The following is a 57,671-nucleotide window of genomic DNA, read 5'->3' as shown; positions in this document are numbered from 1 at the left end:
TCCCGGCTGCCCGGGGGAAGATGAAAAAGGCACCAACATGGGTCTGCAGGCTCTATTTTTCTATCTTTTCGCCTTTGTCGCGATAGCGTCGGCGTTCATGGTCATCTGGGCAAAGAACCCGGTTCACTCGGTTCTGTTCCTGATCCTGGTGTTCTTCAATGCGGCCGGTCTTTTCCTGCTGCTCGGTGCCGAATTCCTGGCGATGATCCTGCTGGTCGTCTATGTCGGCGCCGTCGCCGTTCTCTTCCTCTTCGTGGTGATGATGCTCGATATCGACTTCACCGAATTGAGGGCAGGGGTTCTCGAATACGCGCCGATCGGCGGGCTGATCGGGGTGATCCTGGCGGCCGAACTGATCGTCGTCATCGGCGGCAGCGTCATCTCGCCTGAGATCGCCAAGTCGGTCGCGATGCCGATCCCTGCGCTGACGGAACGCACCAATACCGCCGCCCTCGGCGACGTGCTCTACACCAACTACGTCTATTTCTTCGAGATCGCCGGCCTGGTCCTGCTGGTCGCCATGATCGGTGCGATCGTGCTGACGCTCCGGCACCGCACCAATATCAAGCGGCAGAATATCCCGAGGCAGGTTGCCCGCACGCCCGCCACCGCCGTCGAGGTGGTTTCGGTCAAGCCCGGGCAGGGCGTCGTCTAAGGCAGGTCAAGGAACAAAGAACATGGTCATCGGACTTTCCCACTACCTGACGGTCAGCGCCATCCTCTTCACGCTCGGCGTCTTCGGCATCTTCCTCAACCGGAAGAACGTCATCGTCATCCTGATGTCGGTCGAACTGATCCTGCTTGCCGTCAATATCAATATGGTCGCCTTCTCCTCCTTCCTGAACGACATCGTCGGCCAGGTCTTCGCGCTGTTCATTCTGACGGTCGCGGCTGCCGAAGCGGCGATCGGTCTTGCAATTCTCGTTGTCTTCTACCGCAACCGCGGCTCGATCGCGGTCGAAGACGTCAATATGATGAAGGGCTGAGTGACTCATGTTCCTCTATAAGGCTATCGTCTTTCTTCCCTTGATCGGTGCGATCGTCGCCGGCCTTTTCGGCCGCGCCATCGGCGCCAAGGCTTCGGAATATGTCACCAGCGGCCTGATGATCATCGCCGCCATCCTGTCCTGGATCGTCTTCTTCAACGTCGGCATGGGCCACGTCGAAGGCGGCCCGATCAAGGTCGAGGTGCTGCGCTGGATCCAGTCCGGCGGCATCGACGTCTCGTGGTCGCTGCGCGTGGATACGCTGACCTCGGTCATGCTGATCGTCGTCAACACTGTCTCGACGCTGGTGCATATCTATTCGATCGGTTACATGCACACCGATCCGCATCGTCCGCGTTTCTTTGCCTATCTCTCGCTCTTCACCTTCGCCATGCTGATGCTGGTGACCGCCGACAACCTCGCCCAGATGTTCTTCGGCTGGGAAGGCGTCGGTCTCGCCTCCTATCTCTTGATCGGCTTCTGGTTCAAGAAGCCGTCGGCGACCGCTGCGGCGATGAAGGCCTTCATCGTCAACCGCGTCGGCGACTTCGGCTTCGTGCTCGGCATTGCCGGCGTCTTCGTACTGTTCGGCGCGATCAACTTCGACACGATCTTCGCCAACGCCTCGAACTTCGCCCCGCATGAAGGCGGCGGCGAGGCGAGCGAAGTGATCCTCAACCTCTTCGGCATGCAGCTCGACAAGGCGCATGCGCTGACCGGCGTCTGCCTGCTGCTCTTCATGGGCGCGATGGGCAAGTCGGCGCAGTTCCTGCTGCACACCTGGCTGCCGGACGCGATGGAAGGCCCGACCCCGGTCTCGGCCCTCATCCATGCCGCGACCATGGTCACCGCCGGCGTCTTCCTCGTCGCCCGCATGTCGCCGCTGTTCGAACTGTCGCATGATGCACTGACGGTCGTCACGGTCATCGGCGCGATCACCGCCTTCTTCGCGGCAACCGTCGGCCTGGTGCAGAACGACATCAAGCGCGTCATCGCCTATTCCACCTGCTCGCAGCTCGGCTACATGTTCGTGGCGCTCGGGGTAGGGGCCTATGGCGCGGCGATCTTCCATCTCTTCACCCATGCCTTCTTCAAGGCGCTGCTCTTCCTCTGCGCCGGTTCGGTCATCCATGCCGTCGATGGCGAGCAGGACATGCGCTACATGGGCGGCCTGCGGCCGCACATCAAGTGGACGTTCTGGATGATGATCATCGGCACGCTGGCGATCACCGGCGTCGGCATTCCCTTCACGCCGATCGGCTTTGCCGGCTTCTTCTCCAAGGATGTGATCATCGAGGCGACCTACGCATCGCATTCGCCGGTCTCGGGCTTCGCTTTCTCGCTGCTGGTCATCGCGGCTCTGTTCACCAGCTTCTATTCCTGGCGCCTGATCTTCATGACCTTCTTCGGCAAGCCGCGCGCTTCGCACGAGGTCATGCACCACGTCCACGAGTCGCCGCAGGTCATGCTGGTGCCGCTCTATCTGCTGGCGATCGGCGCGGTATTTGCGGGCGTGATCTTCGAAGGCCGTTTCTACGGCGAGGAATATGCCGAGTTCTGGAAGGGCGCTCTGTTTACCGGCGCCGAGAACGAACTCGTCGAACAGTTCCACCATGTGCCGGCGCTCGTGGGCCTGAGCCCCTTCATCGCCATGGTGCTCGGTTTCATCACCGCCTGGTACATGTATATCCGCTCGCCGCAGACGCCGCGCGTCCTCGCCAAGCAGCACCGTGTGCTCTACCACTTCCTGCTCAACAAGTGGTACTTCGACGAACTCTACGACTTCCTCTTCGTCCGCACGGCCAAGGCACTCGGCCGCTTCCTGTGGAAAAAGGGTGACGTCGGCGTCATCGACACCTACGGCCCGAACGGCGTTGCCGCCCGCGTCGTCGCCGTCACCGACCGCGTCGTCCGCCTGCAGACCGGTTACCTCTATCACTATGCCTTCGCCATGCTGATCGGCATTGCGGCGCTTGTTACCTGGATGATGCTCGGGAGTTCCTTCTGATGACCGATTGGCCTATTCTTTCAACGGTCACCTTCCTGCCGCTCGCCGGCGTGGTGCTCCTGCTCTTGATGAATGGCGACAGCGAAAGCGGCCGGAGGAACGTGCTGGGGATCTCGCTGATCACCACCGTCTTCACCTTCATCGTCTCGCTCGTCATCTGGATCGGCTTCGACAATGCCAATCCGGGCTTCCAGATGGTCGAAAAGCTTGACTGGCTCGGCACCGGCATCGGCTACCACCTCGGCGTCGACGGCATCTCCATGCTGTTCGTCATCCTGACGACCTTCCTCATGCCCTTCTGCGTGCTGGCCAGCTGGCTGTCGATCGAGAAGCGCCTGAAGGAATACATGATCGCCTTCCTCATCCTGGAAACGATGATGGTCGGCGTCTTCGTCTCGCTCGATATCGTGCTCTTCTACGTCTTCTTCGAGGCGGGCCTCATTCCGATGTTCCTGATCATCGGCGTCTGGGGCGGCAAGGACCGCGTTTATGCGAGCTACAAGTTCTTCCTCTATACGCTGCTCGGCTCGGTGCTGATGCTGCTCGCCATCATGGCGATGTACTGGCAGGCCGGCACGACCGACATCACTGCGCTGCTTGCCTACAAGTTCCCGCCGGCGCTGCAGACCTGGTTATGGCTTGCCTTCTTCGCCTCGTTTGCCGTGAAGATGCCGATGTGGCCGGTTCATACCTGGCTTCCGGATGCGCACGTTCAGGCGCCGACGGCGGGCTCGGTGATCCTGGCCGGCGTGCTCCTGAAGCTTGGCGGCTACGGCCTTATCCGCTTCTCGCTCGGTATGTTCCCGGTGGCGTCCGATTATTTCGCGCCGTTGGTCTTCGCCATGTCTGTTATCGCCATCATCTACACCTCGCTGGTGGCGATGATGCAGGACGATATCAAGAAGCTGATCGCCTATTCCTCGGTGGCGCACATGGGCTACGTGACCATGGGCATCTTCGCCGCCAACATGCAGGGCGTCCAGGGTTCGATCTTCCAGATGCTGTCGCATGGCATCGTCTCCGGCGCGCTCTTCCTCTGCGTCGGTGTCGTCTATGACCGCACCCACACGCGCGAGATCAACGCCTATGGCGGCCTCGTCAACAACATGCCGAAATATGCCGTCGCCATGATGGTCTTCACCATGGCCAATGTCGGGCTTCCCGGCACCTCGGGCTTCATCGGCGAATTCCTGACGCTGATGGGTGTCTTCCGGGTCAATACCTGGGTCGCGCTCTTTGCCGCCACCGGTGTCATCCTCTCGGCCGCCTACGCACTTTGGCTCTATCGCCGGGTGATCTTCGGCGCGCTGGAGAAGGAAAAGCTGAAGGCGCTGCTCGATCTTTCGCCACGTGAACAGCTGATCCTCTATCCGCTGGTCGCGCTGACCATCTTCTTCGGCGTTTACCCGGCTCCGGTCTTCGATGCGACGGCCGCCTCGGTGGATCTGCTGGTCAACAACTACACGGCCGCCGTGCACGCAGCGCAGAATATTGCGCTGTCTATGAATTGATGACGGGACTTATCGGACATGACCGCTGAAACAATTCTCCTCAGTCTGCATCTTTCCGCGCCGGAGCTCATCCTCGCGGTCGGCGCCCTTGTCCTGTTGATGGTCGGCGTCTTCTCAGGCGAGCGGTCGGGCCTTGTCGTCACCGGCCTCGCCATCGTCCTGCTGCTGGCCTCCGGCCTGTGGCTGCTCTTCGTGCCGGCAGAAGGCCTTGCCTATGGCGGCGTCTACATGGCCGACGGCTTCTCCCGCTTCATGAAGCTGGTGGCGCTCATCGGTTCGCTGGTCGCCCTGTTCATGACGATGGGGCACGCCCGCGAAAATCAGCTCGACAAGTTCGAATTCCCGGTTCTCTTGGTGCTGGCGACCCTCGGCATCCTGCTGATGATCTCGGCCAACGACCTGATCTCGCTCTATCTCGCGCTGGAACTGCAGTCGCTGGCGCTCTATGTCGTCGCCGCGATCAACCGCGACAGCCTGAAATCGACCGAAGCCGGCTTGAAATATTTCGTCCTCGGTGCGCTGTCCTCCGGCATGCTGCTCTACGGCATGTCGCTGGTCTACGGCTTCACCGGCCACACCCATTTCTCCGAGATCGCCCAGGCGCTGTCGGTCGAGGGCGCGCGTTCGCTCGGCCTCGTCTTCGGCCTGGTCTTCATCCTCGCCGGCATCGCTTTCAAGATCTCGGCCGTTCCCTTCCACATGTGGACGCCTGATGTTTATGAAGGCGCGCCGACGCCGGTCACCGCCTTCCTGGCCGCAGCCCCCAAGGTTGCCGCCATGGCGATGATGACGCGCATCGTCATCACTGCCTTCCAGCCGGTGCTCGCCGACTGGCAGCAGGTCGTCGTCTTCATCTCGATCGCCTCGATGCTGCTCGGCTCGTTCGCGGCGATCGGCCAGAAGAACATCAAGCGACTGATGGCCTATTCGTCGATCGGTCACATGGGCTATGCGCTGGTCGGCCTTGCCGCCGGCAACCAGACCGGCGTTTCCGGCGTCATGCTTTACATGGTCATCTACATGGTCATGACCCTCGGCACCTTCGCGATCATCATGTCGATGCGCCGCAAGGACGGCACCGTCGTCGAGGAGGTCAACGATCTCGCCGGCCTGTCCACGACCAACCCGTTCATGGCCTTGGTGCTGACGGCGCTGATGTTCTCGCTTGCCGGCATTCCGCCGCTGGCCGGCTTCTTCGCCAAGTACTTCGTTTTCGTCGCCGCCATCGAAGCCAAGCTTTATGCGCTCGCCATCATCGGCGTTCTCGCCTCGGTCGTCGGCGCCTACTACTATCTGCGCGTCATCAAGCTGATGTGGTTCGATGAAGCGACCGGCCAATTCGCCCGGGTTTCAGGCGCACTGCGTCTGGTCTTCGGTCTCTCCGGCCTCTTCGTCACCGCCTATGTCCTCATCGGCGGCCCGATCGGCGGTGCGGCAGAGCTTGCCGCCGCGACGCTGTTTTAATGGCTTCCGACGGACGGCGCCGGATATCGCTCGGCGATTTCAGGCACGATGCTCTGTCGGAAACATCGTCCACCAATAACGAATGCCTTGCCCGGGCCCGGGCAGGCGACGGCGGCAATCTCTGGGTGACCGCCGAACGACAGACCGGCGGCCGCGGCCGCCGCGGCAGGCTCTGGGTTTCCGAACGCGGCAATCTCTACGCCTCTCTTCTGCTGATCGACCCGGCCCCGATGGAGCGCCTCGGCTCTCTGCCGCTGGCAATCGCCGTTGCCGTGCACCAGGCGATCCGCCGGGTGCTGCCGCTGGGCGCCGAGCCGCTCGAGGTCAAATGGCCGAACGATATCCTCATCGGCCGAAAGAAGACCTGCGGCATCCTCGTCGAAGGTGAAAGGCTGCCGGACGGCCGCTACGCGCTGATCGTCGGTATCGGCATCAATGTCTCGGTCATGCCGGATAATCCGCTCTACCCTGCCACCTGCCTGCGTCAGCAGGGAAGTACGGCCTCGCCGGAGGAACTCTTCGCCCATCTCTTCGCGGAGATGGCGGAAGTGCTTGAAATATGGGATCAGGGCCGGGGCATCGGCGAGATCACGGCGCTCTGGCGCGCGATCGCCTGCGGCATCGGCGAAAAGATCACGGTGAATTTGCCGGACCGATCGATTTCCGGCCAATTCGCCGGAATTGATGATAATGGCTTGTTGATGCTCGATACCGGCGCTGGCAGGATAATGCCCATTGCCGCCGGTGATGTGTTTTTTGGATAGCGGAAAAAACGAAAATTATGGCGAAACAGGACGAGTTGGTATTCCTGCCTCTGGGCGGCGTTGGCGAGATCGGCATGAATCTCGCTCTCTATGGCTACGGCCCGCCCGAGCATCGCCAGTGGATCATGGTCGATTGCGGCGTCACTTTTCCCGGCCCCGACCTGCCGGGCGTCGACCTCGTGCTGCCCGATATCCGCTTCCTCGCCAGCGAGCGCAAGAACCTCAAGGCGATCATCATCACCCATGCGCATGAAGATCATTATGGCGCGCTCGCCGATCTCTGGCCGGGACTCAACGTGCCGGTCTATGCCTCGGGCTTTACCGCTGGTCTGCTCGAAGCCAAACACGATTTCGAGAAGGCGACAATCGGCGAAGTCCCGGTGACGCCGTTCAAGGCAGGCGATACGATCAATGCCGGCCCCTTCAGCATCGAGGGTGTGGCCGTCAACCATTCGATCCCCGAGCCGATGTCGCTGATGATCCGCACGCCTGTTGGTAACGTTATCCACACCGGCGACTGGAAGATCGACCATGAGCCTTCGCTCGGGCCGCTGACCGACGAGACGCGGTTCCGCCAGCTCGGCGACGAGGGCGTGCTGGCGCTGATGTGCGATTCCACCAATGCGCTGCGCGACGGTGTTTCGCCCTCCGAGAAGGATGTGTCGGAAAGCCTGCGCAAGATCATCGAGAATGCCGAGGGCCGGGTGGCGATCACCACCTTCTCGTCGAATGTCGGGCGTATCCGCACCGTTGCCGAGGCGGCCGAGGCGGCAGGCCGCGAAGTGTTGCTGCTTGGCAGCTCGCTGAAGCGCGTCGTCAACGTCGCCCAGGATATCGGTCTGATGGAGGGCGTGAAGCCCTTCATCTCCGAGGAAGAATACGGCTATATCCCGCGCGACAAGGTCGTCGTCATCCTGACCGGCAGCCAGGGCGAGGCGCGCGCAGCCCTTGCCAAGCTCTCCCGCGACGAGATGCGCAACGTCGCCTTTGCCGCCGGCGATATCGTCGTCTTTTCCTCGCGCGCCATTCCCGGCAACGAGAAAGCAATCCAGGATATCAAGAACGGCCTCGTCGAGCAGGGCGTGCACATCATCACCGATACCGAAGCCCTGGTCCACGTGTCCGGCCATCCGCGCCGCAACGAGTTGCAGCGGATGTACGAGTGGACGCGGCCGAAGATCGTCGTGCCGGTGCATGGCGAGGCGACGCATCTGACGGCGCATAAGGAACTTGCCGAGCAATCCGGCATCGCGATCGTGCCGCGCGTGCGCAATGGCGATATCCTGCGGCTGGCGCCCGGTCCCGTCGACGTGATCGGCGAGGCGCCGCATGGCCGCATCTATAAGGACGGCTCGCTGATCGGCGATTTCGACGAGATGGGGATCGGCGAACGCAAGAAGCTCTCTTATGTCGGTCATGTCGCTGTCAACGTCGTGCTCGACGCCCGCTATGACATCATCGGCGATCCCGATCTCGTTTCGATCGGCCTGCCCGTCTATGACGATGAGGGCGAAGAGATGGAAGATACGCTCTTCGACGCAGCGATCAGCGCCATCGAAAGCATTCCGCGCGCCCGCCGCAAGGATATCGACATGCTGCAGGAGGCCGTGCGCCGCGCCATCCGCGCAGCCGCCAACCACGCCTGGGGCAAGAAGCCGGTGGTCACCGCCTTCGTCACCAAGGTCTGACCATGCTCGGCCGGGTCAACCATATCGCCATCGCCGTTCCCGATCTGGCAGTGGCGACGGCCGCCTATCGCGACACGCTGGGGGCTGCCGTATCGCAGCCGCAGCCTCTGCCGGAGCATGGCGTCACCGTCGTCTTCGTCGAATTGGAAAACACCAAGGTCGAATTGCTTGAGCCGCTCGGGGCTACCTCGCCGATCGCAGCCTTCCTGGAAAAGAACCCGTCCGGCGGCATGCACCACATCTGCTATGAGGTGGAGGATATCATTCTCGCCCGTGACCGGCTGGTCGAGGCGGGCGCCAGAGTGCTCGGCGATAGCAAGCCGAAGACCGGCGCGCATGGCAAGCCGGTGCTCTTTCTGCACCCGAAGGATTTCTTCGGCACGCTGATCGAACTCGAACAGGCCTGAGCTCGGCTGCGGCAGAGTGACCCAAAGGCGGCGAAACGTTTTGCCCGCTTTGAGTTGGCCGACATTTCGCCGTATAAGGACGCCATATCACCGCGGCATCAACGGGAACCATAATGCTCCAGATCTTTCTTCAGGGATTTGCCGTCTACTTCATCATCTGGTGGATGACGCTTTTCGCTGTCCTGCCGATCGGTCTGCGCACCCAGGCGGAAGACAATGATGTCGTGCTCGGCACCGTTCCGAGCGCGCCCGCCCGGTTTCGCGCCGCCTTCGTCTTTTCGCTGACGACGCTGATTTCGGCGGTGATCTACGGCCTCTGGTATGTCTGCGACACCTATTTCGGCTGGGGCTTCGACGCCCTTCCACAACTCGGGCCGAGCTTCTATTAAAAGCTAGCTTTTGCTCAAACTTTGGGCAGATGTAAATTCAGCAGACGGTATACCGTCATATCAATGTCATGCTTTTACGGCAAAGAGCTCACGTAACGGAATGAAGCCCATCTCCTAACGGAAGGCGAGGTGGGTTTTTGAGTGCGATCGGGAGCCGAAAAACCAAAAAAAAACAAGGCTAAAAGCCTTGTTTTAAGTATCGCGTGATCTGTAACCGTTGCCGGGGCTGCGACGAGCGCGCCTAAGATCTGATCCTCCCAAGACTTGACCGCGAATTCGGCAAGAATTTATCCTCCTTGCCTGTTTTGTGAGCTAAAGCTAGCTCAAACATTGGGCTTTGTCATCAGCTTTTTTTGCATTTTTGCTACACTCTAGCAAATTTTTTCTGTTGACAAGATTTTCGTTCAAGTCCTTATAAACACGCGCTTTTTCACGCCATTTCATTTTGCGGGTGCGAACATGCGCATGCGGGAGGTTGCCGACGCCAGTTGCGGGTTTCCTTCCCGCCGCGAAGCGGCTATGAACGCTCCCGACATTAATCATTGTCTTTCGATTCCGCCTGTTGCGGGATCCAACCGCCTCGGAATCCGCCATGCGTCTGTCCCGCTATTTCATGCCCATCCTCAAGGAAAACCCCAAGGAGGCGGAAATCGTCTCCCATCGGCTGATGCTGCGCGCCGGCATGATCCGCCAGCAGTCGCAGGGCATCTATTCCTGGCTGCCGTTGGGGAAGAAGGTTCTCGACAAGGTCAACAATATTATCCGTGAGGAGCAGAACCGCGCCGGCGCCATCGAGCTTTCGATGCCGACCCTGCAGTCGGCCGAGCTCTGGCAGGAAAGCGGCCGTTACGACGCCTACGGCAAAGAGATGCTGCGCATCAAGGACCGACAGGATCGTCCGATGCTGTATGGTCCCACCAATGAGGAGATGGTGACGGATATTTTCCGCTCCTCCGTCAAGTCCTACAAGGACCTACCGCTCAATCTCTATCACATCCAGCTGAAGTTCCGCGACGAGATCCGCCCGCGCTTCGGCACCATGCGCTCGCGCGAATTCATGATGAAGGATGCCTATTCCTTCGATCTGACGCGCGAAGGGGCGGAGCATTCCTATAACAAGATGTTCGCCGCCTACCTCAGAACCTTCGATCGGCTCGGCCTGCGCGCCATTCCGATGCGCGCCGATACCGGCCCGATCGGCGGCAATCTCAGCCATGAATTCATCATCCTCGCCGATACAGGCGAATCCGAAGTCTTCTGCCATAAGGATTTCGTCGGCTTCGATATCCCCGGCGAAAGCACCGATTTCGACAGCGTCGAAGGCCTGCAGGCGATCTTCGACAAGTGGACCTCGCTCTATGCGGCGACTTCCGAAATGCATGACGAGGCGGCCTTCAACGCCGTTCCCGAAGGCGACCGGCTTTCGGCCCGCGGCATCGAGGTCGGCCACATCTTCTATTTCGGCACGAAATATTCCGAGCCGATGGGCGCGAAAGTGCAGGGACCGGACGGCAAGGAACACTTCGTCCACATGGGTTCCTACGGTATCGGCCCGACACGCCTTGTTCCCGCCATCATCGAAGCATCGCATGATGACAACGGAATCATCTGGCCGGCCTCGGTCGCGCCCTTTGATGTCGTGGTGATCAACATGAAGGCGGGCGATCAGGCCTGTGACGATACCTGCGAGCTGATCTATGCCGCGCTCACGAAGGCCGGCAAGGATGTGCTCTATGACGATACCGACGACCGGGCCGGCACGAAATTCGCGACCGCCGACCTGATCGGGGTGCCCGTCCAGATCATCGCCGGCCCGCGCGCGGTCGCCAACGGCGAAGTCGAGGTGAAGGATCGCAAGACCGGCGCCCGCGAAACGATGACCATCGAGGCGGCGATCAACAGGTTCGTGGCTTAAGGAAACGGAGGCGAAATGGCAGAGGCAGCAGTGGACCGGAGTTCAAAATCCGGCTTGGGTCCGGCTGGCAGGCCATTTTCCACCTTCGAACGCCTCGTGGCGTGGCGCTATCTGCGCGCCCGCCGCAAGGAGGCCTTCATCTCGGTGATCGCCGGCTTCTCCTTCGTCGGCATCATGCTCGGCGTGGCGACGCTGATCATCGTCATGGCTGTCATGAACGGCTTCCGCACCGAGCTCGTCTCGCGCATCCTCGGCATTAACGGCCATATGATCGTCCAGCCGGTCGACGGCCCCTTCACCGATTATCCCGCCCTCGCGAGCAAGCTCGCCGCCGTGCCCGGCGTCAAGATGGCGCTGCCCTTGGTGGAGGGCCAGGTGCTTGCCTCCGCCCAGGCCGGCGGCAGCACTGGCGCGCTGGTGCGCGGCGCCCGTGCCGACGACCTCACCAAGCTCAAGACGATCTCCGACAACATCAAGTCAGGCGATATGGTCGGTTATGCCTCTGGCGACGGCGTACTGATCGGCACCCGCATGGCCGACCAGTTGGGTCTGCGTGTCGGCGATCTGATTACGCTGACGTCGCCGGATGGTGACATTACGCCCATGGGCGTCAGCCCCCGCATCAAGTCCTACAAGATCTCCGGCCTCTTCGAGATCGGCATGTCGGAATATGACTCCTCGATCATCTTCATGCCGCTTGAGGAAGCGCAGCTTTATTTCAATGCCGAGGGTCTGGTGCAGTCGATCGAGCTCTTCGTCGATCACCCCGACGATATCGACACTCTCAGGCCCAAGGTAGAGGAGGCGGCCGGCCGCCAGATCGCCATCACCGACTGGCGCCAGCGCAACCAGACCTTCTTCTCCGCACTCCAGGTCGAGCGTAACGTCATGTTCATGATCCTGACGCTGATCGTGCTTGTTGCGGCGCTGAACATCATTTCCGGCCTCATCATGCTGGTGAAGGACAAGGGCAGCGATATCGCCATCCTGCGCACCATGGGCGCCAGCGCCGGTGCGATCATGCGCATCTTCTTCATGACCGGAGCGGCGATCGGCATTGTCGGCACCGTCGCCGGCGTTCTGCTCGGCGTTCTCGTCTGCGTCAACATCGAATCCGTCCGCCAGTTCTTCTCCTGGATGTCGGGCACCGTGCTCTTCAATCCGCAGGTCTATTTCCTCAGCCAGCTGCCGGCCGAAATGGATCTCAGCGAAACGATCTCGATCGTCGTCATGGCGCTGACGCTCTCCTTCATTGCGACCATTTTCCCCGCCTGGCGTGCCTCAAAGCTCGATCCGGTGCAGGCCCTGCGCTACGAATAAGGAATGCCGCCTTCATGAAACGCAACGTCGTTCTCAAGCTTACCGGCGTCGAGCGCCATTACGGGCAGGGCGATACGCTGCTGCCGATCCTGAAGGGCGCGGATTTTTCGATATCGAAAGGCGAAATCGTCGCCCTCGTCGCCCCCTCCGGCACCGGCAAATCGACGCTGCTGCATGTCGCCGGGCTGCTGGAGCATCCGGACGGCGGTGAAGTCACCATCAACGGCCATGCCTGCGATGGCCTGAGCGACGATAAACGCACGGCGATCCGCCGCAGCGAAATCGGCTTCGTCTACCAGTTCCATCATCTCTTGCCGGAATTCTCGGCGCTCGAAAACATCATGATGCCGCAGCTGATTGCCGGGCTGTCCTGGAAGGAAGCCGGCGAGCGGGCCGGCCAGCTTCTCGATTACATGCGCATCGGCCATCGCGGCGCCCATCGTCCCGGCGAGCTTTCCGGCGGCGAGCAGCAGCGCGTCGCGATCGCCCGCGCCGTCGCCAATGCGCCGGCCCTGCTTCTTGCCGACGAACCCACAGGCAATCTCGACCCGGATACGGCAAGCTACGTCTTCGACGCACTGGAAGCGCTGGTGCGCCAGTCCGGCCTCGCCGCCCTCATCGCCACCCACAATCACGACCTCGCCCGCCGCATGGATCGGCGCGTGACGATTTCGGACGGCAAGGTCGTTGATTTCTGACGGTCCGCAGTGGCTTGAAGACCCCTCCCCAACCCCTCCCCACAAGGGGGAGGGGCTTAACCTGACGCACCCGTTTTCCCATATCTGCGACGTTTCGAGTGGAACGAGGCGGGCACTCCGGGTTAGTCCCTCCCCCTTGTGGGCAGGGGAATCGCATATAAGTATTGCGTCTGTTGAGCTGATGGATTCAGTAGCGGCTTTCTCTGATTTGGGGAGAGCCGATGTCTTTGTTGATCTCGATATTGCGAGAAGTTCACGATCCGCGCGACGTGAATGCCCGGCACGATCTGGGGGAGCTGTTGTTTCTGGCGCTTTTGGCGACGTTGTGCGGTGCCAAGACTTGCGTGGAGATAGCGGAATTCGCCGAGGCGCGGCAAGAAGAACTTGGCGAGATCGTCGCGCTGCGGCATGGCGCGCCGAGCCACGACACGTTCAGCCGGGTGTTTCGGCTGCTCGACCCGGCGGAACTGGAGCGTGCGTTCGGCGCCTTCATGACGGCGTTGCGGGGCGCGCTCGGCTTGCCGGCGCCCAAGGGCGTAGTGGCGATCGACGGCAAGTCGCTGCGGCGGGGATACGACAAGGGCCGCGCCTTCATGCCGCCCTTGATGGTGAGCGTCTGGGATGTCGAAACGCGGCTTTCGATCGCAGCGATGCGTGCGCCGGGCGGCGACGAGATCAAGGCGACGCTCAGTGTGCTCAAGGCGTTGACGCTGAAGGGCTGCACGGTGACGGCGGATGCGCTGCACTGCCATCCGGCGATGGCCGAGGCGCTGCTTGCGACCAAGGCGCATTACGCGCTCGGGCTGAAGGCCAATCATGGACCGCTGTTCACAGCCGCCGAAGCCGGCTTTGCGGCGGCGACCGATCTCGCCGTCTTCGAGACCCGCGACCGCGCTCATGGCCGAGAGGAGCAGCGCCGTGCCTCGGTGCTGCCGGTCGACCGCCTGGCCAAACGGCCCAGCCTGCCCGGCCTCAAGGCGATCGGCCGCATCGAGGCGGTGCGCACTGGCGCGGACGGCAAGCCAAAGCAGGCCGTCCGGTATATCGCTCTCTCCAAAATTCTCACGCCGAAAAAACTCGCCGAAGTCGTACGCGCCCACTGGTCAATCGAAAACCAGCTCCACTGGACCCTCGACGTCATCTTCAACGAGGACGATGCTCGAACCCGCAAGGACAACGGACCGCAAAATCTTGCTGTCATCCGCAGGCTGGCACAGAATATCTTGCGAGCCCACCCTCTCGACAAGCCCATGGCAAGCAAAATGCGCAGGGCAAACTGGAACAAAGAATTCTTCTTCCAGCTCTTTGCTTATATGCGATAGCCCTGCCCTTGTGGGGAGGGGTTGGGGAGGGGACTTTCGCAAAGGCGGACGGGGAACGGAGAGGCGCGGGATGTCTCCTTCGCCCCGCAAGCGGGGTCCGAAGGACGGGTCGAGATACGTGACTCGACCCCGGTCAGTGGCGGCAGCCGGATGCAAGGGGCTGATCTCGCCGACTTCCCCGGACAGCACTCAGGGGATGACCAGCCCGCCGCGATAGTCGAGCACATAGGCCCTCCGGCCCTCGACCACGATGCATTCCTGGCCGCTGAAGCGTGCACAGCCGCCGTCGCTGTGGTCGATGTAACGGCCGAACGGATGGTCGAATTCCATGCCGCCGAGAAACCGGCCCTCGCGATACATCGTCGATAGTGCCGCCTTGATCACCGTCCCGGCTGCAGCGCCATCGATGAGCTCGGGCGCAATGACGCAGCCGAAATAATTCATCGCCCAGACGGGCTCGCCGGCAAACCACACCACCTCCTGGCCGGCGAAATCGGTGCCGCCGAAATAGCTGTCGAGATAGCGCCAGTCGCCGCTCTCATAACCGATATCATGGGAACCCGGCCGGCAGGGTGCGCGTGGCACACTGCCGCCGACATAGGTCGCAGCCTTCGCCTCCACGATGAATTGGTTCAGCATCGCAATGTCGAGCATGTCATTCTCCTCTCGGCCGGATGCTGGCAAATATGCCGCGGCATGTAAAGAACATAAAGGGAACATATGTCGGAATTCTGGGGACCGACTTGGGCGGCCGGCCGCCGAGCAGAATGGCGGATCCGTCGAAGATTGGGACTGGCAGGCTGCTCCCGTCGGATCGAACCCAGGCACCACGCGAATCGCCGAGCGCTTTCCGAGATTCGCCAAACACAAGAAAGAAGGAAAAGATTCCTGTTGACAACAGAACATACATCGAACAAATTGAAAACATAACGAGTAAAGGAGAGCCAAATGACTGACATGATCCGTGATATCGCAGCATTCACCTCCATCGCAATGTTCGTTGCCAGCTTCTCGCTGATCGTGATGGCGATCTGAAATTTTCAGGGGACCGCATGGCTGTCATGCGGTCCGGACGCGGGACTTCTTCTGGACATCATCGCCCTCTATGTCGACAATGCGTCCGATTCATTCGGGTGATTGGGAAGGCATGTCATGGCGGATACGGCAAAGGGTTCTACGGCTGAGGCGACCGGCGGCACGCCGGGCTTCATCCACCTGAGGGTCCACTCCGCCTATTCGCTTCTCGAAGGCGCCCTGCCGCTGAAGAAGATCCTCTACAAGGCGACCGGCGACAGCCAGCCGGCCATCGCCATTACTGACACCAACAACCTGTTCATTGCGCTCGAATTTTCCCAGAAGGCGATGGACGAGGGCCTGCAGCCGATCATCGGCTGCCAGGTCTCGATCGACATGGAAGACGGGCTGGAGACGGAAAAGCGCGGCGGCCAGCAGGCCCTGGTCAAGCTGCCGTCGATCGTTCTTCTGGCTGCTACGGATGCCGGTTACGAACGGCTGGTCGATCTCGTCAGCCGCGCCTATCTCGGCGGTGAAAGCAACCAGGCCATTCATGTCAGAGCCTCTTGGCTGGAAGAGGCCGGCACGGAAGGGCTGATCGCCTTGACCGGCGCTCTGACCGGACCGGTCGATGCGGCGATCAGGGACGGTCATCCCGCCCAAGCGGAAGCCCGGCTGCTGATGTTGAAGCGTCTCTTCGGCGACAGGCTTTATGTCGAGCTGCAGCGCCACGGCACCTACGACAAGCGCCACGAGCAGAAGATCGTCGGGCTCGCCTATGCAAACGATCTGCCGCTGGTGGCAACCAACGAGGCCTTCTTCCCTACCCGCGACGATTACGACGCCCATGACGCGCTGATGGCGGTCGCCCACAACGCCATCGTCTCCGACGACAGCCGCTTTCGCCTGACGCCGGATCACTATCTGAAGAGCCGGGCCGAGATGGCCAAGCTCTTCGCCGACCTGCCGGAAGCGCTGGAAAATACGATCGAGATCGCCAGGCGCTGCTCCTTCGTGCTGAAGACGCGCAAGCCGATCCTGCCGCGCTTCACCGGCGCGACCGACGACGCCGAGGAGGCCGAACGCGCCGAGGCGAGCGAGTTGCGCCGCCAGGCAGTCGATGGGCTCGATATGCGGCTTGCAACGCTCGGCATGTCGCCGGGTTACGAGGAAAAGGATTATCGCGAGCGGCTGGATTTCGAGCTCAGCGTCATCGAGCGTATGAAGTTCCCCGGCTATTTCCTGATCGTTGCCGACTTCATCAAATGGGCCAAGCAGCATGATATTCCGGTCGGCCCCGGCCGCGGTTCGGGCGCAGGCTCGCTGGTCGCCTACGCCTTGACGATCACCGACGTCGATCCGTTGCGGTTTTCGCTGCTGTTCGAGCGCTTCCTCAATCCGGAACGCGTTTCGATGCCCGACTTCGACATCGACTTCTGCCAGGACCGCCGCGAAGAGGTGATCCGCTACGTCCAGGCCAAATATGGCCGCGAGCAGGTGGCGCAGATCATCACCTTCGGTTCGCTGCAGGCGCGTGCCGCCCTTCGCGATGTCGGCCGCGTGCTGGAGATGCCCTACGGCCAGGTCGACAAGATCTGCAAACTCGTGCCGAACAACCCGGCCAATCCGACGCCGCTGTCCAAGGCGATCGAGGAGGAGCCGAAGCTGCAGGAAGAGGCGGCGAAAGAACCGGTGGTCGCGCGCCTGCTCGACATCGCCCAGAAGATCGAGGGGCTTTACCGCCACGCCTCGACGCATGCCGCCGGCATCGTCATCGGCGACCGTCCGCTCTCCAAGCTGGTGCCGATGTATCGCGATCCGCGCTCCGACATGCCGGTCACCCAGTTCAACATGAAATGGGTGGAGCAGGCCGGCCTCGTCAAATTCGACTTCCTCGGCCTGAAGACGCTGACGGTGCTGAAGGTCGCCGTCGATTTCGTCGCCAAGCGCGGTATTAGCGTCGATCTCGCCGCCATTCCTCTCGACGACAAACCGACCTACGAGATGCTGTCGCGCGGCGAGACGGTCGGCGTGTTCCAGGTGGAAAGTGCCGGCATGCGCAAGGCGCTGATCGGCATGAAGCCGGACTGCATCGAGGACATCATCGCACTGGTGGCGCTCTATCGCCCGGGCCCGATGGAGAACATCCCGACCTACAATGCCCGCAAGCACGGCGACGAGGAGCTGGAATCGATCCATCCGATGATCGACCACCTGCTCAAGGAAACCCAGGGCGTTATCGTCTATCAGGAACAGGTGATGCAGATCGCCCAGGTGCTCTCCGGCTATTCGCTTGGTGAAGCCGACCTTCTGCGCCGCGCCATGGGTAAGAAGATCAAGGCCGAGATGGACCAGCAGCGCGAACGCTTCGTCGTCGGCGCCGTCAAGAACGGCGTCTCGAAGCCGCAGGCCGACAATATTTTCGAACTGCTGGCGAAGTTCGCCAATTACGGCTTCAACAAGTCGCATGCGGCCGCCTACGCCATCGTCTCCTACCAGACGGCCTATATGAAGGCGCATTATCCGGTCGAATTCCTCGCCGCCTCGATGACGCTCGACATGTCCAACACCGAAAAGGTCAATGATTTCCGCCAGGATGCCAAGCGTCTGGGCATCGAGGTGATCGCACCCTCGGTGCAAACCTCCTTCCGCCATTTCCAGACCGGCGACAACCGCGTCTATTATGCGCTCGCCGCCCTCAAGGGTGTCGGTGAATCCGCCGTCGACCATATCGTCGAGGTGCGCGGCGACAAGCCCTTCGCCGGCATCGAGGATTTCTGCCTGCGCATCGATCCGCGCCAGGTCAATCGCCGCGTGCTCGAAAGCCTGATCTTTGCCGGCGCCTTCGATTGTTTCGATATGGACCGCGCCCAACTGGCTGCCGGTCTCGACCGCATTCTCGGTTATGCCCAGCGCGCCCAGGAAAACAAGCTGAGCGGCCAGTCGGATATTTTCGGCAGCACCCTGACCTCGGGCCCCGAAAAAATCTCCCTGCCGCCGTTTTCGCCCTGGCTCCCCTCGGAGCGGCTGCTCAAGGAATTCCAGGTGCTGGGTTTCTATCTCACCGCTCACCCGCTCGATTCCTACAACAATATCCTGCAGAAGATGCGGGTGCAGACCTTTGCCGAGTTTTCGCAGGCGATCAAACAGGGCGCAGCCAATGCACGGCTTGCCGGCACGGTCATTTCCAAGCAGGAGCGCAAGACCCGCACCGGCAACAAGATGGGCATCATCGTCTTTTCGGATTCGTCCGGCCAGTTCGAAGCGGTGCTGTTTTCGGAAATGTTGAACCAGTACCGCGACATATTGGAGTCGGGAAAATCCTTCGTGCTGACGGCGACCGGCGAGGAGCGGCCGGAGGGCATCGGCCTGCGCATCCAGACGATCCAGTCGCTGGAGGAAAAGTCGCTGCAGATGCAGAAGGCACTGCGCGTTTATGTCAGAGATTCCGGGCCGCTGAAGATGGTCGCCGGCCATCTGAACGCCAAGGGCGACGGCCTCGTTTCCTTCATCGTCATCAAGGAGGACGGCAAACGCGAGGTGGAAGTGGCGCTGTCGGAGAAATACCGCATCACGCCGGAGATCGCCGCTGCCCTTCGCGCCGCCCCCGGCGTCGTCGACGTTGAGCTTGTCTGATCAATCCGGGTGATCGCGATCAACCCGGGTGATCGTGATCAGCCCCGGGTGATGGTGATGAAATCCGTGCCGTCGCCGGTTTCGCGGCCAAGGCCGGTATCGGAGATCGTCAGCGTCGAGCCGGGCGCGATCAGCGCGTCGATCCTGCGGCGGGTTTCGTCGGGGATCGTGATGCGGCTGAGCGAACGGGCAATCGGCCTGCCTGTGACGATCGAGCTTTCCTGATTGCTAATCCCGAGCCGCTTCATCGTCTCGCGGGAGAGATTGTTCTCGAGCGTGATGCCGAGCCAGTCCGCCGTGCCGGCTTGTTCATCGACGGCATGCAGCGTGAAGAAATGCGTGCCGAGTGCCAGGTCCGGATCGGCGATCGTTACCGGCGCTTCGAAGATCGGCTTGAAGGCCTGGCGCACCATGATGACGCCGTTCGGCGGCTCCCCCTTGCCGGTTGCGGCATAGACAGCCTTGAGCAGCGCGTCGGAGATCAGGCTCCTGTCGCCGGCAAATTCCGCCGGCCGCAGCGTCTTGAAGGCCTTGATCGCCTGCACGGTCGATGGGCCGAGTAAGCCGTCCGGATCGCCGGCGGAAAAGCCGAGCTGGTTGAGCAGGGTCTGGACGTCGATGACCGTCTCGCGCAGCGTCCGGCGGGTGATCAGCATGCTGATCGGCTCGGACGGCGGCTCGGCTTCGCGTGTTGCGGCCGGCTGCACTATCGGCGTCGGCATCGCCGCCGTGTCGTTCATCGCCACCTGCACCGGTTTTTCGGGGCTGCCGGGCATCGAGGGCCGCAACTCCACATCCGAAAGCAGCTGCATCGGCACCGGTGCGTCGGGATGGAAAAGGGTGGGATGGTCGATCGGCTGCGGCACCACTTCACTGTTGCTGATGATGACGGGGATGCCGGGCTCGGTCATTCCATAGAGCATTTTTGCGAATGCGCCGGGCATGCGCACGCAGCCGTGCGAGGCTGGATAACGCGGCACCGAATTCGATTCGTGCAGCGCGATGCCCGACCATGTCAGCCTCTGCATGAACGGCATCGGCGCTGCCGAATAGAGATTGGATTCGTGGTATTTCTGCTTTTCGAGCACCGAGAAGATGCCGCTCGGCGTCGTGTGCCCGTCCTTGCCGGTCGAGACCTTCGAGGTCGCGACGACCTCGGTGCCGTCATAGACCGCAAGCGACTGCTTGTCCTTCGAGACGATGATCTGCAGCGTGCGCGCATCCGCGGCGAGAGCAGGGTGCACGAGTGCGGTGGCCGACAGCAAGGCGAGGCCGAAGACAAGACGCGAGAACATGATACCCAACCATACGCAATACTGGTCCGGCACATTATGGGACGAAGTTTAAGGAAGATTTTATAGGCCGGAGCCCCGACGCTCTATCACTTTGAATCTGCGCATAATCCTTTCCGAAAATCGATTCCGATTTTCGGGGTTATGCGCTAGTGATCGCGCTTGCCGCTGCCGAAGGTGTAGCCGGTCTCGACGGTGTTCTTGCCGAACTTGTCGCGCAGCCTGTCCATCGCCGCTTCGGCGGCCGCCCGCCGGCCGGATTGCCGGTCGATGAGATCGGGCGGATCGGCGCGGGCGGCATCGCCGAGATCGGTCACGCCGATGCCGAGCAGGCGGAACTTGGTGCCGTCAGTCTCCTTTTCGAGAAGCTCCAGCCCGGTGCGGAAGATCTTGTCGGCAAGCTGGGTCGGGTCTTCGAGCTTGCGGTTGCGCGTGCGCAGCTTGAAGTCGGCGGTCTTCATCTTCAGGACCACGGTGTGGCCGGCGATATCGTTCTTCTTCAGCCGCCAGGAGACCTTTTCGGATAGGTTTCGCAGGATCGGCACCAGCTCCTCATACCGCGAGATGTCGTCGAAGAAGGTCGTCTCGGCCGATACGCTCTTGGCGGCATCGTTGAGATGCACTTCACGGTCGTCGATCCCGCGCGACAGCCGGGCGAGCCGCTGGCCCATGCTGCCGTAGCGGCGCATCAGGTCGTTTTCCTCCATCTGCTGCAACTGGCCGATGGTGCGGATGCCGTCCGCCTCGAGCGTCGCCGCGAACGCCTTGCCGACGCCCCAGATCGTGGTGACGGGACGCGGCGCCAGGAACTCGACCGCTTCCTCACGGCCGATGACGGAAAAGCCGCGGGGCTTCTGCAGATCGGAGGCGACCTTGGCGAGGAATTTGCAATAGGAAAGCCCGACCGAGACGGTGATGCCGATCTCCTTTTCGATGCGGCGGACGAATTTGGCGAGTGTGCGCGCCGGCGGATCGTGATGCAGCCTCTCGGTGCCGCCGAGTTCCAGGAACGCCTCGTCGATCGACAGCGGCTGCACCAGCGGCGTCAGTTCCTGCATCAGGGCCCGCACCTGCCGCCCGACCCGGACATATTTCTCCATGTCGGGGCGGATGACGATCGCCTGGGGACATGCCTCCAGCGCCTTGAACATCGGCATCGCCGAACGCACGCCGTGAATGCGGGCGATATAGCAGGCGGTGGAGACGACGCCGCGTTTGCCGCCGCCGATGATCACCGGCTTGTCGGCAAGTTCCGGATTGTCGCGTTTTTCCACAGCCGCGTAAAAGGCGTCGCAATCGATATGCGCAAGCGTCAATGCATAGAGCTCGCGATGGCGCACGAGGCGGGGGCTGCCGCAGGAAATGCAACGGCGCGCTTCGCCCTTCTGCTCGGCAAGGCAGTCGCGACAGAAGCCGGGTGTCTTGTCGGGCGCGGGTGTCATCGTGAGAACAAAGATTGAACGCCGGGACATTACGCCTTAAGCTTGCGAGTCTCAAGAGAGGGCGGGAGCTTTGCCTTGGATAACGATCTTCGTTTCGAGCCGGTGACGGCAGAACGCTGGAGCGACTTCGAAACCCTGTTCGGCCCGCAGGGGGCTTTCTATAATTGCTGGTGTGTGGCGCTGCGCCTGCCGCATGCGATAAGGACCAAGATGGCGGCCGACGAGCGCAAGGCGCATATGCGGGATCGGATCAAGGCAGGCCCGCCGCCGGGCATTCTCTGTTATGCCGGCGACGCGCCGATCGCCTGGGTGCAGGTCGGGCCGCGTCACGACGTACCGCAATTCAATTCGCCGCGCACCGTGTCGCGGCCGCTGGAGGAGGGCGATGCGCATGATCCTTCCATCTGGGCCGTCAGCTGCTTCTTCCTGCTGCCCGGACTGCGCGGCAAGGGAATGAGCCATCGCCTGCTCGCCGCGGCGATCGATCATGCGCGGGGCCAGGGCGCGCGGCGGCTCGAAGCCTGTCCGATCGATCATGTGAAACAGTCGAAATCCGTGACGCTCTGCATCGGCTCGACGGCGATCTTCGATGCAGCCGGTTTCGAGACGGTGGCGCGGCGCAAGGATGGCCGTCCGCTCATGCGGCTGGAACTGCACGACTGACCGTGCCGGACAGAAAATGCGCCTGGATGAGCTCGGCCGCATGCGCCCAGTCGGCGGCGCGGGTGATGTCGTCGTCGGCCGCCGGTGCGAAACGATGGACGGGCGAGTTCGGCATCAGGTGAATGAGCAGGCAATCGGCGACGTGATCCCTGACGGAATGCAGATTGCGCGCCATATCGTCGATGAAGACAACGGGAAGGGAGCGGCTGGCATGCAGGGCGTGAACGATCGGCCCCTTGGGCTCTTCGGTGGCAAGCAGCGGAAAGAGCAGGCCGATCCTGTCGAGCAGGCGGCGGCGCTGCTCCTGGAAGCGCGGCTGCATGGCCGTCAGGAACAGCACGTCGGCCTCTTGCGAAAGCCGGTCGAGAGTGTCGACGACATGGTCGAGCGGGGTCTGCCACAGCTCCTGCGCTGCGAAGAATTCCTCGATCAGCCGGCTGACCTGCCGGTCCCCGATCTCCGTACCATCCGCCTGCGAGACGATGTTGCCGTGAAGCTTGAAGGAGCGCGGCAGAAACGCGTGCCCCTGGCTCTCAAGGAAAAGCTGGAAGGGACCGATGAACTGCAGCACGACGTCGTCGACGTCGCAGACGATCAGCGGCCGTTGGCCGAGGCGGATATGCGAAATATCAAATTCCCCGCCGCTCACTGTCAGTATTCCCCGGAATCGAGGCCGGGCGAGGAGAAATGCCGCCAGGCGGCGGTCACCGTCTCCGGGCTTATGCCGCTCGCCGCGCAGAAAGCCATCGCCGTCGGTTCGTGGTTCATCAGGAAATCCATCATGCCGGCGAGGAAGCCTGGATCGTTGACGGCGCTACGCACCTGGCCGGGTGCGACACCGGTGAGCGCCAGGAAGCGGCCGAACATGTCGGGATCGTCGGCAAGCCAGCCGAGCACGGCGATCGCGGTTGCGTGCGGGTCGGCGGCCTGTTGTTTCGAAGTCTTGAAGTTGCTTTGCATTTCGAGGGGTAAGTTACCTTTTCTTCAACCAAATACCGCTAGCGTGCGCTATCGGTTTCACGCAGCTTTTGTCCGCATGTGCCTTCCTCATGGGACGAACCGCTGCGCGAACGGACGTAGGGACAGCTTGTCATGCCCAAACAGGTGATGATTGTAGAAGATAACGAGCTCAACATGAAGCTCTTTCGCGACCTCATCGAGGCGTCCGGCTATACGACGATCCAGACCAGAAACGGCATGGAGGCGCTCGATCTGGCGCGCAAGCATCGCCCCGACCTCATCCTGATGGATATTCAGCTTCCCGAGGTCTCCGGCCTCGAAGTCACCAAGTGGCTGAAGGAAGACGACGAGCTGCACGTCATTCCCGTCATCGCCGTCACGGCTTTCGCGATGAAGGGCGACGAGGAGCGGATCCGCCAGGGCGGCTGCGAGGCCTATGTTTCCAAGCCGATCTCGGTTCCGAAATTCATTGAGACGATCAAGACCTATCTGGGCGATGCCTGACGCATCGGAAAGACAATTATGACTGCGCGAATACTGGTGGTTGACGATATTCCGGCCAATGTGAAGCTGCTCGAAGCGCGGCTGCTTGCGGAATATTTCGACGTGATGACCGCAGCCGACGGCTACACGGCGCTGGCGATCTGCGAGCGCAACCAGGTCGATCTCATCCTGCTCGACATCATGATGCCTGGTATTGACGGTTTCGAGGTCTGCGAACGGCTGAAGGCCAGCCAGAAGACCGCCCATATTCCGGTCGTCATGGTCACGGCGCTCGACCAGCCGGCCGATCGCGTGCGCGGTCTGAAGGCCGGCGCCGACGATTTCCTCACCAAGCCGGTCAACGATCTGCAGCTGATCTCGCGGGTGAAGAGCCTGCTGCGGTTGAAGACGTTGAGCGATGAGCTGCGCATCCGCGCCGACACCGCCCATACGATGGGCATCGACGACCTCGCGCGCTCAGGCGAGGGCCGCGCCGACGAGACCGCTCAGGTGCTGCTCGTCGACGGCCGCGCCAATTCGCAGGAGCGTCTCATCAAGGCGCTGAAGCCGGTCGCCGACGTGCTGGCGCTCTCCGATCCGCAGGCCGCCCTGTTCGAGGCGGCCGAAAGCGCGTTCGATCTCGTCATCGTCAACGCCAATTTCGACGATTACGATCCGCTTCGCCTCTGCTCGCAGCTGCGCTCGCTGGAGCGCACGCGCTTCCTGCCGATCCTGATCATCACCGAGCAGGGCGCCGATGAGATGGTCGTGCGCGCGCTCGATCTCGGCGTCAACGATTACATCATCCGCCCGGTCGATCCCAACGAACTGGTTGCCCGCAGCCTGACGCAGATCCGCCGCAAGCGCTATAACGACCGCCTGCGCGCCAGCGTCAAGCAGACGATCGAGCTTGCCGTCACCGATCCGCTGACCGGCCTCTATAACCGGCGCTATCTCGACAATCACCTGAACGTGCTGTTCAACCGTTCGATGGCGCGGGGCCGGCCGCTTTCGGTGCTGATCACCGATATCGACCGCTTCAAGCAGGTGAACGACACCTTTGGCCATGATGGCGGCGACGAAGTGCTGCGGGAATTTGCAAACCGCGTCCGTTCGACCATTCGTGGCGCCGACCTCGCCTGCCGCTATGGCGGGGAGGAATTCGTGGTCGTGATGCCCGACACCTCGCCGGAGATCGCCGCCACTGTCGCCGAGCGCCTGCGCGCGGCCGTGGAAAGCACGCCCTTCATGCTGAAACGTGCCGGTGAGGCGCTGAACGTCACCGCGTCCTTCGGCATCGCTTCGCGGATTGCAGCAGTGCTGACGCCGGACCAGCTGATGAAGCAGGCGGATCTCGCCCTTTACGAGGCCAAGAATACCGGCCGCAACCGCGTGGTTGCCGCAGCCGCCTGACGAATCATTTGCCGTCATGGTCGCCATTTGCGAGTTATCCACCGCGGTAAGCGAAGTGTTACCGATTTTTAATTTCGCCTACGCGATGCGAGGTGAAAATTTTAGAACTCTATAGCCCAAAAATGGACTTTCGGCGTTGTTGCGGATCCGTCGCTGCGCGACAGTCTTGACGGCGTCGAGGCTCTGGCTCCGGATGAAATGGGGACTATAAAAAATGCCCGTCGCCTGCAGGCGCAAATAGAGTGCGGCGACGTCACCTCACGTAGGGGGAGGGGAGGCGTAAGTTATTAGGTTATATTGTCGATTTTCTTGGCGCGATCCGGCGTTAGGCTTCGGCGCCAAGCAGAGCCGACAAATCTTTGTATGTCCCAAAATCGGACTTTTAACCATAGAATCAAGCTAAGAAATTTCACCATTAAGAATTTGTTGATTTTCTTTCATTTTTGCGCAAATTATCGGCTCATAAGAGAAGCGCTCCCGTTGAGGAGTTGTCGATACCCCATGATGCTCAGGTCCGCCGCATCTCCTGGGTCGTGGGGTCGGTCGGCTGGTACGCAAATTATAGCGGTTCCTCGTGCCGTTTTGCATGCTGGTCGACCCCCTTACACGAAAACGCCGCCACTTCCCGAAGATGGAAGGGCGGCGTTTTTCTGTTTGCGCTATCATCTTCCGGTGAGGATCAATTCGGCCAACAAAAAACGCGCAACCCGAAGGCGCGCGCTTTTTAACAGCCCAGAGATCAAGTGATTACTTGATCTTGGTTTCCTTGAACTCGACATGCTTCTTTGCAATCGGGTCGTACTTCGTCTTCGTCATCTTGTCCGTCATCGTACGGCTGTTCTTCGTCGTGACGTAGAAGAAACCGGTGTCGGCTGTCGACAGCAGCTTGATCTTGATTGTTGTAGCCTTGGCCATAGTCGTCCTGCCTTTAAGAAAATGAAAGCCGTGGAAGCCGGATGGGCTCCACGGCAAATTCTGGCGCGAAACTACGAATCTTGCCCGAAAAGTCAAGTCCGTTTTCGAATGAACATCAGTCTGATGCCGGAAAGTAGGGCGTAAAGGCCGAAGAAGGCGGCAATTGCCCAGGCAAACCCGTTATTTCCAGCGACATCGATCGCCGCGCCGATCGCCTGCGGCCCGGCCACGGTTCCCATCGCATAACAGAAGACGAAGGCGGCATTGGCGGCGGCAAGGTCGGAGCCCGTCAGCCGCGAGCCGAGATGGCTGAGGCCGACCGTATAGAGGCCGGAGACGCAACCGCCCCAGAAAAGCAGAAGCCCGGCCATCAGCAGCCAGTTGTCGAGCAGCAAGGGCAGCATCATCGAGCCGACGAACCCCATCAGCGCCATGCCGGCCAGAAGCGGCCGCTTGTCGGAGATGCGGTCGGAAAGCAGGCCGAGCGGGATCTGAAAGATGACGTTGCCGACGCCCATCATGGTGAGCAGAAGGGCTGCCTGCGATTCGGTGAAATGGGCGCGCACCGCAAAGACCGGGAAAAGCGAAAGGCCGCCCGCTTCGACCGCGCCGAAGATGAAGACAGCCGCCGTCGCCGTCGGCACCAGGAAGACGTAGCGCATGAAATGCAGCTCCGGTTTTTCCTCGAGTATCGGGCTTTCGTCGCGGGCGATGAAGATCGGAATGGCGGCAAGCAGGATGGCGCCGGCGCCGATCAGGAAGGGGAAGATGCCGTCGCTGCCGAGGATCGAAAACAGCAGCGGCCCGGCCGCAAAGCCGAGCGACAGCACGGTCGCATAGATGCCGAGCACGAAGCCGCGTTTGGAAGGCGGCGAAGCGGCGTTGATCCAGAATTCGGAGAGGATGAACAGCGTCGTCGTCGCGCCATGGAAGGCGAAACGCAGCGGAAACCACATCCAGAAATCCTCGGCATAATAGAAACCGAGGGCACTCAGCGCCGAAATCAGCACGGCCCAGAGCATTGTCGGGGCAACGCCGTATTTATGGGCGAGCTTGGTGGTGATGGGCGCGGCAGCCATCGCCGCGACCCCGGCCATCGCCGTGTTGAGCCCGATCAGGGTGGACGAGATGCCGCGTTTTTCGAGGATGATGCTGAGAAGGGGCAGCCCGAGGCCGATTGCTATGCCGACGGCTGAGATCGACGAGATGGCTGCCACCAGAGAAGGCCAATGGATTTCCTCGACATCGCCCGGTGTGCCGTTTCTCGGCTGAGACATTTATCCATCCTTAGAAAGCTACGCGAGCGAATCGGCCGGTCACCTCACACAGAAAGACACAGGCGTGCCAAATCCAGGTGACGGGCGGCGTTTCGCAGTATTTCCGATGTGAGTGACCACCTGCGGAATGTAAAGCCTGTTCAGACAAGAAAAGCTTACCATGTCAAGTCGTTGAGGATCGTCGGCTGCCCGGGGCGGTGATCGGTGGAGCGCTGCCACTACACGTCAAATATGTCTGGAAGGTGAAGGCGCTGAAGCGATTGCGGCCCAGTCCCGCCTAGTCCGGCCGGCCGGGGATGTCATAATCGTCGGGATCGTCGCTCCCTCCACCGAAACCGTGCATGCGCAACGCCCATTGCAGGCCGATGACCCCGCCCTTGATCGGCTGGATCGAGGCAAGCGCCGTGATGACGGTGATCGGCGCCCAGATGGCAAGATGCACCCAGACCGGCAGCACGAAGGTCAGGTCGGTCAGCATATAGCCGCCGACCACGACGTGGCCGAGAACGAGGATGACGATATAGGGCGGCAGGTCGTCGGCGCGTTGGTGATGCATCGCCTCGCCGCAGGCGGCGCAATGATCGACCGGCTTCAGGAAGGCGCGAAAGAGCTTGCCATTGCCGCAGGCCGGGCAGCGGTTCATCAGTCCGCGCATGATGGAGCGCCCGACCGGGCGCTCGACCTCGGACGAATCCCCGTAGCGGACTGCCGGATCGGTCGGTGTGGGCATTGCGATTTCCTCTAGTGCCGTCCACGCGGCGGCCGTGTTCCCGGTTTCTTGCGCATCTGACCCTTGTCGCGGCGGCCGGCTTTGTGGAACGAGCGCACCGCCGTCGGCACCTTGCGCCCTTCGCTGACCATCTCGAAACGCAGCGCCCCGGCAAGCGGGATCGCCTCGGCAAGCTTCACCGTGACGTTGTCGCCAAGGCGATAGCCAAGCCCTGTCCGTTCGCCCGAGAGCGCCTGATGCGCCTCGTCATAGATGAAATAATCGGTGCCGAGCGTCGATATCGGGACGAACCCATCGGCGCCATAGTCCGGCAGGACGACAAAAAGTCCGGATTTCGTCACACCCGAGACCCGTCCGGCAAATTCTTCGCCGACCCGGCCGGCAAGGTGATGGGCGATCAGCCGGTCGACCGTCTCGCGCTCGGCGGCCATCGCCCGGCGCTCGAAGGTCGAGATCTCGGCGGCGATATCGTCGAGCGTGGCTTCTTCGTCGGGGGTGATGCCGCCTTCGCCGAAGCCGAGCGAGCCGACGAGGGCGCGGTGCACGATGAGATCGGCGTAGCGGCGGATCGGCGAGGTGAAATGGGCGTATTTCATCAGGTTGAGGCCGAAATGGCCGATATTCTCAGGGCCATAGATCGCCTGGCTCTGCGAGCGCAGCACCATCTCGTTGACCATGGTCTGGTGCGGCGTGCCGTCCGCCTTCGCCAGAATGCCGTTGAAATTGTTGGCGCGCATGTTGCCGCCCTTGGCGAGCGGGATGCCGAGCGTGGCCAGGAACTCGCGCAGGATTTCCTGCTTGGCGAGCGTCGGGCCGTCATGGATGCGGTAGATCAGCGGCTGGCGTTTCTTTTCCAGCGTCTCGGCGGCTGAGACGTTCGCCTGGATCATCATCTCTTCGATCAGCTTGTGGGCATCGAGCCGCGGCGGCACGACGACGCGGTCGACGGTGCCGTCGGGCTTCAGCTGGATCTTGCGCTCCGGCATGTCGAGTTCCAGCGGCTGGCGCCGGTCGCGTCCACGCTTCATCACCTCATAGGCATGCCAGAGCGGCTTCAGGATCGGCTCGAGCATCGGGCCGGTCCGATCGTCCGGCTTGCCGTCGATCGCCGCCTGCGCCTGCTGGTAGGAGAGCTTGGCGGCGCTCTTCATCATGATGCGATGAAACGTGTGGCCGATCTTGCGGCCTTCGCCGGAAAAGCTCATGCGCACGGCAAGCGCCGGGCGGTCGACGCCCTCCTTCAGCGAGCAGAGATCGTTGGAGATGCGCTCCGGCAGCATCGGCACGACACGATCCGGGAAATAGACGGAGTTGCCGCGTTTCAGCGCCTCGCGGTCGAGCGGCGACTTGGGCCGCACATACCAGGAGACGTCGGCGATCGCGACGGTGACGACGACGCCGCCGGGATTGTCGGGCGAGGGGTCGAGTTCGGCGTACACCGCGTCGTCATGGTCCTTGGCGTCGGCCGGGTCGATCGTGATCAGCGGCACGTCGCGCCAATCCTCGCGATGCGACATCGTCGCCGGCTTTGCATCTTCCGCCTCGGCGATGACGGCGGGAGGGAAGACATGCGGGATGCCGTGCGCATGGATGGCGATCATCGAGATCGCCTTTTCCGAGCCGACGGAGCCGACGACGGAAAGCACCTTGGCGCGCGGCAGGCCGAAGCGGCCGAGACGGGCGATTTCGACTTCGACCAGGTCGCCGTCCTGAGCGCCGCCGGTGAAGTCGGGATCGATGACCATCTCCTCGCCGCGCCGCTCGATCGGCAGCAGCCGGCCGCCGCCACCGGGCGCGGTGCGGAAAACGCCCATCGAGGCGCCGCGGCGCTTGTCGATCACCTTGATGATCCGCGCCGTATAGGCCGGACCGCCGCGATCGACGGCCGGGAAGATCTTTGCGAGGATTCGGTCGCCGAGACCGGCGACGGGCGCCTTGCCCTTGCCCTGGCGGCCTGCGGGCGATTGCTGGCGGATGGCGACGGCCGGCGCCGCGCCCTGGTCCTCCGGCCATTCCGCCGGCCGGCCGATCAGATCGCCGTCCTTGTCGCGCGTGGTGATATCGAGCACGGTGACCGGCGGCAGCGCACCGGGACGGATCAGCGACTTGCGGCTCTTCTGCAGCATGCCTTCCTGCTCGAGCTCCTGCAGCATGTGCTTGAGCTCGACGCGGTTGTCGCCCTTCAGGCCGAAAGCCTTGGCGAGTTCGCGTTTGGAGGCTTTCTGCGGATGATCGGCGATGAAACGCAGGATCACCTCGCGTGAGGGCAGGGCGCCGTGCACGATGTTCAGCGGCTCGACGGCGGGAGCATCCTTGCCGGCGCGGCCGATCTTGCCCGGACGCTTGCCCGCAGGGTTCATTCTCTCGCGCGGTATTCTGCTCACGTCAGGCCTTTTTCGATTTCGCCGGCGCTTTCGCCTTCGTTGTCTTCGGCTTGGCCGCCGTCTTGGTGGTCTTGGCTTCGGCGGCCGCCGCCTTCGGCTTGGCTTTCGCCTTGGATGCCTTGCCGGCGGGCGCCTTGCCGGCCTTTTCGGTGATCAACGCAAGCGCCTCCTCGACGGTGATCGCCTGCGGATCCTTGCCCTTCGGCAGGGTGGCATTGACCTTGCCCCAGTTGACATAGGGGCCGTACTTGCCGTCGCGAACGGTGATGGCGCCGCCATCCGGATGATCGCCGAGCGTCTTCAGCGCCGCCGGCGTGCCGCGGGCACCCCGGCCTGGCGCCTTGTTCGCCTTTTCGGCGATAACGGTCACGGCGCGGTTGAGGCCGACCGAGAACACGTCCTCGACGGTTTCCAGATTGGCGTAGGAACCGTCATGCAGCAGGAACGGTCCATAGCGGCCGATGCCTGACGAAATCATCTTGCCCGATTCCGGATGTTTGCCGATATCGCGCGGCAGCGAGATCAACGCCATCGCCTTTTCATAGTCGATATCCTCGGGCTTCCAGCCCTTCGGCAGCGAGGCGCGTTTGGCCTCCTTGCCGTCGCCGCGCTGGATATAGGGGCCGAAGCGGCCGGACCGCAGCGTCAGCTCCTCGCCGGTCGTCGGATCGGTGCCGAGGTTCTTCGGCTCGTTGAGGGCTGCACCATCCGCTTCTCCGCCGTTTTCGGAGGAGAGCTGGCGGGTGTAGTTGCATTCCGGATAGTTCGAGCAGCCGACGAAGGCGCCGTATTTGCCGAGCTTCAGCGACAGGTTGCCGGTGCCGCAGACCTGGCAGATTCTGGGATCGCTGCCATCCTCCCGCTTCGGGAAGACCAGCGGCGCCAGCGCCTCGTTCAGCGAATCCAGCACATTGGTGACGCGCAGTTCCTTGGTATCTTCGATCTGAGCGAAGAAATCATTCCAGAAATCGCGCAGCACCTGCTTCCAGTTCAGTTCGCCGGCGGAAATCCGGTCGAGCTTTTCTTCGAGATCGGCGGTGAAGTCGTATTCGACATATTTGGTGAAGAAGCTTTCGAGGAAAGCCGTCACCAGCCGGCCCTTGGCCTGCGGGATCAGCTTGCGCTTGTCGATCGTCACATAATCGCGGTCGCGCAGCGTGGCGAGCGTCGCGGCATAGGTGGACGGGCGGCCGATGCCGAGCTCTTCCATCTTCTTGATCAGCGAGGCTTCCGAATAGCGCGGCGGCGGCTCGGTGAAATGCTGCGTCGAATTGATCTTCTGCTTGGCGAGCGTCTCGCGCGCATTGATCTCCGGCAGGCGGCCATCCTCGTCGCCGTCGTCGCTCTGCTCTCCGTCTTCCTTCTGATCCGTATAGGCGGCGATGAAGCCGTCGAAGCGGATGACCGAGCCGACGGCGCGCAGGCCGGCCTTCTCGCCCTTGTTGTCGGCGGTGATTTCAGCCGTGGTGCGCTCGATCTCCGCCGAGGCCATCTGGCTGGCGATGCCGCGCTTCCAGATCAGGTCGTAGAGGCGGATCTGGTCGGCATCGAGGAATTTGCGCACGCGGTCGGGCGAGCGGTAGAAATCGGTCGGACGGATCGCCTCGTGCGCCTCCTGGGCGTTCTTGGCCTTAGTGGAGTAGAAGCGCGCCTTCTCGGGCATATAGCGCTCGCCGAACTGGTCGACGATGGCGCGGCGCGCAGCCTCGATCGCTTCCGGCGCCATCTGCACGCCGTCGGTTCGCATATAGGTGATGAGACCGACCGTCTCGCCGCCGATATCGACGCCTTCATAGAGCTTCTGGGCGATCTGCATGGTGCGCGAGGCGGAGAAGCCGAGATTAGAGGAGGCGGCCTGCTGCAGCGTCGAGGTCGTAAACGGCGGTCCCGGATTACGCTTGACCGGCTTCGCCTCGACTGTGTCGACGACATAACTTGCGCCTTCGAGCAATGCCTTCAGCTTGCCGGCATCCTCGCCGTTGCCGATTGCGCGCGGCTGGAGCCGTTTGCCGTTTGCCGAAACCAGCCTGGCCTCGAACTCGTCGCCGCGCGGCGTCTTCAGCAGCGCCGAGAGATTCCAGTATTCTTCCGAAATGAAGCGCTCGATCTCGGATTCACGGTCGCAGACCAGGCGAAGCGCCACCGACTGCACGCGGCCGGCCGAACGGGCGCCGGGCAGCTTGCGCCACAGCACCGGCGAAAGATTGAAGCCGACGAGATAATCGAGGGCGCGGCGCGCCAGATAGGCGTCGACCAGCGGCACGTCGATGTCGCGCGGATCGGCCATCGCGTCGAGCACGGCCTTCTTGGTGATGGCATTGAAGACGACGCGCTTGACCGGTTTGCCGTTCAGCACCCGCTTCTTGTTCAGCATGTCGAGAACGTGCCAGGAAATCGCTTCGCCTTCGCGATCCGGGTCGGTCGCGAGAAACAGGCCGTCGGAGGATTTCACCGCGTCGGCAATGTCCTTCATCCGTTTGGCCGAGGCGCCATCGACCTCCCAAAGCATTTCGAAATCCTGATCAGGAAGAACCGAGCCGTCCTTGGCAGGCAGATCGCGCACATGGCCGAAGGAGGCGAGCACTTTGTATCCCGAGCCCAGATACTTGTTGATCGTCTTGGCCTTGGCAGGCGATTCCACCACTACAACATTCATGATGATTCTCTAAAAAGGGAAACAACGCCAGCGGCAAAGCCAGCGCGACACACACCGAAACATGGATACCGGCTCTCCGACATGGACAGGGAAATCGCTGCGGTCAAGGGGTTTGCTGCAATTTTACCTCTTGCATCCGTTGCAGCCAAAGGGAGATTGTGAAGAAAACACAATTTTAGATAGACTATCGAATGTTTTCGACACAGAGGTTCGGCAATTCTCCGATATCGTGCAAAGTTCAATCGGAAAGCGAGACGAGGCCACCCTGATGCCGATGCAGCCTGCCTGATATATCGAGCTCCAGAAGAATGAGATAGACCGCCGATGCCGACAGGCCGGTATGGCGGATGACGTCGTCGATCTCGACCGGCGTCGGCCCGAGCGCATCGATGATGCGAGCCCGGTCGGAATCGCCGGGCGGCATCGTCATCGCCTTGCCGTCACCTGCCGGTTGCTCCGCCATCGATGACGGGAAAAGCTCGAATTGCGCCAGCGGCGCCAGAGCTTCGACGACATCGGCGGGTGTCGTGACGATCGAAGCACCGTCCTTCAGCAACCCGTTGGTGCCATGGCAGCGCGGATCGAGCGGTGAGCCGGGCACGGCAAACACCAGCCGGCCGAACTCGCCGGCAAGCCGTGCCGTGATCAGCGAGCCCGAACGTGTCGCCGCTTCGATGACGACGAGGCCGAGCGCGATGCCGGCGATCAGCCGGTTCCGGCGCGGAAAATCGCGGGCGCGGGGCTCCCAGCCGAAAGGCATCTCGCTCACCGCCAGGCCGTTGCCGCCGGTGATCTCCTGGAGCAGGCCGATATTCTCCGGCGGGTAGGGCTGGTCGAGACCGCCGGCAAGCGCGGCGATCGTGCCGGTGTCGAGGCTTGCCCGATGGGCTGATGTGTCGATGCCGCGCGCCAGGCCAGAGACCACGGTATATCCCGCCCGGCCGCAGTCGCGCGCCACCATCGCCGCGAATTTGGCGCCGGCGACCGAGGCGTTGCGCGAGCCGACGATGCCGACGGCCGGCCGTTTGGCGGCGGCAAGCGCGCCCTTGACCGCCAGCAGCGGCGGTGCGCCGTCGATCTGCTTCAGCGCCTGCGGATAGTCCGGCTCGCCGATGCCGACGAAGCGGGCGCCGAAGCGATGCGCGGCTTCGAGTTCCCGATGCGCCTCGGCCTCGCTGGCAATGCGGATTGCCCGCGTCGCGCCGCCGCGCGCCGAAAGCTCGGGCAATGCGGCAAGTGCTGCCTCGGCCGAACCGAAATGATTGATGAGGTCGCGAAAAGTGGCAGGGCCGATATTGTCGGAACGGATGAGACGCAGCCAGGCAATGCGCTGCCGTTCGGTCAGCACGACGCCTTTTGATCCCGCGCCCGGCGCATCCATTATCCCTTTGCCCCGATCTTGCTTTCCGTGCCGCCCATCAGGCGCGAAATATTCGCCTTGTGCTTCCAGTAGGAAATCAGCGTCATGATCGCCATGACAGCCGCAACCTTCTCATTGCCCAATATCCACAGCGCCACCGGAGTGACGAGCATGGCAACCAGCGCCGACAGCGAGGAGTAGCGGGTGGTGAAGGCAACCGCCAGCCAGACGGCGGCGAAGAGCACGACCATGATCGGCGCGACGCCGAGCAGGGTGCCGATATAGGTGGCGACACCCTTGCCGCCCTTGAAGCCGATCCAGACCGGGAAGAGATGGCCGATGAAGGCGAAGAAACCGGCGATGATCGCTGCCTCCTCACCGAGGAAATAACCGACGATCCAGGCCGCCGCCGATGCCTTCAGCGCATCGAGCAGCAGCGTCGCAGCCGCGAGTTTCTTGTTGCCGGTTCTCAGCACATTGGTCGCGCCGATATTGCCGGAGCCGATGCTGCGTACGTCGCCGAGGCCGGCGGCCCGCGTCAGGATCAGGCCGAAAGGAATGGAACCGAAGAGGTAGCCGATAACAGCGGCAGCAAGCGCGATCGGCAGCGTGATTTGCCATGACATCAGATTGGATAACATATGCCCCCTCGGCCCTCCGTGGCCTATCCTCAGTCCAGCCGTCTCCTAGAGCGCGTGGACAAGCTTTCCCGAGACGTATGTCGCGACGGCCCGTCCGCTGAAGCGCGCATCTTCGAATGGCGTGTTCTTCGAGCGGGAGAGAAGCATGTCTTTGGCGACAAGCCAAGGCTCATCGAGATCGATCAGTGCTATATCGGCCGCGGCACCCGGCTTCAGGGTGCCGGCATCAAGGCCGAAAATCTGAGCCGGGCGGGTGGACATGGCGTCGATCAGGCGCATCAGGCTCACTTGGCCGCCATGATGAAGCCTCAGCGCCGCCGCCAGCATGGTTTCCAAGCCGACCGCGCCATCCTCCGCCTCGCCGAAAGGCAGGCGCTTGGTATCGACGTCCTGCGGGTCGTGCGAGGAGACGATGATGTCGATCGCGCCGCTGGCAAGGGCCTCGACCATCGCCACCCGGTCGTCTTCCGGGCGCAGCGGCGGATAGAGCTTGAAGAAGGTGCGGTATTCGCCGATGTCGTTTTCGTTAAGCGCCAGATTGTTGATCGAGACACCGCAGGTGACTTTGGCGCCGCGGCTGCGGGCGCGTTCGATCGCCTCGACCGATTGCGGCACCGAAATCATCGCGGCATGATAACGGCCGCGTGTCAGTTCGGCGATCCTGAGATCGCGTTCGAGCGGGATGAGTTCGGCTTCCCGAGGGATGCCCGAGAGCCCGAGCCAGCTGGCGAAAAGCCCTTCATGCATGACGCCGTTGGCGCCGAGATATTTGTCGCGCGTTTCGCAAGAGACGACGGCGCCGAATTCGCGCGCATAGGTCATGATCCGGCGCAGCACTTGGGTGTCATGGACGCTGGAATGGGCATCGGTGAAGGCGACGGCGCCCGCCTGCATCAACAGGCCGATCTCGGTCATCTCTTCGCCGGCAAGGCCCTTGGTGATGGCGGCTGCCGGATAGACGTTGACGGCGGCGGTATCGCGCGCCGTCTTCTTGACGAATTCGACCAGCGCGATGTCGTCGATGACGGGATCGGTGTCCGGCATCATGATGATCGAGGTGACGCCGCCGGCCGCCGCCGCGCGGCTCGCCGAGGCGATCGTCTCGCGATGCTCACCGCCGGGTTCGCCGATATGGACGCGCGCATCGACGAGGCCGGGTGTGGCGACGAGGCCGGTGCAGTCGCGGATGACGGCGCCTTCAGGCGTGCCTTGGTTCTGCGCAGCGTGACCTGCGGCCAGGATCACGCCGTTTTCGGCGATGATCGTGCCGACTTCGTCGAGATTGCGCGAGGGATCGACGATGCGGACGTTCTTGAGGACGATCGGGTTGCTCATGCCTTCATTCCATCGGTTCGGGGACCCTGGTTCTGCGAGACGAGCAGCGTCTCCATCACGGCCATGCGCACCGCGACCCCCATTTCCACCTGTTCGGCGATCACGCTCTGCGGACCGTCGGCGACCTCGGAGGCGATCTCGACGCCGCGGTTCATCGGGCCGGGATGCATGACCAGCGCATCCTCCTTCGCCGCCTTCAGCGTTTCGGCGTCGAGCCCGTAGAAGTGGTAATATTCGCGCACCGAAGGCACGAAGGCGCCGGACATGCGCTCGCGCTGCAGCCTGAGCATCATCACCACGTCGGCGTCCTTCAGCCCTTCCTTCATCGAATGGAAGACCTCGACGCCCATCTCGGCGATGCCGGCGGGCAGGAGGGTGGCGGGCGCGACGACACGCACGCGCGCACCCATGGCGTTCAGCAGCAGGATATTGGAGCGCGCCACCCGCGAATGCAGCACGTCGCCGCAGATCGCCACGATGATGCGCGAGAGCTTGCCCTTGGCGCGGCGGATCGTCAGCGCGTCGAGCAGCGCCTGGGTCGGATGTTCGTGCTGCCCGTCACCGGCATTGACGACAGAGCAGGAGACTTTCTGGGCGAGAAGGGCGGCCGCACCGGCGCTCGAATGGCGGATCACCAGCACGTCGGGGCGCATCGCATTCAGCGTCATCGCCGTATCGATCAGTGTTTCGCCTTTTTTCACCGAGGAATTGCCGACCGACATGTTCATCACGTCGGCGCCGAGCCGCTTGCCGGCCAGCTCGAAGGAGGCCTGCGTGCGCGTCGATGCCTCGAAGAACAGGTTGATCTGCGTCAGCCCGCGCAGCGTCGACGTCTTCTTCTCTCGCTGGCGGCTGATCTTGACGGCCTCGTCGGCCTTGTCGAGCAGATAGGTGATATCCTGCTCGGTGAGGCCCTTGATGCCGATGAGGTGGCGGTGGGGGAAAAAGACCATGACCCTGCCTCTTGCTGTCTCTGGCGGGTCTATAAAGAGTGCGGCCCGCCGGGGCAAGCATGCGCTGTGGGCAAAGGCTTATGTCCCCATGCATTTTCGCCAGAATTCCGATAGAGCAGAATGAACCGAATCATAACTTCCGGTTTCCCTTTGCCGGGTTCTTACACTAGAAGCGAATTATGACCTCCGCCAACCGGACTGACGACAAACTCGCAGAACTCAACCAGCCGAGCCTGTGGTCCGGCATCAACGCCTATCGATCCGATCCGCTGATCGTCGATCTGACGGCGGCGCTCCCGCGCAACATCCGCGAAGACCTGGAAAACATGGGCCGCTACGTCACCTCGCCGGAGGCGCAGGAGCTGGCGCGCATGGCCAACCAGGGCACGCCGCAGCTGCGCACCCATGGCCCGCGCGGCGAGCGCGTCGACGTCGTCGAGTTTCACCCGGCCTGGCACGCACTGATGCGCCGTTCCATGTCGGTTGGCCTGCATTCCTCCGTCTGGGATCCACAGGCCGATACCGAAGCCAAGGATGAGGCCCATAAGGTTCGCGCCGCCCGCTTCTATCTGACGTCACAGCTGGAATCCGGCCATCTCTGCCCGCTGACGATGACCAGCGCCTCGGTTGCCGCGCTCTCGGCCTCGCCCGCTGTCCAGAAGGACTGGGCGCCGAAGATTCTCTCTCGCAAATATGATTCGTCGAACAAGCCCGCCATGCAGAAATCCGCCGTGACGATCGGCATGGGCATGACGGAAAAGCAGGGCGGCACGGATGTGCGTGCCAACAGGAGCGCTGCCGAAAAGGTCAGCGAGGGCATCTACCGGCTCTCCGGCCACAAATGGTTCATGTCCGCTCCGATGAGCGATGCCTTCATCATGCTGGCGCAGACGAAGGAGGGGATGGGCTGCTTCCTGGTGCCGCGCCTGCTGGAAGATGGGTCCGCCAACGGCCTGCAGTTCCAGCGGCTGAAGGACAAGGTCGGCAACCGCTCCAACGCCTCTGCCGAAGTGGAATTCACCGACACCTTCGGTTTTCTGCTCGGCGGCCCGGATGCCGGCATCCGCACCATTCTCGACATGGTGACGCTGACGCGGCTCGACTGCGCGCTGGCTTCCTCAGGCATGATGCGCGCCTCGCTGGCCGAGGCCGTGCACCACACCCGCGGCCGAAGCGTCTTCGGCAAGATGCTCGTCAACCAGCCGATCATGACGCGCGTGCTGGCCGACATGGCGCTCGATGTCGCCGCCGCCACCGCGCTGTCCTTCCGGCTTGCCGATGCCTTCGACAAGGCGCGCGGCAATGCCGAGCAAGCGGCCTATGCCCGCGTCATGACGCCGGTCGCCAAATACTGGTGCTGCAAGATCGCCCCCGCGCTGATCTACGAAGCGATGGAATGCATCGGTGGCAATGGTTACATCGAAGAGCGTCCGATCGCCCGCCATTATCGCGAGGCGCCCGTCAACGCCATCTGGGAGGGCTCCGGCAACGTCATGGCGCTCGACGTGCTGCGCGTGCTCAACCGCGGCAAGGATCTGTTCGAAACGGTCTTTGCAGGCCTTGCCCGCGATCTCGGCCCTGCCGGCAAGAAGACGATCGACGTGCTGCGCGCCGCAATCGCGCTGTGCGAACAAGATGAAGGCGCCGCACGCCTGCTCGTCGAGCAGCTGGCGCTCGCCGCCGGTGCCGCCGAACTCTATCGGCTGGGGGCAGGGCGCATCGCCGATGCCTTCATCGAGACGCGCCTTGCCGGCGGCTGGCGCTCCACCTACGGCATGCTCGATTCCCGCTTCGACGCCAGCTACATCGTCGATCTGCTCTATCCGCCGGCGGCTTGATCGCAAGCGGAAGTTTGTCCTGTCGAAGGGCTTTGCGCCAATTGCCCCTCACCCTAACCCTCTCCCCGTAAAAAACGGGGAGAGGGGACGTGCCAAACGAGATGTGCGTGGGGAACGGAGAGAGTGCGGCATGGTCCCTTCGCCCCGTTTACGGGGAGAAGGTGGCGGCAGCCGGATGAGGGGCTGGTCTCGACGATCTCCCGGGCCGGGCTGGCCAAGCCGATGCGCAAGCCGGACCGAACTTTCGGGGACGATTGTCCTTCAGGGCCGGTCGCGACGGATCTTATCGAGGTCGCCTTCCCAGCCTATCCCCGCGAGATCTGTGATCGCATTTTTTCGGCGATGCCTCTCGACAAGGTTTCGCAAAGCTAACTCGACCGTGGCCTCTTTTGTCGCCAATCCCGCGGCGTTCATTGCCGCGTCGAGCAAGGCATCATCGATATAGATATTCGTCCGCACGATCGCGCCCCCGTGGATAGGATTATCCTCAAGGATACACATCTGCGTCACGGCGATTCAAGTTTGACGACGATGCCCTCGCCACAAACGAAAATCCGGCCGCGTCGCCGCGGCCGGATTTCAGGGTTTACGTCCGAAAATCAGCGTTCAGAAGAAGCCACGGCGCTGCCACCAGCCGGCTTTCTTCGGCTTGCCGTCGTCGCCGTCGCCATTCTCGGCGCGGGTGGTGGATTTCACCGTCGGCTCGGAGGAGGAGATATTGGATTCGCGGTTGGCGCGAACCGGCTTTGCCTCTTCCTGGACATCTTCCCGAGCGGGCGCTTCGAGATCGGCGGAGGCTTCGACCAGTTCCGGCTCGGCTTCGGCGACAGGAGCTGCTTCTGCTACGGGCTCCTCGACCGGTGCCGCTGCGGGTTTGCGGCGGCTGCGGCCACGGGCGGGCTTCACATCCTCGGTGACGACGGCCACACCCTCGACGGCGGCCGCTGCGGCCTGACCTTCGTCAGCCTGCTCGGCAACCGCCTCGATCGCTACGGCCTCGCTGGGGGCGGTTTCGTTCGAAGCGTCGTCGCCTTCGTCCTCGCCGCCGCCATTGTCTTCTCCGGCTTCGCCGGCCGTCAGTTCGGAACCATCTTCGGCGCGGTTGCGGCGACCGCCGCGCTTGCCGCGACGGCGGCGCTTGCGGCGCTGCGATTCTTCGCTTTCAGCCTGTGTCTCAGGCGTGCCTTCGGCGGTTTCATCGCCTTCGCCGCCCTCGTCGTCACCGTCCTCATCCTCGTCCCCGGCTTCGCCTGCGGCCGATACCGGCTGCTCGGCATTGCCGTTGCGGCCGCGGCGGCGCCGGCGGCGCTTGCGCTTGCGGTTGCCGTCACCTTCGCCTTCCGAGCGCACTGCTGCGGGGCGCTCGGCAACGGCCGGCTTTTCCTCGAGTTCCTCGTCTTCGTCCTCATCCGCCTCGATGACGATATCGTCGTCGTCATCCTCTGGAATGGCAGCGAAGTTGAAGAGCGTTTCGATCTTGACCGGGTTTTCCACCGCCTCGCCGCGATCGATCGCGAAATGCTGCGCGCCGACCGAGTCGTCCGCATCGATGATGATCGCAACGCCGAAGCGGTTCTCGTAATCGACGATCGTCTGGCGCTTGTGGTTGAGCAGGTAGAGCGCGATGTCAGGCGTTGTGCGCACGGTGATGTTGTGCGTGGTGTTCTTCAGCAGATATTCCTCGATGCCGCGCAGCACATGCAGCGCGACGGAGGACTGCGAACGTACATGGCCGCTGCCGCCGCAATGCGAGCAGACCTGCGTGGTCGATTCGAGAACCGATGCACGGATACGCTGGCGCGACATTTCGAGCAGGCCGAAATGCGAGATCCGGCCGACCTGGATGCGGGCGCGGTCGTTCTTCAGGCATTCCTTCAGCTTCTTCTCGACGGCGCGGTTGTTGCGCTTCTCTTCCATGTCGATGAAGTCGATGACGATCAGGCCGGCAAGGTCGCGCAGGCGAAGCTGGCGGGCAATTTCTTCCGCGGCTTCGAGGTTGGTCTGCAGCGCGGTATCCTCGATCGAGTGTTCGCGCGTCGAGCGGCCGGAGTTGACGTCGATCGAAACCAGCGCTTCCGTCTGGTTCATGATCAGGTAGCCGCCGGAACGCAGGGTCACCTGCGGCTGCAGCATGCGGTCGAGCTGGGCTTCGATGCCCGAGCGCGAGAAGATCGGGTGGATGTCGCGATAGGGCTGAACCACCTTGGCATGGCTCGGCATCAGCATCTTCATGAAGTCTTTCGCTTCACGATAGCCTTCTTCGCCGGCAACGATGATCTCGCCGATATCCTTGTTGTAGAGGTCGCGGATCGAGCGCTTGATCAGCGAGCCTTCCTCATAGACGAGGCAGGGAGCCGTGGACGCCAGCGTCAGCGTGCGCACGTTTTCCCACAGGCGCATCAGATATTCGAAGTCGCGCTTGACCTCGACCTTGGTGCGGTTGGCGCCGGCGGTACGCAGGATGACGCCCATGCCCTGCGGCACCTCGAGCATGCGCGCGATTTCCTTCAGGCGCTTGCGGTCGGCAGGGTTGGTGATCTTGCGGGAAATGCCGCCGCCGCGCGCGGTGTTCGGCATCAGCACCGAATAGCGGCCGGCGAGCGAGAGATAGGTGGTAAGGGCAGCACCCTTGTTGCCGCGCTCTTCCTTGGCGACCTGAACGAGCAGGATCTGGCGGCGCTTGATGACTTCCTGGATGCGGTACTGCTTGCGCGGCTTGCGCTGCACGCGGTCCGGCACTTCTTCCATGGCGTCTTCGGCGCCGACCGATTCGATGACTTCCTCTTCGCCGTGGTCGTCATCGTCGTCGTCATCGTCGTGGCGACGCTTGTTGGTATCGATGTCCTCGGAGATCTCGTCAGTTTCGACCACCGCGGCCATCGTGCCGCCGGTCGAGCCGTCATCCTCGTTGTCGACGCTCGAAGCGCCTTCGGCTTCGACATCCGTCGGAACGGCATCCTCGGTCGCGGTCATCTCAGCAGCCGGCTCGGCGGCCTTCTTGCGGCTGCGGCGCGGCCGTGCCTTCTTGACAGGCGCTTCCTCGGCGGCCTCGGGCGATGCCGCGGCCTCGACCGCTGCCGGCTCTTCCGCTACGGCAGCCGTTTCCGGCACCTCTGCCGGCACGATGCCGACATCCGGCTGATCCTGCTTGGACAGATCGACCATCGGCGCGGTTTCGACATGCTCGACATCGTCGTCGCGGCGATGCTCCTCGGCTTCGGCCCGAAGCAGTGCCTGACGGTCGGCGAGCGGTATCTGATAATAGTCGGGATGGATTTCGGCGAAGGCCAGGAAGCCATGCCGGTTGCCGCCGTAATCGACGAAGGCGGCCTGCAGCGAGGGCTCGACCCTCGTTACCTTTGCAAGATAGATGTTGCCGCGGATCTGCTTCTTGTGCTGGGACTCGAAGTCAAATTCTTCTATGCGGTTCCCGCGAACGACAACGACGCGCGTCTCTTCCTCGTGAGACGCATCGATAAGCATTTTGTCTGCCATGTAAGCTGTGCTCCTCGGCGTGGCCGCGAGAGCGCATTCCCGACTGCTGTTGAAACAGACGAAATGCGGTCCACTGTAGCCGCGCCGGATAATGAAAGTCGCGCCTGATGCGAGGGGGAGGGCAGCAGCCAGACCGCAGCCGGAACCATGTCGGTCCGGGGCCTGTACACTTCAGATAAAACCTGCTGCGAAACCATCAACAACCAAGCGTGATCGACAAATACGAAGACCCGTTCGGGTCCGATGAGTTTGCTCCCTGAGAGCGTGGTGGCTGATCCACCAATGAATTCCGACAATAAGCCGGAAAATCAGGATCCAGTTCTAGGGATGAAGCGCATGAGACGGCGGACGATGACCGGTGTGGCGCCAGGTCCTGATCTGGCTGGCAGCCTTCGCGGCGACTCTATCCCGTCAACACTTTACCCTAAAATTCGTTGTATGTTTTCTGTGTCACAATAGCAAGGGAAAAGCCAAATGTGCCATAATATTGATGGATTTCAGAACGCATAGAAGCTGGGGATAAAGTGATCGCGATTCGGCAGGCCGCAAGCGGTGTTTCGTCACGGCGACGTTCGCCGCGGCCCAGTCGGCTCCATCGCAGTACAGATAGGGTGTGGCGGTTTATTGTTTAAGAGGGCTCGGAACACGGCGACATCCGCGGGTTGGCGATCGACCTTCGCAAGGCGGGTTCTGACGGCGCTTCTCACTGCTGGTCTCCTGGCGACCGTCGTTGCTTCCGTCGAGGCCGGGGATCCGCTGCTTGCCTACGGCGCGCGCATCGTCGGCGACGATGCAAGGACGCGCATCGTCATCGATTTCGATCGCGAGCCGCACTTCTCCGTCCACTATATCGCCAATCCCGAACGCATCGTCATCGACCTGCCGGCGACCGCCTTCGGTTTTCCCGCCAAGGATCTCGCCGCCCGCGGCCTGTTCAAAGATATCCGTTACGGCAAGATGGACGAGGAAAGCGCCCGCATCGTGCTGACGACGGCCGGGCCGGTGAAGCTGGCGCTCGCCAAGGTGCAGGCCGACGAGGCCGGCAAGGGGCATCGTCTCGTGCTCGATGCCGAGATGATCGACAAGCAGGCCTTTGCCGAGCTGGTCAAGACGCAATCCTGGAGCGACCGGACCGAGGCGGCGCAGACGACCAGTGCCATTCCGGCGCCCGAGAAGGCCGCCCCCGGCGATTTCGTCATCGCCGTCGACGCCGGCCATGGCGGCATCGATACCGGGGCGATCGGCGTCGACACCAAGACCGAGGAAAAGCAGGTGACGCTCGCCTTCGCCAAGGCCTTGACCGACCGGTTGAACAAGGAGCCGGGCATCAAGGCTTTCCTGACGCGCGAAGATGACGAATTCCTGTCGCTTTCGCAGCGTGTGCTGATCGCCCGCCAGAACCATGCCGGGCTGTTCATCTCGCTGCATGCCGACACGCTGAAGCAGAAGGATATCCGCGGGGCTACCGTCTATACGATCTCCGACAAGGCATCCGACAAGCTCGCCGCCGACCTTGCCGAACGTGAAAACCTCTCCGACCAGATCGCCGGCAAGGAGACCGTCGCCGAGCCGCCCGAGGTCGCCGATATCCTGCTCGATCTGACGCGGCGCGAGACCCAGGCTTTCTCGATCTCGCTGGCCGAGAGCGTGCTGAATTCCTTCAAGGATCAGGTCGGCACCATCAACAATCCGCACCGTCATGCCGGCTTCCGCGTGCTGCAGGCCCCCGACGTGCCATCGATCCTTCTCGAACTCGGGTTCCTTTCGAATGCCGAGGACGAAAAACTACTGCTCGACGAGACCTGGCGCGGCAAGACCGTTGGTCTTTTGACCGACGCGGTGAAGCGATACCGCGCCGCCGTCCTGGCGAATGGCGGCTGACGCATTTTGCCCGAAAATCCAGCCGCGGTTGCGGGCGGCGACATCCATGAAAACAAAGACTTAAAGTGCATCGCATGAATCGAATTCTGAAGCGGACGCTTTACGATTGGTGGCGCGCACGGGCGTTGCTTGGATGTGACAGTCCCTGGGAAACGCCGAGTTGGCAGTGAATGCGGCGGACAGAGCCCTATTTTCCTCACAATCGCGCCGTTACTCCGGCTTATGTTTCCTAAGCCTTGAGCGCGGAATCGGCTTGTGGCGGTAGCGCTCATGGAGTAAGCCGCGCAACGTGCAAATTGCCTTGATCTATGCAATCGTTGCGTCCGCGCCGATTGAAGATCGAAGAGACCGGTAGCTGAAAATATGGTTAGACTTTTTGGATATTTCTTCGGAATGGCCTGCGTCCTGTTTCTGGTCGCGGCGGCGGGTGTTGCCATTTATCTCGCCAACGTCGCGAAGGATCTCCCGGACTACGCCGTTCTGAACAGCTACGCGCCGCCGGTAACCACCCGCGTCCACGCCGGCAACGGCGCTCTGATGGCCGAATACGCCAAGGAAAAGCGTCTCTTCCTGCCGATCCAGGCCATCCCCGACCGCGTGAAGGCCGCTTTCCTCTCGGCTGAAGACAAGAACTTCTACAATCATCCGGGTGTCGATCTCACCGGTCTCGGCCGCGCAATCCTCGTCAACCTGCAGAATTTCGGTTCCGGCCGCCGCCCGGTCGGCGCCTCGACGATCACTCAGCAGGTGGCCAAGAATTTCCTTTTGAGCTCGGACCAGACGATCGACCGCAAGATCAAGGAAGCGATCCTCTCCTTCCGTATCGAACAGGCCTACAGCAAGGACAAGATCCTCGAGCTCTATCTGAACGAGATCTTCTTCGGCATGAATTCCTACGGCATTGCCGGCGCCGCACTCACCTATTTCAACAAATCCGTGACCGAGCTGACCGTCGCCGAGGCGGCCTATCTCGCCTCGCTGCCGAAGGGGCCTGCCAATTACCATCCTTTCCGCCACCCGGAAGCAGCGCTTGAGCGCCGCAACTGGGTGATCGACCGCATGGTCGAGAACGGCTATGTCAGCCAGAGCGACGGCGAGGAAGCCAAGAAGCAGCCGCTCGGCGTCACGGCCCGCTCGACCGGCCCATCGCTTTTCGCTTCGGATTATTTCGCCGAAGCGGTGCGCCGCCAGCTGATCGACCAATATGGCGAGAAGGTCCTCTATGAGGGCGGCCTTTCGGTGCGCACCTCGCTCGATCCGCAGATGCAGCTCGCTGCCCGCAAGGCGCTGCAGGACGGACTTGTCACCTATGACGAGCGCCGCGGTTTCCACGGCCCGATCAAGCAGATCGATGCAAGCGGTGACTGGGGCAAGGCGCTTGCCGATATTCCCGCCTTGTCCGACGTGCCGGAATGGCAGCTTGCCGTCGTGCTCGCCGTGTCCGATGCCACCGTCGACATCGGCCTGCAGCCGGCCAAGGATGCAAGCGGCAAGGTGTCCGCCGACCGTCAGCGCGGCACGATCGAAGCCAAGAACATGCAATGGGCGTTCCGTTCGTCCGACGGTGCCCGCAAGACGACGAAATCGCCGGTCGGCGCCGTCGCCCCGGGGGACGTCGTCTATGTCGCAAAGCTCGGCGGCGACGCCTCTACGTCCTATCGCCTGCAGCAGCCGCCGAAGGTGCAGGGCGGTCTGGTCGCCATGGACCCGAAGACCGGCCGCGTGCTCGCCATGGTCGGCGGCTTCTCCTATTCGCAGTCCGAATTTAACCGCGCCACCCAGGCGATGCGCCAGCCGGGCTCGTCGTTCAAGCCCTTCGTCTACGCCGCGGCAATGGACAACGGCTATACGCCGGCTTCCGTCATCATGGATGCGCCGATCGAGATCGTCTCGGGCGGCCAGGTCTGGAAACCGGAAAACTACGGCGGCGAGGTCGGCGGCCCGTCGACGCTGCGCTCGGGCATCGAGCATTCGCGCAACCTGATGACGGTGCGCCTCGCCAACGATCTCGGCATGAACATCGTCGCCGAATATGCCGAGCGCTTCGGCATCTACGATCACATGCTGCCGGTTCTCTCCATGTCGCTCGGCGCCGGCGACACGACGGTGCTGCGGATGGTCTCGGCCTATTCGGTCATCGCCAATGGCGGCAAGCAGATCAAGCCGACCTTGATCGACCGCATCCAGGACCGCTACGGCAAGACGATCTTCAAGCATGAGGAGCGTCTTTGCGAAGGCTGCAATGCCGGTGACTGGCAGAACCAGGAAGAGCCCAACGTCGTCGACAATCGCGAAACCGTTCTCGACCCGATGACCGCCTACCAGATCACATCGATGATGCAGGGCGTCATCCAGCGCGGCACCGCCGCCGGCAAGGTCGATCTCGGCGGCCGCGACGTCGCCGGCAAGACCGGCACGACCAACGACGAGAAGGACGCCTGGTTCGTCGGCTTCACGCCGGATCTGGTCGCCGGCCTCTATATGGGCTTCGATACGCCGGCCCCACTCGGCCGCGGCGGCACCGGCGGCGGTCTTTCCGCCCCGATCTTCAACGAATTCATGCAGGCTGCCGTCCAGGATACGCCGGAATCGAAATTCGTCATCCCGGCGGGCATGAACCTGATTTCGATCGACCGCAAGACCGGCATGGCAGCGGCCGACGGCGATCCGAACACCATCATCGAGGCCTTCAAGCCCGGCACCGGCCCGGCGGACAGCTTCTCCGTCATCGGCATGGACGGCACCATGGCGCCGGAGGAGATCCTGAAGACCTCGCCGCAGGCCAACCAGGCCGTCCAGACCGGCACACCCGGCCTGTTCTGACCGCCGAATTTTTGGACGCCCGCTGCGGCCTTTACATCCGCGGCGGGCGTCTCTACAGCAATTCCAGCAAAAGTGCACAGCGGTTTTGCGTCCGGAATTTGCGTCAAACAAAGACGCAGACCAGCATTCGAAGAAGACGTTACAGAAAAGCAGGAAAATGCGAGCCGAAATCGAAAACGTGGTCGATGAAACCAAGCAGGCTATCACCCTGCTGAGGAGGCATCTTTGACTGGGACCAGGCGATAAGACGACTGGACTGGTTGAACAACAAGGCAGAGGATCCGAACCTCTGGAACGATGCGCAGGAAGCCCAGAAGCTGATGCGCGAGCGCCAGCAGCTCGATGACGGCATCAATGGCGTCAGGCAGCTCGAACAGCAGCTGAACGACAATATCGAGTTGATCGAGCTTGGCGAGGAAGAGGGCGACCAGGGCGTCGTCAAGGAAGCCGAGGACACGCTGAAGGCCTTGAAGGCCGAAGCTGCCCGCCGCCAGGTGGAAGCGATGCTCTCCGGCGAGGCCGACAGCAACGACACCTATCTCGAAGTGCATTCCGGCGCCGGCGGCACCGAAAGCCAGGACTGGGCGAACATGCTGCTGCGCATGTACACCCGTTGGGCCGAACGCCAGCGTTTCAAGGTCGAGCTTCTCGAAGTCCACGACGGCGAAGAAGCGGGCATCAAATCCGCGACCCTGCTCGTCAAGGGCCACAATGCCTATGGCTGGCTGAAGACGGAATCGGGCGTGCACCGGCTGGTGCGCATCTCGCCCTACGACAGCAACGCGCGTCGCCACACCTCCTTCTCGTCGATCTGGGTCTATCCCGTCGTCGACGACTCGATCCAGATCGAGATCAACGAAAGCGACTGCCGCATCGATACCTATCGTTCGTCGGGCGCCGGCGGCCAGCACGTCAACACGACGGACTCGGCCGTGCGCATCACCCATATGCCGACCGGTATCGTCGTGCAGTGCCAGCAGGAGCGTTCGCAGCACAAGAACCGCGCCAAGGCCTGGGACATGCTGCGTGCCCGCATGTACGAAGCGGAGCTGAAGAAGCGTGAGGATGCCGCCAACGCCGAAGCCGCCTCCAAGACGGATATCGGCTGGGGCCATCAGATCCGCTCCTACGTTCTGCAGCCCTACCAGCTGGTCAAGGACCTGCGCACCGGCGTTGCCAGCACCGCGCCTGACGACGTGCTCGACGGCGATCTGAACGAGTTCATGGAAGCCGCTCTTGCCCACCGCATCAGCGGCGCCGCCGACGCGGTCGTCGAGGATGTCGACTGACATGTAAAAGCAGGATCGAGAGGAAAAGCCCCGGAAACGGGGCTTTTCCTTTACTCAAGCCATTGCGCCGATGTTTTGAAACAGCGCCGCCGACAGATCGGCAATCTCGTCATGAACGGCCGCGCGCTCGATCCCCGGAGGATCGGTGAAAAGTTCTGCGGCAAAGGCAAAACCCAGCCCCGAGCCCTCCGGCACGAAAACATAATGTCCAAGCCCGCCGCCGAAGATTTTGAGAGCGCTGCGCGGAAGTCGCACATTCAGCCATGACGAGCATTCCTCAGCCGGCGCCGCTCTGTCGGCATCACCGACCAGGATGAGAGTGGGCACCTCCACGGCTTTCAGGCTTTCCTCGCTGAAAGCGAGAACCGATCGGCCCGGCGCGCAAAGGAGCGCGGCCTTGATTCTCTCATCGCGATACGGTTTCGACATGCGCGACCATGAATCGCGAAACACAGCGCTGGTGCGAAGCAGCGCCGGGATATGATCGGCAAGGTCGGGAAATTCTCTCGGCCCGCGCATGCCGCCCGGCTTCATCCGCGACGGGTCGAACTGCGAAAACTGGGCGACGGCGCCAAGAAGCAGCATCACGCTATAAGCGCCGGCCGAAAATCCGGCCGCGAAAACACGGGATGTATCGATATGGCCGGTGAGATCGCCGAGCCAATGGTCATGCCGGTCGAGCATGAAGCTCAGATCCGGCGCCCGTTCCCAAAGGCAGGCGAAGCCTTCGGCACGATAGGGCTCGATGCCGGTATTGCCGTGATGGCTGACGCCGAGCGCTGCAAATCCGCGATCGACCAGTCGTCGTGCCAGCCACTCCAGTCCGGCCGCGGATCCGCCGGTGCCATGCGACAACAGGACGAGGGGGTAGGGCCGGGCAGCCGGCCGGGCGGGTGCGTTGCGGGCGACTGCCGCCTTCCGGAACCAGCTTCTTTCCGCCGTATCGCTTTCCCGCGCGTCATCGGCAGCGGGATACCACAGCGACCAGCGGATGGGCCTGGGGCCGTCTGCGTCCCAGTTCGATCTGTTCTCGTCGTAAAGCAGGCCGTCGCGAAAACCGAGTTTCATCGCTTGCATGCCTTTCCGAGCAGATCCCGGCTGTTCAATTCGTCGCCTTCTCCACGGTGATTTCGCCGAATTCATCGATCAGCACGGTCCAGCCATCCGGCTCGGCGGCAGGGTCGGTCTTCAGATAGATCGTGGCAAAAAGTCCCGGCTGCTTGATGATGCCGTTCGAATTCTCGGGGCGTATATCGGTCACATAAGGTTTCAGGTCGCTGATCTCCTGCAGCTCGACGGTCGAGGCGATCGCCGGGCCGGTCTCGGTCTGTGCAACCTGCTGCAGATAGACCTTCGAGGTTCTGTCGGCCTGGCGGACGGCAAAGAGCTTGTAATAGCCGTGGCGCTGCGCGGCCTTTCCCTCGGGGTTGGCGACGCTCTCGGCGCCCGTCGGCGCGCGTTCGACATCCGGCGCGTTGCCCTCGTCCTGCCAGTAGCCGGTGCTGGTCGCGAAAATCACCGAGGCCGGCAGGATGGCATCCTGCGCCGGCAAGGCTGCGGCCGACCACCCGATGAGGAAAACGGTGGTCATCAATGTCAAGCGCATTGCCATGTCTCAATCCTTGAACTGCTCGGCGAGAATACGGTCGGACCAGGAGCGGTCGGGATCGGAGAGGATACGGGCGGTCATATGCTCCGACTGGGCAATGCGGACATGCAGCACCGATTTGACCTCGGTATTGTCCGCCACCGCGTTCACCGGCCGCTTGACCGGCTCGAGGACGTCGATATCGACGGTCACCTTGTTCGGAAGCAATGCGCCCCTCCAGCGCCGCGGCCGGAAAGCGCTGACCGGCGTCATGGCGAGCAACGGCGCCTCGAGCGGCAGGATCGGGCCATGGGCGGAAAGATTGTAGGCCGTCGACCCGGCAGGGGTCGCCACCATCAGCCCGTCGCAGATCAGTTCTTCCAGCCGCACGCGCCCGTCCACCGTGACCTTCAAATTGGCGGCTTGATAGGACTGGCGGAAAAGATAGACCTCGTTGATGGCGAGCGCCGTCGAATTGGTGCCGTCGGCATTGGCCGTCGTCATCTGCAATGGCCGGAAGACGTTTTCAACGGCGAGGCAGATGCGCTCTTGTAGGTGTTCGATGCGATAGTCGTTCATCAGGAAGCCGACCGAACCGCGGTTCATGCCGTAAACCAGCTTGCCGGAATTCATGGTGTGGTGCAGCGTCTGCAGCATGAAACCATCGCCGCCGAGTGCGACGATGACATCGGCATCATCAGACGGCACGTCGCCATAGATACGAATCAACTCTTCGCGCGCTGCGAGCGCCTCCATCGTGGGGGAGGCGAGAAAGGAAAGCGTTTGAAATGAACGGCCCATGCAATGCCCTTTGTGAAGCTGCTCTAGCTAAAGGATAAAGGGCAGGGGCGACAAGGACGTTTTCTCCAGCGAAGCGTTTTGAACCGCAGCCAAGCCCCAAATAGGCACCGATTTTCCTTTACAGAATCACAGAATCTGCTAGTTGGGCACCGGTTGCCCTTGTAGCTCAGTTGGTAGAGCACCTGATTTGTAATCAGGGGGTCGCGGGTTCGAACCCTGCCGGGGGCACCAAAAATCTCATAAAATCAACGATTCGCAGAGCGTTCGATCGGGCCGGACACAGAGCGCAAAACCGTGTCCGGATGGTGTCCGCAAATCTTGAAGGTGTCACCTAAGACTCTGGGTCCGCATTTACGCCAGGGCCGCCCATCTAGTTCGGAAGGGGCTGACCGGTGACCTGATAGAAGTTGCGGATATATTCGCGCTGGATCTCAGCGCGCGCCGTCTCTCGCGCATCTACGTTCTTCGCGCTGACCGTGGCTTGATAGTCAGCCACAAGCCTCGCAATAGGACCCGGATCAAAACCTTGTAGCGGGCGCTGCGAGGCAGCCTGGATTGCGCCATCATATCCTTCTGCTCAACAAGGAAAGGCATCAGCGACCCCTCAAATCGAGAGCAAGCGCGGCTAACCAGAAGGTTCAGGTCGGCGGCAATCTGCTGACGATGGCGAAAACCTACTTCCCCGACACCGCTGCCGCCGCGATCGACGAGCGCAAGACGATCGAGAATTTCAAGAAGCTGATGAAGGACGAGGTGGTCGAACTCAGGAACGAGACACAGACCGCCGACCTCCTCAATACGGTACTTGGCGTCGCTCAACAGGCCGGCGTCGTTCCGGGCCGGGGAGGTCAGTAATGGCGCCTCCCTTCCGGAAGTGCCTTCGCCCGCTAAGTGGCGTTTTCCAAGTTTTCGATGATTGATTCTATCATTGATGACATCGCCGTCAGTGTGGTGAAGGCCTCGCTTCCATCCAAGTAACGCGTACCGGAAAAAATTAGCCCCATAGCCAGGCGCATTTTTGTAGTGAGGAGAGTGGCTATTTGCGAGGCATCACCATCGTCGGGGGTGAGCTTGAATTCAACGCCATCATATGGTCCTTCCCCAGCATCGATCATCGCTGATGCGAAACGGCCAGCGAAAGATCCGACCACCCCCGCTATGTCTGCGTATGGATCGACTGATATACGGTTCCCAACCTGAGGGATAGAAGCAACAAGATTGTTGTGCTTGTCAGTATTGCAGAGATCGTTCAAGCCGACGAGGAGGTCGTTTCCGCCCGGATACGGGGAAATCAGTGCTATCGCATCTTTGACCGGTTGCGACAGGCCGTTCATCTTCTTTTGAGGGCTGCCGGTCGGGGCGTTAAATTCGTGTTCGCTGTTGGCGATCGGGAAATAAACTTGTTTGACGTCCGTTGTCCCGTTGAAGCGAGCCAGGGCCACCGCAGCAACGTCTAGCGCCGATCGCAATTGATAGGCAGTTTCCCCGATGATGACGTGCACTAGGTCGTTGGGATCGAAGATTTTGAGCTGAATGAAACGATCGCCGCTTTCCTCGTCCACCCTAGCTACAAAGCGATGGACACCAGTCGCACCGAGCACATGTTTGATTTCTTCGATTTTTGCCTTGGCACGCTGGAGCTTTAAGCGTGATTGAGTGAGTTGCATGCGACTAGCTTCTGAACGGATGAGTTTCCTAATCAGAACACGTCCGACTGGAAATTAATAGCACCCGGGCCCGCGTATCATTTTGGGTGTGCTTTGCTGCCCCGGTGCACCGATCTCATGCTGCCCCGAACAGCGATGGGATTCAACCTATGAAAATCAAACTGCACGACGATGAGGTGAAGGCCGCAGGCGCCTCGGTTCGATGTCGGTTGTCGATCGCACCAGCAGATTTTTTCGGCTTCCCTTGATGAACCTTGTCTGAAGGGCTGCTTCAGCGCCAATTCAGCCGTGCGCCTTTATCTTCGCCTCATCATCAATGAGGAAACTGCCATGAGGCTCGCACATTTCTTTCTCGCCGCAACCCTTTCTGCCGGTGCGGTTTTCACTTCGATCGCGCCGGCGGCCGCCATGCCGGCCGAGCGGCCGGCGGTTTCGACGCAGGGTGATATCGTTCAAGTTCGTGATGGCTGGCACCGCGATCGCGACCGGGACGAGAGTGACGACGGTGGCTGGCGCGATGACCGTGGCTGGCGCGATGAGCGCGATTGGCGCCGGTCCGACTGGCGCGACGATCGCCGTCAGTGGCGGCGGTGGCGCGCCGAACGTTGGCAGGAACGCCACGAGTGGCGTGATCGCGATCGCTATATCCCCTTCTGGCTCTACCGCGGCTGAGACGAGCGCATCGGCAGGTTTAAACGACGTCTGAAAAGACGGCGCTATTGGCGGCCCGGATCATCCGGGCCGTTTTTCAATGGGTGACGGGTTCGTTGACGCTTGCTTCGATCCTGTCGCCATTGCCGGCCTGGCCGGCGCCGGAGGGCGACATCACGGCGATGCTGAGCACGGAGCAGACCATGAAGGCAATGACGGCGATCATTATGCGCATAGGCGTTCAATCCTCGTTCAATCGCGGGATTAACGCGTGATCGCCGTCGGCGTTCCTGCCGGGACTATTGCACCTGTCCCGGCGTCGCCGCGCCGGGCGCCGTCGGCGATAAAGGATCGGGCTGGTGGATCGGGTGCGACTTGTCCACCCAGATGATGCTGAGGATGATCACGACGAAGACCGAGACAAAGAGGATACCGAAAATCAGCGGTCGAATGGCCATGATGGGAATCGTTCCTTCTTGCTTCAGACCGGTCGCGACAACCGGTCATTGCCCGATCATAGTGTTCCGGAAGGTCTTTCCAAGGCAAAAGTGGATTTCTCTGGCATCGGCAGGCGCTGCGCCGCTGTTGCCGCGTCCGTTTTCCATCTGTCGCACGGGATCGAACCATGCCAGAGATAGCGAAGGAGTTGGAGGCGGAACTGTCATGAAGCGGACGATCACGACATCGATTATCCTTGCGGCACTGATTGCCTGCGCCGGAGCGTCCGAAAAATCAGCCCTCTTCGACCGGCCGGTGAAAGTGGATGTCGTCGCGCTGCCGAAGGATGAATTCAATCCCGATGCAAAGTCGAAGATCACCTGCAGCCGCTATCCCGCTTTCATGGTCAAGGAGGTCGATCTCGGCGAGGTCGGCGCCGAAAAGCTGGCGCTGCTTGCCGCCGATGCGCCCTGTGAACGTGCCGGCGCGCGCGAGCGGGTGATCGAGGACGATACCGCCGGTTATCTCATGGGCGTCAGCGGCGGCTTCGTGTTTTTCCGCGCGGCGGATGGATGGAACGGCGGGCTGCCCTTCGTCGTCTACGATGCGGCGACGGGCGAGCGGCTGCTCGACGATGCTCTTGAGGGTGACGATTTTACCGCGATCGACAGCGGGAAGGGGAAGCTCACTCTTGATTTCCGCCGCGTCTACACCGCTTCCTGTTCGCTCTATCGCGATGCTGCCTGCGCCAAGACCATTGCCGCCGACACCGGCCTGTCACTGACGCAACTGCCGGATTGCGCCGCAGCCTACAAGGCGGAAATGAAGCGCAGCCCCGATCACGCCGGCGAAATCGAGAAATTGCCGAGCGTGATCGTTTATCCTGTGGAAGTTGCCTATGCGGCGGGCGATGTCACGCGCCGGCCCATGGATGGACGAACCAGTTGCGGGACGCCCGACTGACCAGAAAAGACTCTAGCGACGCACGAGCGAAAGCGGCTTGCCGCCTTCCTGCTTCGATTTGTCGAAATTGCCGTCGGCGCGCATGTCGAAGCCAAGCGACGAACCGTCATGGCCCATCAGCGTCAGCCCGAAACCCTCGATATGCCAGACCGCAAGTTTGAGCTTGGCGACGGCGGCAGCGCAGTCACCGGAGAGTGACAATGGCGCATTGCCGTCCGTTCCGACGTCGCTGCCGAGCGTAATGCCGCAAAGCCTTTCGCCGTCCGGCCGCTGCATTGTCCATGCCCCGGCAAGGCTCCTGAAGGTCGGCAGGTGATCGACGCCGCCGGGTGCCGCGATCAGCAACAGCGGCGTGCCGTCTTCCGTCTTCATGGGAGAGCCCTCGTTTTCGACGAAACGGGCGAGCACCTTGCGTGTCGGATCGATCAGGATGAGGCCGCCATTGCCGTCGAAATTCCACGAAGCGGCTTCCGCGAGTGCCGGTAGCGACTTGGCGCAGGCTTCCTGCCCCGAAAGCGAAAAGCCGCCGATCGCCATGTCGGTTTCGAGCGTCATCTGGCATCCCGCACGCCCGTCTTCCGGCGCGATGAGATAGGTTCCGGCCTGCGCCTTGAGAATATCGGGATCGATCTCCTGGCCGTGGGCGATGCCTGAGAAAAGCAACGCGGCTGCCGGGGCCGCGAACCGAAGGACGAAACGGATCATGACAGTTCCCCTTTTGCCGCGGCCCGTCTGTGGACCGGCTATGCCTTCAAATGGAGCCGCGCCGCATAAAGCGCGATCGCCGCCGCATTCGACACGTTGAGTGATTTGATCGCCCCCGGCATGTCGAGACGGGCAAGGGCATTGACGGTTTCCCGCGTCTTCTGCCGCAGGCCCTTGCCCTCCGAGCCGAGCACCAGCGCCAGTTTCTCGCCCGAGAAGGTCCCTTCAAGCGGCGCCGGCCCTTCCGAATCGAGACCGATGGTGGAGAAGCCGAGCTTGTGCAATTCACCGAGCGCATCGGCGAGATTGGTGACCTGTATATAGGGGATCAGTTCCAGCGCGCCGGAGGCGGACTTGGCCAGCACCCCGGATTCGGTCGGGCTATGTCTCTGGGTGGTGATAACGGCGCCGGCATTGAAGGCGACGGCCGAGCGCATGATCGCGCCGACATTGTGCGGATCGGTGACCTGGTCGAGGACGAGCAGCAGAGGGCTGTCCTTCAGCGCTTCGAGCCGGCGCACCGGCAGCGGCCGGGTTTCCAGCATGACGCCCTGATGGATTGCCTCGGGGCCGAGCACCTTGTCGATCTCCTGCGGCGAGACGATCTCGAAGGGAATGCCAAGGGTCTCGGCGTCGATTTCGAGCCGCGCCAGCGCGTTCTGCGTTACGAAGAGTTTGATCTTCTTGCGCTCGGGATTGTCGAGGGCTGCGCGCACCGTATGCAGGCCATAGAGATGCACCTGGTCGGGCGCAAGCGCCGGCGGCTTCCAGTCCTCGCCCCCACGCCTGCGCTTCTGCGGCGGAGGTGTCGGAATCTCGCCGCGTTCGCGCTTGGCGTCACGGTGTGCGCGCCGCAGCGTGGCGTAATGCGTATCCTTGGCGGATGGGTCGGTTGCGGGCTTGCCGCCGGATTTTTTATCTTTGCTCATGCGGCTTTATAGCCATGGCGCCGGCTGCCGCATAGGCTTTCTTTCATGTGCCGGCTTTCGGCGGAGAATGAAATTTTTCGTGTTTTTTCCGTTGTCATCGTGTTGACAGACTGAAATGCTCCGGTCATATACGCGGCGCAGACGACGGGCGGCAACGCTTCGAAGTCTAGCAAACTTGGTCTTCTAGATCCGGACGAAAAACTGGAGAGATGCCCGAGTGGTTAAAGGGGACGGACTGTAAATCCGTTGGCTCAGCCTACGTTGGTTCAAATCCAACTCTCTCCACCATTCGTCATCGGATCGGACCACCCCGCGGGTATAGCTCAATGGTAGAGCAGCAGCCTTCCAAGCTGAATACGCGGGTTCGATTCCCGCTACCCGCTCCAGTTTTTCCCAGCCCCGTTCACGTGCTCTTCGCTGCCGCGGTCATTCGGTGCGCAGATGTTTCGCGCGTGGTTGGCAATAGCGGCTGCCGGCTGGCAGGCGAGGGTGCTCGCGCCCCGGCAGTCCACGCGATTTTCTCCAAGGATTTCAGCGATTTTCGAGGGGGCTTCGGCGAATCGCCTTGCAGGCGGCGAATTGTCCCCCATATGCGCTGTCACACCAAGAATGGCGTCTGCAATTAAGTCTTGCGCAATTTCGCCGAAAGCCTTAAACGGCGGCACTAAACCGGTTCGCCGGGGTCCACTATTTCGTTCACAGGAAGCATTCAAATGGCAAAGAGTAAGTTTGAGCGCAACAAGCCGCACGTCAACATCGGCACGATCGGCCACGTTGACCACGGCAAGACGTCTCTGACGGCAGCGATCACGAAGTACTTCGGTGAGTTCAAGGCGTACGACCAGATCGACGCGGCTCCGGAAGAAAAGGCCCGTGGCATCACCATTTCGACGGCGCACGTCGAATATGAGACGCCGGCCCGCCACTACGCGCACGTCGACTGCCCCGGCCACGCCGACTACGTCAAGAACATGATC

The 57,671-nt window shown here is 62.0% G+C and carries 50 protein-coding genes and 3 tRNA genes; 28 read left to right on the top strand and 25 right to left on the bottom strand.

What is annotated here, in order from left to right; translation table 11 throughout:
- Window positions 1-37: 37 nt before the first annotated feature.
- From CO666_RS05275 to CO666_RS05235, 9 genes are all read left to right on the top strand, one after another.
- Window positions 38-655: an NADH-quinone oxidoreductase subunit J gene (locus tag CO666_RS05275; protein WP_097611077.1), complete on the top strand. Its 618-nt coding sequence runs from the start codon at window positions 38-40 to the stop codon at window positions 653-655.
- A 22-nt stretch (window positions 656-677) separates the two neighbouring features.
- Entirely contained in the window at window positions 678-986 is a 309-nt protein-coding gene (gene nuoK, locus CO666_RS05270; protein WP_003587269.1) for an NADH-quinone oxidoreductase subunit NuoK, read from the top strand.
- Between the two features lie 7 nt (window positions 987-993).
- Entirely contained in the window at window positions 994-2,994 is a 2,001-nt protein-coding gene (gene nuoL, locus CO666_RS05265; RefSeq protein WP_097611076.1) for an NADH-quinone oxidoreductase subunit L, read from the top strand.
- Window positions 2,994-4,505 carry an NADH-quinone oxidoreductase subunit M gene (locus CO666_RS05260; protein WP_097611075.1) on the top strand — a complete coding sequence of 504 codons (1,512 nt, stop codon included), beginning with the start codon at window positions 2,994-2,996 and terminating at the stop codon, window positions 4,503-4,505. The genes nuoL and CO666_RS05260 overlap by 1 nt, the downstream gene beginning before the upstream one ends.
- An 18-nt stretch (window positions 4,506-4,523) precedes the next feature.
- Window positions 4,524-5,969 (top strand): NADH-quinone oxidoreductase subunit NuoN, encoded by a 1,446-nt coding sequence (gene nuoN / locus CO666_RS05255; RefSeq protein ID WP_097611074.1) that lies wholly within the window; start codon window positions 4,524-4,526, stop codon window positions 5,967-5,969.
- Entirely contained in the window at window positions 5,969-6,733 is a 765-nt protein-coding gene (locus CO666_RS05250) for a biotin--[acetyl-CoA-carboxylase] ligase (RefSeq protein WP_097611073.1), read from the top strand. Before nuoN ends, CO666_RS05250 begins: the two co-directional genes overlap by 1 nt.
- Before the next feature lie 17 nt (window positions 6,734-6,750).
- Window positions 6,751-8,421, top strand: coding sequence for a ribonuclease J (locus tag CO666_RS05245; RefSeq protein WP_097611072.1), 1,671 nt, complete (start codon window positions 6,751-6,753; stop codon window positions 8,419-8,421).
- A gap of 2 nt (window positions 8,422-8,423) precedes the next feature.
- A complete protein-coding gene (mce, locus tag CO666_RS05240) occupies window positions 8,424-8,828 on the top strand; it encodes a methylmalonyl-CoA epimerase (protein ID WP_097611071.1) in 405 nt (134 codons plus the stop codon).
- A 113-nt stretch (window positions 8,829-8,941) separates the two neighbouring features.
- The gene (locus tag CO666_RS05235; protein WP_097611070.1) at window positions 8,942-9,217 is read left to right on the top strand and encodes a DUF1467 family protein; all 276 of its coding nucleotides are present in this window, start codon (window positions 8,942-8,944) and stop codon (window positions 9,215-9,217) included.
- A gap of 318 nt (window positions 9,218-9,535) precedes the next feature.
- Here CO666_RS05235 and CO666_RS34040 read toward each other — a convergent pair whose 3' ends face one another.
- Window positions 9,536-9,811, bottom strand: a complete 276-nt coding sequence (locus CO666_RS34040; RefSeq protein WP_179869612.1) for a hypothetical protein — start codon at window positions 9,809-9,811, stop codon at window positions 9,536-9,538.
- On the opposite strand from CO666_RS34040, the gene proS reads away from it, so the two are divergent.
- The 4 genes from proS (at window position 9,810) to CO666_RS05215 (ending at window position 14,472) form a co-directional block, all read left to right on the top strand.
- Window positions 9,810-11,132, top strand: a complete 1,323-nt coding sequence (proS, locus tag CO666_RS05230) for a proline--tRNA ligase (protein WP_097611069.1) — start codon at window positions 9,810-9,812, stop codon at window positions 11,130-11,132. The genes CO666_RS34040 and proS overlap by 2 nt on opposite strands.
- A 15-nt stretch (window positions 11,133-11,147) precedes the next feature.
- Window positions 11,148-12,452 carry a lipoprotein-releasing ABC transporter permease subunit gene (locus tag CO666_RS05225; RefSeq protein ID WP_097611068.1) on the top strand — a complete coding sequence of 435 codons (1,305 nt, stop codon included), beginning with the start codon at window positions 11,148-11,150 and terminating at the stop codon, window positions 12,450-12,452.
- 14 nt (window positions 12,453-12,466) lie between these two features.
- Entirely contained in the window at window positions 12,467-13,150 is a 684-nt protein-coding gene (locus CO666_RS05220; protein ID WP_097611067.1) for an ABC transporter ATP-binding protein, read from the top strand.
- 221 nt (window positions 13,151-13,371) lie between these two features.
- Window positions 13,372-14,472: an ISAs1 family transposase gene (locus CO666_RS05215; RefSeq protein WP_097611066.1), complete on the top strand. Its 1,101-nt coding sequence runs from the start codon at window positions 13,372-13,374 to the stop codon at window positions 14,470-14,472.
- A gap of 189 nt (window positions 14,473-14,661) precedes the next feature.
- Here the strand turns inward: CO666_RS05215 and CO666_RS05210 are convergent, their stop codons facing one another.
- Window positions 14,662-15,126: a DUF5680 domain-containing protein gene (locus tag CO666_RS05210; RefSeq protein WP_097611065.1), complete on the bottom strand. Its 465-nt coding sequence runs from the start codon at window positions 15,124-15,126 to the stop codon at window positions 14,662-14,664.
- A gap of 498 nt (window positions 15,127-15,624) precedes the next feature.
- Between CO666_RS05210 and dnaE the strand changes: the two genes are divergently transcribed.
- Window positions 15,625-19,122, top strand: coding sequence for a DNA polymerase III subunit alpha (gene dnaE, locus CO666_RS05205; RefSeq protein ID WP_097611064.1), 3,498 nt, complete (start codon window positions 15,625-15,627; stop codon window positions 19,120-19,122).
- A 38-nt stretch (window positions 19,123-19,160) separates the two neighbouring features.
- Here the strand turns inward: dnaE and CO666_RS05200 are convergent, their stop codons facing one another.
- Window positions 19,161-20,417, bottom strand: a complete 1,257-nt coding sequence (locus tag CO666_RS05200; protein ID WP_097611063.1) for a L,D-transpeptidase family protein — start codon at window positions 20,415-20,417, stop codon at window positions 19,161-19,163.
- 146 nt (window positions 20,418-20,563) lie between these two features.
- The gene (locus CO666_RS05195; RefSeq protein ID WP_097611396.1) at window positions 20,564-21,856 is read right to left on the bottom strand and encodes a DNA polymerase IV; all 1,293 of its coding nucleotides are present in this window, start codon (window positions 21,854-21,856) and stop codon (window positions 20,564-20,566) included.
- A 75-nt stretch (window positions 21,857-21,931) separates the two neighbouring features.
- Here CO666_RS05195 and CO666_RS05190 point away from each other — a divergent pair, with 75 nt between their 5' ends.
- The gene (locus tag CO666_RS05190; protein ID WP_097611062.1) at window positions 21,932-22,519 is read left to right on the top strand and encodes a GNAT family N-acetyltransferase; all 588 of its coding nucleotides are present in this window, start codon (window positions 21,932-21,934) and stop codon (window positions 22,517-22,519) included.
- On the opposite strand, the gene CO666_RS05185 is transcribed toward CO666_RS05190, so the two are convergent.
- Window positions 22,494-23,168, bottom strand: coding sequence for a hypothetical protein (locus CO666_RS05185; protein WP_097611061.1), 675 nt, complete (start codon window positions 23,166-23,168; stop codon window positions 22,494-22,496). The genes CO666_RS05190 and CO666_RS05185 overlap by 26 nt on opposite strands.
- 2 nt (window positions 23,169-23,170) lie before the next feature.
- Complete coding sequence (locus tag CO666_RS05180) at window positions 23,171-23,479, bottom strand: DUF3572 domain-containing protein (protein ID WP_085736889.1); 309 nt, start codon at window positions 23,477-23,479, stop codon at window positions 23,171-23,173.
- 132 nt (window positions 23,480-23,611) lie between these two features.
- Here CO666_RS05180 and CO666_RS05175 point away from each other — a divergent pair, with 132 nt between their 5' ends.
- Both CO666_RS05175 and CO666_RS05170 read left to right on the top strand, forming a co-directional pair.
- Window positions 23,612-23,983: a response regulator gene (locus CO666_RS05175; protein WP_003547430.1), complete on the top strand. Its 372-nt coding sequence runs from the start codon at window positions 23,612-23,614 to the stop codon at window positions 23,981-23,983.
- Window positions 23,984-24,001: 18 nt separating this feature from the next.
- Window positions 24,002-25,375, top strand: coding sequence for a PleD family two-component system response regulator (locus CO666_RS05170; RefSeq protein WP_097611060.1), 1,374 nt, complete (start codon window positions 24,002-24,004; stop codon window positions 25,373-25,375).
- A gap of 747 nt (window positions 25,376-26,122) precedes the next feature.
- Here the strand turns inward: CO666_RS05170 and rpmG are convergent.
- From rpmG to CO666_RS05125, 9 genes are all read right to left on the bottom strand, one after another.
- Window positions 26,123-26,290 carry a 50S ribosomal protein L33 gene (rpmG, locus tag CO666_RS05165; RefSeq protein ID WP_003587245.1) on the bottom strand — a complete coding sequence of 56 codons (168 nt, stop codon included), beginning with the start codon at window positions 26,288-26,290 and terminating at the stop codon, window positions 26,123-26,125.
- A gap of 92 nt (window positions 26,291-26,382) precedes the next feature.
- Window positions 26,383-27,567, bottom strand: a complete 1,185-nt coding sequence (locus CO666_RS05160; protein ID WP_097611059.1) for an MFS transporter — start codon at window positions 27,565-27,567, stop codon at window positions 26,383-26,385.
- 277 nt (window positions 27,568-27,844) lie between these two features.
- The gene (locus CO666_RS05155; RefSeq protein WP_097611058.1) at window positions 27,845-28,297 is read right to left on the bottom strand and encodes a DUF983 domain-containing protein; all 453 of its coding nucleotides are present in this window, start codon (window positions 28,295-28,297) and stop codon (window positions 27,845-27,847) included.
- A gap of 11 nt (window positions 28,298-28,308) precedes the next feature.
- The gene (gene rnr, locus CO666_RS05150) at window positions 28,309-30,681 is read right to left on the bottom strand and encodes a ribonuclease R (RefSeq protein WP_097611057.1); all 2,373 of its coding nucleotides are present in this window, start codon (window positions 30,679-30,681) and stop codon (window positions 28,309-28,311) included.
- A 1-nt stretch (window position 30,682) separates the two neighbouring features.
- Window positions 30,683-33,337: a type I DNA topoisomerase gene (topA, locus tag CO666_RS05145; RefSeq protein ID WP_097611056.1), complete on the bottom strand. Its 2,655-nt coding sequence runs from the start codon at window positions 33,335-33,337 to the stop codon at window positions 30,683-30,685.
- Between the two features lie 238 nt (window positions 33,338-33,575).
- Window positions 33,576-34,718, bottom strand: a complete 1,143-nt coding sequence (gene dprA, locus CO666_RS05140) for a DNA-processing protein DprA (protein WP_097611055.1) — start codon at window positions 34,716-34,718, stop codon at window positions 33,576-33,578.
- Window positions 34,718-35,338: a glycerol-3-phosphate 1-O-acyltransferase PlsY gene (plsY, locus tag CO666_RS05135; protein ID WP_097611054.1), complete on the bottom strand. Its 621-nt coding sequence runs from the start codon at window positions 35,336-35,338 to the stop codon at window positions 34,718-34,720. Before plsY ends, dprA begins: the two co-directional genes overlap by 1 nt.
- 45 nt (window positions 35,339-35,383) lie before the next feature.
- Entirely contained in the window at window positions 35,384-36,673 is a 1,290-nt protein-coding gene (locus tag CO666_RS05130) for a dihydroorotase (RefSeq protein ID WP_097611053.1), read from the bottom strand.
- Window positions 36,670-37,626, bottom strand: a complete 957-nt coding sequence (locus CO666_RS05125) for an aspartate carbamoyltransferase catalytic subunit (protein WP_097611052.1) — start codon at window positions 37,624-37,626, stop codon at window positions 36,670-36,672. The genes CO666_RS05130 and CO666_RS05125 overlap by 4 nt, the downstream gene beginning before the upstream one ends.
- 179 nt (window positions 37,627-37,805) lie before the next feature.
- Between CO666_RS05125 and CO666_RS05120 the strand changes: the two genes are divergently transcribed.
- Window positions 37,806-39,464, top strand: coding sequence for an acyl-CoA dehydrogenase family protein (locus CO666_RS05120; protein ID WP_097611051.1), 1,659 nt, complete (start codon window positions 37,806-37,808; stop codon window positions 39,462-39,464).
- 261 nt (window positions 39,465-39,725) lie between these two features.
- On the opposite strand, the gene CO666_RS05115 is transcribed toward CO666_RS05120, so the two are convergent.
- Window positions 39,726-39,923 carry a type II toxin-antitoxin system VapB family antitoxin gene (locus CO666_RS05115; RefSeq protein ID WP_097611395.1) on the bottom strand — a complete coding sequence of 66 codons (198 nt, stop codon included), beginning with the start codon at window positions 39,921-39,923 and terminating at the stop codon, window positions 39,726-39,728.
- Window positions 39,924-40,070: 147 nt separating this feature from the next.
- A complete protein-coding gene (locus CO666_RS05110) occupies window positions 40,071-42,959 on the bottom strand; it encodes an Rne/Rng family ribonuclease (protein WP_097611050.1) in 2,889 nt (962 codons plus the stop codon).
- A 624-nt stretch (window positions 42,960-43,583) separates the two neighbouring features.
- Here CO666_RS05110 and CO666_RS05105 point away from each other — a divergent pair.
- The 3 genes from CO666_RS05105 to prfB all read left to right on the top strand — a co-directional run bounded on the left by CO666_RS05105 (window position 43,584) and on the right by prfB (window position 48,952).
- Window positions 43,584-44,840 (top strand): N-acetylmuramoyl-L-alanine amidase, encoded by a 1,257-nt coding sequence (locus CO666_RS05105; protein WP_097611049.1) that lies wholly within the window; start codon window positions 43,584-43,586, stop codon window positions 44,838-44,840.
- Between the two features lie 363 nt (window positions 44,841-45,203).
- Window positions 45,204-47,663, top strand: coding sequence for a penicillin-binding protein 1A (locus CO666_RS05100; protein ID WP_097611048.1), 2,460 nt, complete (start codon window positions 45,204-45,206; stop codon window positions 47,661-47,663).
- Window positions 47,664-47,820: 157 nt separating this feature from the next.
- A protein-coding gene (gene prfB, locus CO666_RS05095; protein WP_179869616.1) for a peptide chain release factor 2 occupies window positions 47,821-48,952 on the top strand; the annotation gives its coding sequence in 2 pieces (ribosomal slippage) (window positions 47,821-47,889 and window positions 47,891-48,952; 1,131 coding nt in all).
- Window positions 48,953-49,006: 54 nt separating this feature from the next.
- Here prfB and CO666_RS05090 read toward each other — a convergent pair.
- Genes CO666_RS05090 through CO666_RS05080 form a run of 3 tightly spaced genes read right to left on the bottom strand, consistent with a single transcriptional unit; the run spans window position 49,007 to window position 51,341 of the window.
- Complete coding sequence (locus tag CO666_RS05090; protein ID WP_097611394.1) at window positions 49,007-50,020, bottom strand: alpha/beta hydrolase family protein; 1,014 nt, start codon at window positions 50,018-50,020, stop codon at window positions 49,007-49,009.
- 34 nt (window positions 50,021-50,054) lie between these two features.
- Window positions 50,055-50,564 (bottom strand): hypothetical protein, encoded by a 510-nt coding sequence (locus tag CO666_RS05085; protein WP_097611046.1) that lies wholly within the window; start codon window positions 50,562-50,564, stop codon window positions 50,055-50,057.
- A gap of 3 nt (window positions 50,565-50,567) precedes the next feature.
- Window positions 50,568-51,341 carry an NAD kinase gene (locus CO666_RS05080; protein ID WP_097611045.1) on the bottom strand — a complete coding sequence of 258 codons (774 nt, stop codon included), beginning with the start codon at window positions 51,339-51,341 and terminating at the stop codon, window positions 50,568-50,570.
- A 155-nt stretch (window positions 51,342-51,496) separates the two neighbouring features.
- Here CO666_RS05080 and CO666_RS05075 point away from each other — a divergent pair.
- Together CO666_RS05075 and CO666_RS05070 are read left to right on the top strand one after the other, a co-directional pair.
- A tRNA-Thr gene (locus CO666_RS05075) sits at window positions 51,497-51,572 on the top strand.
- Between the two features lie 324 nt (window positions 51,573-51,896).
- Window positions 51,897-52,196: a hypothetical protein gene (locus CO666_RS05070; RefSeq protein ID WP_179869615.1), complete on the top strand. Its 300-nt coding sequence runs from the start codon at window positions 51,897-51,899 to the stop codon at window positions 52,194-52,196.
- Window positions 52,197-52,228: 32 nt separating this feature from the next.
- Here the strand turns inward: CO666_RS05070 and CO666_RS05065 are convergent, their stop codons facing one another.
- Entirely contained in the window at window positions 52,229-53,008 is a 780-nt protein-coding gene (locus CO666_RS05065) for a hypothetical protein (protein WP_097611044.1), read from the bottom strand.
- A 258-nt stretch (window positions 53,009-53,266) separates the two neighbouring features.
- Here CO666_RS05065 and CO666_RS05060 point away from each other — a divergent pair, with 258 nt between their 5' ends.
- Window positions 53,267-53,680, top strand: a complete 414-nt coding sequence (locus tag CO666_RS05060) for a hypothetical protein (protein ID WP_179869628.1) — start codon at window positions 53,267-53,269, stop codon at window positions 53,678-53,680.
- Window positions 53,681-53,756: 76 nt separating this feature from the next.
- Here the strand turns inward: CO666_RS05060 and CO666_RS34035 are convergent, their stop codons facing one another.
- On the bottom strand, window positions 53,757-53,894 hold the full coding sequence (locus CO666_RS34035) for a hypothetical protein (protein ID WP_179869614.1): 138 nt from the start codon (window positions 53,892-53,894) through the stop codon (window positions 53,757-53,759).
- 64 nt (window positions 53,895-53,958) lie between these two features.
- Entirely contained in the window at window positions 53,959-54,117 is a 159-nt protein-coding gene (locus CO666_RS34030; protein WP_164740563.1) for a hypothetical protein, read from the bottom strand.
- A gap of 205 nt (window positions 54,118-54,322) precedes the next feature.
- On the opposite strand from CO666_RS34030, the gene CO666_RS05055 reads away from it, so the two are divergent.
- Window positions 54,323-55,060: a hypothetical protein gene (locus tag CO666_RS05055; protein WP_097611043.1), complete on the top strand. Its 738-nt coding sequence runs from the start codon at window positions 54,323-54,325 to the stop codon at window positions 55,058-55,060.
- A 12-nt stretch (window positions 55,061-55,072) separates the two neighbouring features.
- On the opposite strand, the gene CO666_RS05050 is transcribed toward CO666_RS05055, so the two are convergent.
- Window positions 55,073-55,765 (bottom strand): AprI/Inh family metalloprotease inhibitor, encoded by a 693-nt coding sequence (locus CO666_RS05050; RefSeq protein WP_097611042.1) that lies wholly within the window; start codon window positions 55,763-55,765, stop codon window positions 55,073-55,075.
- A gap of 38 nt (window positions 55,766-55,803) precedes the next feature.
- Entirely contained in the window at window positions 55,804-56,694 is an 891-nt protein-coding gene (gene rlmB, locus CO666_RS05045; protein WP_097611041.1) for a 23S rRNA (guanosine(2251)-2'-O)-methyltransferase RlmB, read from the bottom strand.
- Window positions 56,695-56,897: 203 nt separating this feature from the next.
- Here rlmB and CO666_RS05040 point away from each other — a divergent pair.
- From CO666_RS05040 to CO666_RS05025, 3 genes are all read left to right on the top strand, one after another.
- Window positions 56,898-56,982, top strand: a tRNA-Tyr gene (locus tag CO666_RS05040).
- A 24-nt stretch (window positions 56,983-57,006) separates the two neighbouring features.
- Window positions 57,007-57,080: transfer RNA gene (locus tag CO666_RS05035), tRNA-Gly, on the top strand.
- Window positions 57,081-57,407: 327 nt separating this feature from the next.
- The coding region (locus CO666_RS05025; protein ID WP_245436743.1) for a GTP-binding protein at window positions 57,408-57,671 on the top strand (264 nt) is incomplete at its 3' end.

The sequence above is a fragment of the Rhizobium chutanense genome (assembly GCF_002531935.1).
GTDB classification, from domain to species: domain Bacteria; phylum Pseudomonadota; class Alphaproteobacteria; order Rhizobiales; family Rhizobiaceae; genus Rhizobium; species Rhizobium chutanense.
This window is presented reverse-complemented; position numbering and strand designations above follow the sequence as displayed.

Coding starts and splice junctions, on each gene's coding strand:
- CO666_RS05275 (WP_097611077.1), top strand. CDS start 38: ATGGGTCTGCAGGCTCTATTTTTCTATCTTTTCGCCTTTGTCGCGATA.
- nuoK (WP_003587269.1), top strand. CDS start 678: ATGGTCATCGGACTTTCCCACTACCTGACGGTCAGCGCCATCCTCTTC.
- nuoL (WP_097611076.1), top strand. CDS start 994: ATGTTCCTCTATAAGGCTATCGTCTTTCTTCCCTTGATCGGTGCGATC.
- CO666_RS05260 (WP_097611075.1), top strand. CDS start 2,994: ATGACCGATTGGCCTATTCTTTCAACGGTCACCTTCCTGCCGCTCGCC.
- nuoN (WP_097611074.1), top strand. CDS start 4,524: ATGACCGCTGAAACAATTCTCCTCAGTCTGCATCTTTCCGCGCCGGAG.
- CO666_RS05250 (WP_097611073.1), top strand. CDS start 5,969: ATGGCTTCCGACGGACGGCGCCGGATATCGCTCGGCGATTTCAGGCAC.
- CO666_RS05245 (WP_097611072.1), top strand. CDS start 6,751: ATGGCGAAACAGGACGAGTTGGTATTCCTGCCTCTGGGCGGCGTTGGC.
- mce (WP_097611071.1), top strand. CDS start 8,424: ATGCTCGGCCGGGTCAACCATATCGCCATCGCCGTTCCCGATCTGGCA.
- CO666_RS05235 (WP_097611070.1), top strand. CDS start 8,942: ATGCTCCAGATCTTTCTTCAGGGATTTGCCGTCTACTTCATCATCTGG.
- proS (WP_097611069.1), top strand. CDS start 9,810: ATGCGTCTGTCCCGCTATTTCATGCCCATCCTCAAGGAAAACCCCAAG.
- CO666_RS34040 (WP_179869612.1), bottom strand. CDS start 9,811: ATGGCGGATTCCGAGGCGGTTGGATCCCGCAACAGGCGGAATCGAAAG.
- CO666_RS05225 (WP_097611068.1), top strand. CDS start 11,148: ATGGCAGAGGCAGCAGTGGACCGGAGTTCAAAATCCGGCTTGGGTCCG.
- CO666_RS05220 (WP_097611067.1), top strand. CDS start 12,467: ATGAAACGCAACGTCGTTCTCAAGCTTACCGGCGTCGAGCGCCATTAC.
- CO666_RS05215 (WP_097611066.1), top strand. CDS start 13,372: ATGTCTTTGTTGATCTCGATATTGCGAGAAGTTCACGATCCGCGCGAC.
- CO666_RS05210 (WP_097611065.1), bottom strand. CDS start 15,126: ATGCTCGACATTGCGATGCTGAACCAATTCATCGTGGAGGCGAAGGCT.
- dnaE (WP_097611064.1), top strand. CDS start 15,625: ATGGCGGATACGGCAAAGGGTTCTACGGCTGAGGCGACCGGCGGCACG.
- CO666_RS05200 (WP_097611063.1), bottom strand. CDS start 20,417: ATGTTCTCGCGTCTTGTCTTCGGCCTCGCCTTGCTGTCGGCCACCGCA.
- CO666_RS05195 (WP_097611396.1), bottom strand. CDS start 21,856: ATGACACCCGCGCCCGACAAGACACCCGGCTTCTGTCGCGACTGCCTT.
- CO666_RS05180 (WP_085736889.1), bottom strand. CDS start 23,479: ATGCAAAGCAACTTCAAGACTTCGAAACAACAGGCCGCCGACCCGCAC.
- CO666_RS05175 (WP_003547430.1), top strand. CDS start 23,612: ATGCCCAAACAGGTGATGATTGTAGAAGATAACGAGCTCAACATGAAG.
- CO666_RS05170 (WP_097611060.1), top strand. CDS start 24,002: ATGACTGCGCGAATACTGGTGGTTGACGATATTCCGGCCAATGTGAAG.
- rpmG (WP_003587245.1), bottom strand. CDS start 26,290: ATGGCCAAGGCTACAACAATCAAGATCAAGCTGCTGTCGACAGCCGAC.
- CO666_RS05160 (WP_097611059.1), bottom strand. CDS start 27,567: ATGTCTCAGCCGAGAAACGGCACACCGGGCGATGTCGAGGAAATCCAT.
- CO666_RS05155 (WP_097611058.1), bottom strand. CDS start 28,297: ATGCCCACACCGACCGATCCGGCAGTCCGCTACGGGGATTCGTCCGAG.
- topA (WP_097611056.1), bottom strand. CDS start 33,337: ATGAATGTTGTAGTGGTGGAATCGCCTGCCAAGGCCAAGACGATCAAC.
- dprA (WP_097611055.1), bottom strand. CDS start 34,718: ATGGATGCGCCGGGCGCGGGATCAAAAGGCGTCGTGCTGACCGAACGG.
- plsY (WP_097611054.1), bottom strand. CDS start 35,338: ATGTTATCCAATCTGATGTCATGGCAAATCACGCTGCCGATCGCGCTT.
- CO666_RS05130 (WP_097611053.1), bottom strand. CDS start 36,673: ATGAGCAACCCGATCGTCCTCAAGAACGTCCGCATCGTCGATCCCTCG.
- CO666_RS05125 (WP_097611052.1), bottom strand. CDS start 37,626: ATGGTCTTTTTCCCCCACCGCCACCTCATCGGCATCAAGGGCCTCACC.
- CO666_RS05120 (WP_097611051.1), top strand. CDS start 37,806: ATGACCTCCGCCAACCGGACTGACGACAAACTCGCAGAACTCAACCAG.
- CO666_RS05110 (WP_097611050.1), bottom strand. CDS start 42,959: ATGGCAGACAAAATGCTTATCGATGCGTCTCACGAGGAAGAGACGCGC.
- CO666_RS05100 (WP_097611048.1), top strand. CDS start 45,204: ATGGTTAGACTTTTTGGATATTTCTTCGGAATGGCCTGCGTCCTGTTT.
- CO666_RS05090 (WP_097611394.1), bottom strand. CDS start 50,020: ATGAAACTCGGTTTTCGCGACGGCCTGCTTTACGACGAGAACAGATCG.
- CO666_RS05085 (WP_097611046.1), bottom strand. CDS start 50,564: ATGGCAATGCGCTTGACATTGATGACCACCGTTTTCCTCATCGGGTGG.
- CO666_RS05080 (WP_097611045.1), bottom strand. CDS start 51,341: ATGGGCCGTTCATTTCAAACGCTTTCCTTTCTCGCCTCCCCCACGATG.
- CO666_RS05065 (WP_097611044.1), bottom strand. CDS start 53,008: ATGCAACTCACTCAATCACGCTTAAAGCTCCAGCGTGCCAAGGCAAAA.
- CO666_RS34035 (WP_179869614.1), bottom strand. CDS start 53,894: ATGCGCATAATGATCGCCGTCATTGCCTTCATGGTCTGCTCCGTGCTC.
- CO666_RS34030 (WP_164740563.1), bottom strand. CDS start 54,117: ATGGCCATTCGACCGCTGATTTTCGGTATCCTCTTTGTCTCGGTCTTC.
- CO666_RS05055 (WP_097611043.1), top strand. CDS start 54,323: ATGAAGCGGACGATCACGACATCGATTATCCTTGCGGCACTGATTGCC.
- CO666_RS05050 (WP_097611042.1), bottom strand. CDS start 55,765: ATGATCCGTTTCGTCCTTCGGTTCGCGGCCCCGGCAGCCGCGTTGCTT.
- rlmB (WP_097611041.1), bottom strand. CDS start 56,694: ATGAGCAAAGATAAAAAATCCGGCGGCAAGCCCGCAACCGACCCATCC.